Origin of the sequence: Deinococcus planocerae (assembly GCF_002869765.1) — a bacterium.
GTDB classification, from domain to species: domain Bacteria; phylum Deinococcota; class Deinococci; order Deinococcales; family Deinococcaceae; genus Deinococcus; species Deinococcus planocerae.
Window position 1 is genome coordinate 1 of sequence record NZ_PNOR01000006.1, and the last position, 54,253, is coordinate 54,253.

The following is a 54,253-nucleotide window of genomic DNA, read 5'->3' on the forward strand; positions in this document are numbered from 1 at the left end:
GAAGTCGCCGCCCGGGTGGCCCTGCCCCTGCTGGTCATTCAACGACTCGCTGCACAGGTCTGTCGAGAGGAAGAATTCCTGCGCCAGCACGGGTATTCACTCACCTTATCCAGATGCAAGACCTAAGCCTTACGTATTTGTGATCGTGGAAGCCTCGACGGGCGTGACCTACGGCGAGCAATGCATGGGCCTGGCCTGCGATCAGCGTGAGGTTGAAGGCTTCCTGATTCCAACGTTTACGGATGCTGAGCGGCTCGTCGCTTTCTTCGCGCGGTTCCACGGGTGGCCGCCCGGCATCCAGGAGAAGTGGAAGGCTGCGGATGTGGAAGAACTGGCCGCCCTGGTTGCAGGACTGAGAGTTTGGCGTACCTATTCCAATACGGAAGACCGCAACGACGAACCGCACTTCCTCGTCTTGGATCGTGAGCGTTTGGCCGAATCCACAGAAGCATGGGTCAGGGTGCTTACGCCCTACGGCCCCGGCGTCTTGATCTTCCCGAACAGTGATTGACACCCCCTACCCCACCCGCCCCACCTCTCTCCCGTCCCGGAACTGGTGGACGACGCTCTGGTCTCCCCCCTCCGTCACCCCCAGTTCGACCAGCAGGCCCACGGCGTAGCGGTACAGCCCCTCTTCTCCCTGAAGCGTGTACCGCTGGAGCTTTTCCTTGGCGTCCAGCACACCGCCCCAGCCGCGCGCGTCGCCGAGGAGCCGCGTCTCCACGACGAGCAGGTTGAGGTGGTTTTCCTCGCGGTAGTGGACGATGATGTCGGGGTAGGCATCGGTCACCCGCTGGGCGGCGTCCCCGGCCTCTCCCCCGCTCAGGCCCTGGCGCGCGAGGTTGCGGCGCAGGTCACGCTGGCGGGGACGGCTCATGGAGGGGAAGTCGTAGGTGTCCTCTACCCGGCTGTTGCGGCTGTACTCGCAGTCGGTGTGGAGGCCCGGAAACTGCCGCTCCAGATACACGGCGAGGCGGTGCGCGACCGTCTTCTGGCCCAGCCTGTGCTCGATCAGCACGCGGTCGAACGCCCACAGGTCGGCGAGCGCCCGGCGAAAACGCTGGAGGACGACCTCTTCCTCGGGACCCTGGAGCACCACGGGCGACATGGGTCAGGGTACTGGGATCTGTGCTCCTACGACTTCATCGGAGCTGGACAGGTTCAGCGCGGCGGGTCCGGGTACAGGCGGAAGCCGGGCTTGCGGCGGTGCGCGAAACGGGTATAGAACGCCTCCGCCCCCTCCTCGGCGAGGAGGTCCACCCGCTTGCCTCCCGCCCGCGCGCACGCCTCCTCCACGAGCCGCCGCCCCAGGCCCCTCCCCCGCATATCCGGGTGGACGACGAGCAGCACGAGGAATGCTTGGATCACCCCGTCACCGAGCATCTGGGCCACGCCGAGCACCCGGCCTTTCTCCACGGCGACGAGCGAGGTCACGCCCGGATTGGTCAGGGCCCGCCAGGTAACCTCGGCGTCCTCCGCGTACGACCCGAAACCTTCCGCCGCGCACAGGGCCAGGACGCCCGGGAGGTCGGCGCGCTCGATGGGCCGGATCTCCACCCTCACCACCATCCCCGCCGCTTGAAGGAGTAGGCGAGCAGCCCGCCGATGAGGAGGAAGCTGCCCCACGCGAGGGCGTATCCGTAACGCCACGACAGCTCGGGGATGAAGTGGAAGTTCATGCCCCACACGCCCGCGAGGAAGGTGAGAGGCAGGAAGATCACGCTGACCGCCGTGAGCGTCCGCATGACCTCGTTCATGCGCTGGCTTTGCAGGCCCAGGTGCAGGTCGAGCAGGCCGGTGAGGTGGTCGCGTAGGCCGTCGAGGCGACCGCTCGCGCGGGTAAAGGAGTCCTGCGCGTCGCGGTAGCGGAGCAGGTCGGCGCTGCCCGGGTCGCTGTGGCGGGTCAGGAGGAGCGTGGCCTCACGGGCGTCGGCGCTCAGGCGGCGGGCCTGGGCGAGCAGGTGTTTGAGGTCGAAGACCTTCGGGATCGGGTTGTGGCGGCGGTTCTGGAAAACCTCCTCCTCCAGGGCGTCCACCCGCTCCTCCAGCGTGTCGGCGAGGACGAAGAAAGTGTCGGCGGTCTGGTCGAGCAGTTCGTACACGACCTCGCCCGGCGTGTTCACGCTCTCGCGGCCCACGAGGTTCCAGACATTGTTCAGCGCCCGGGTGCCCGCGCTGCTGAGGGTCAGCACGGCGTGGGGAAAGGCGAAGATGCTGACGCGCTCGGTGAACTCGTCAGGCTCCTCGGGCCGGGTAAAGGAGCGCACCGTGATGAAGGCGTGCTCGGGGTAGCCCTCCGCCCGGCTCCAGTGGCCCTGCTCCAGCGCGTCCTCCACGGCGAGGCGGTTGAGGGGAAAGGCGGCGCGCAGGCGGGCGAGTTCCTCTTCCGTCACGCCCTGCGCGTCCACCCAGACGCCCCCCGTCTCCCCGTTCCAGGCGAGGTCGGCTCCGTCGAGGGTCTTGGCGCGGATCATCGGGAAGATCGTAGAGCGTGGAACGTCGGCGGTGGAGGCCCTGTTCCACGTTCCACCCCCCACCCTCCCCTATCCTGTCTCCCGTGAGCGCGTGGCTGTGGGTGATGGCGGGTGGGGCCCTGGGGGCGGCGGCGCGGTACGGGGTCACGCTCGCGCTGGCGCCCGTGGTGGCCCGAACCGGCTTTCCCGTCTCCATCCTGCTCGTCAACGTGCTGGGGTCTTTCCTGCTCGGGCTGACCGTGGCGCTCGTGGGGCGGGGGCTGTGGCCGGAGGCGGCGCGGCTCGCCTTCGGGACGGGGGTGCTGGGCGCCTTCACCACCTTCTCGACCTTCAGCGTGGACGTGGACGGGTTGCTGGGACGGGGCGCGGCGGGCTTCGCCGCCCTGTACGTGGGGCTGAGCGTGGTCCTCGGCGTCATGGCGGCGGTGCTGGGCCGCTTGCTGGGGGCGCGGCTGTGACCGGGCGCAAGCGGAAGAGTAAGGCGGAGACGACGCGCCCGCCCGAGCATTTCCTCGAACTCGCCGACGTGCTGAACTACGTCGGGCAGGTCATCGCGCGCGGGGTGCCGGGCGGCGTGTGGGTGCGGGCGGAGGTCGCCTCGATCACCGACCGCCGCCACCTGTACCTCGACCTCGTGCAGCTCGAAGACGGGGTGGAGGTCGCCAAGTGCCGGGCGACCCTCTGGGCGCGCGAACGCTCCCTTCTGGAGGGCAAGTTCCGCCGCGCGACGGGTGGCACGCTGACGGCGGGGCTCAAGGTCCTGCTCTTCTGCACCGCCGAGTTCCACCCCCAGTACGGCTTCTCGCTGAATGTGGTGGACCTGTCACCCGAGTTCACCCTGGGAGACGCCCAGCTCAAGCTGGAGACCCTGCGCGAGACGCTGACACGCGAGGGGGTCTACGGGCTCAACCGCTCGCTCCCCGCCCCCACCGACTTCGCGCGGGTGGCGGTGGTCAGCCCGGTCGGCGCGGCGGGCCTGGGCGACTTCCGGCGCGAGACCGACCCGCTGGAGGCGGCGGGGGTGGTCGAGTTCCTCTACCTGGAGGCCACCTTCCAGGGCCGCGAGGCGAGCGCGAGCCTGACGGACGCGATCCGGGAGGCTCTGGAGGCACACGGGGAGGAGACGCTGGACGCCCTGGTGGTGATCCGGGGCGGTGGGGCGGTGACGGACCTCGCGTGGCTCAACGACCTGGAGGTGGGCCGCGCGCTCGCCACCTTTCCGGCGCCCGTGATCACGGGGCTCGGCCACGCCCGCGACGACACCCTGCCCGATGAGGTCGCGTGCGTCCGCACCGACACGCCGAGCAAGGCCGCCGGGCTGGTCGTCCGCACGGTGGTGGGGGCCGCCGCGCAGGCGCAGGAGGACGCCCGCCTGATCCGCGCCCACGCCCGCGAGGCGCTGGTGAACGCAGAGGCGGGGGCGCAGTGGGCGCTCGACCGCGCCGTGGGGTCGGCCCGCCGCCATGCCGACGCCGCCCGCGCCGAGGTGGACGCCCTGATGCGGCAGGCCCTCGGCCTGACCCCCGAGCGGACGCTGGCACGCGGTTACGCCCTCGTGCGGGACGGGGCGGGCAGGCCGGTCACGCGGGCGGCGGGGGTGCGGGCGGGGCAAGGGCTCACGCTGGAGTTTCAGGACGGGACGGTCGAGGTGCGGGCGGCGGGAGAAAGTTGATCGCGCCTCCCTCCTCCCTGCCCGCGGGGTCGGGCCTCACCCCAGCATCAGGGCGTGGAGTTCCTCCATCAGGGCCTCGCCCTCGGTGGTCGTGCGGGCGACGACGAAAATGGTGTCCTCCCCGGCGATGGTGCCCACGATGTCGTCGCGGCGCAGCTTGTCGAGCAGCAGGGCGACCCCCGTGGCGTGGCCGTCGGCGGTGCGGATCACGAGCATGTTCTCGCCCCGGTCCACGTCGCGCACGAAGTTCTGGAAGAGGCGTTCGAGCTGGTCGCGCACGTCGTTGTGCCCGCTGACCTGCGCGAGCGCGTAGCGGTGGCGCCCCTTGCCGATGGGCAGCCGCACCAGCCGCAGCTCGTTGATGTCGCGGCTCACCGTCGCCTGGGTGACCTGCACGCCCTCCGCGCGCAGCCGCTCGACAAGTTCGGCCTGCGTGGAGACGCTCTCCCGCGCGATGATGTCCTGAATGCGCTTCTGACGCTGTTCCTTGCTGAGCACACGCCATCCTATGCACGAGGGCTGAATAATTCAACCACGGCGGTCGGGGGGGCCCGTGGTCAGGCCTCCTGCTGCCCCCCGCGCACGCGCAGCGCCTCGCCCAGCAGCCTCCGGGCCACCTCACGCTTGCTGAGGCGGGGCCACTCCTCGAACGAGCCGTCGGGGCGCACGAGCGTGACCTCGTTGTCGTCGCCGCCGAACGCGGTGCCCTCCCGGGTAGGGTAGTTGAGCAGGATGAAGTCCGCGTTCTTGCGCCGCGCCTTGAGGGCGGCCCGCTCGACTCCGGCGTGGGTCTCCATCGCGAAGCCCACGAGCACCCGCCCCCCCTTCTGCGCCCCCAGCTCGGCGAGGATGTCGGGGTTGGGGGTGAGGTGGACCGTCACGTCGCCCGCCACCTTCGCCTGCTTCTCGCCCGAGCGTTCGGCGGCCCGGTAGTCGGCGACCGCCGCCGTCATGACGACGACCCCCGCGTCCCGCGCCGCGTCCACCACCGCGTCCCGCAGCTCCAGGGCGCTCTCGATACGGACCATCCGCACGCCGGGCAGGTCGGGGAGGCTGACCGGGCCCGTCACCAGGGTCACCGAAGCCCCCCGGTCGCGCGCCTCCGCGGCGACCGCGAAGCCCATCTTGCCGCTCGACGGGTTGCTGATGAAGCGCACGGGGTCGAGGTACTCGCGGGTCGGCCCGGCGGAGACGACGACCCCCACGCCCTCCAGGTCGCGCGACGTGGGGGGAGCGAGCAGGGCGAGGGTGGCCGCCGCGATGTCCTCCGGCTCGGCCATCCGTCCCATCCCCGTGCCCTCGCCGCGTGAGCCGAAAGCGCCGTAGACCGGGCCCAGGAAGGCGTGACCCCACCCGCGCAGCCGCTCCGCGTTCGCCTGCACCGCCGGGTGCTCCCACATGCGCTCGTTCATCGCCGGGACCCACAAGACGGGGGCGCGGACGCTCAGGAGGGTGGCCGAGGCGAGGTCGTCCCCGCGCCCGGTCGCCGCCCGCGCGAGGAGGTCGGCGGAGGCGCCCACGACGGCCACGGCGTCCGCCCGCGCGAGGGTGAGGTGCTGGGCGTCGGGGTGGGGGGCGAACCACGTCTCGTCGGTCGCCACCTCGCCGTCGGCGGCGGTCGCCAGGCTGAGTTCGGTGATGAAGGCGAGAGACGCCCGCGTGGCGATCACCCGCACCCGGGCGCCGCGCTCGCGCAGCCGCCGCAGCACCGAGGGGGCCTTCACCGCCGCCATGCTGCCCCCCACGACGACGAGGACGGTGGGCGGGCTCGGGAGGGCCGGGGCGGAATCGTTCACGGGGCAAGTTTAGAGGGCCGGGGCGGCAGGGGTTGGAGCGCACCGACATTCGCGGTGACCGCTCCACGTCCACCGTCTCCACGGGCGTAAACTCCATTCCATGACCCCCTCCCCCCCCGCCACCGAGCGCGTGTTGAGCGTGCCGGACGACCAGACCCGCTGGGAGACCTTCGCCCCCCGCTACGCCCGCCTCCAGGCCGCCGAGCTGACCCCGGAGGCCGTGCCCGCCTGGCTCGCCGAGTGGAGCGCCCTCACGGGCGAGCTGATGGGGGTCGGCGCCCGGCTCGCCACCCTCGCCGACCTCCACACGGATGACGAGACGCTCCAGGCGCGTTACGCCACCTTTCTGGAGGAGATGTGGCCGCCCTCCGAACGGGCCGACCACGCCCTGACGCAGAAGTTGCTGGCCGTGCCGGGCTACGTTCCCGCGCCCGACTTCGCCCTGACCTACCGCCGCTTCCGGGACGAGGCCGCCCTCTTCCGCGAGGCGAACGTGGAGCTGGGGGTGACGCACGACGCCCAGATGAACCGCTACGGGGCCCTCACCGGCAACCTGAAGGTGCGGCTCGGGGGCGAGGAGCTGACCCTCCCCCAGGCCAGGCAGCGCGGCGACAGCCCCGACCGCCGCGAGCGCGAGGAGGCGTGGCGGGCCCCGGCGGCGAGTGCCCTCGGCGTGGCCCCCGACCTCGACGCCCTGATGCTGGAGCTGATCGGGACGCGCTGGCAGCTCGCGCGCAACGCCGACCTGGAAAACTACCGCGACTACGCCTGGAAACGCCTCGACCGGGTGGACTACACGCCGGAAGACTGCCTCGCCTTCCACGCGGCGGTCCGGGACGAGGTGGTGCCCCTCACCGCTCAGTTGATGGCCGGCATCGCCGCGCGGCTCGGGCTCGACTCGGTGCGCCCCTGGGACTACAACCGCACCAATCTCCTCGATCCCGAAGGACGCGAATCGCTCAGACCCTTTCGCACGGGAGCCGAACTCGAAACGCTCGCGCAGACGGCCTTCGATGGACTGGACCCTGAACTCGGCGGGCGCTTCCAGGTGATGCGAGGCGGCCTGCTCGACCTCGAGTCGCGCCCCGGCAAGATGACGCACGCGTACTGCGAATATTTCCCGGTCACGAACGAGCCCTTCGTCCTGATGAACGTGGTGGGCACTGCTCACGACGTACGGGTCCTCTTCCACGAGGTCGGGCACGCCTTCCACGGCTTCCTGAGCGGGGACACGCAGCCGCTGGTGTGGAACCGCTGGAGCCCCATCGAGTTCATCGAGATTCCCAGCATGGCGATGGAATTCCTGACCCTGGAGCACCTCGGGCACGTCTTCTCCGAAGGCGAACTCGCCCGCTACCGCGAAAAGCAGCTTCAGGGTGTGGTCGCCTTCCTGCCCTGGGCCGCCCAGATGGACGCCTTCCAGCACTGGCTCTACGCCGAGGCGGGGGAGGACGTGACGGTCGCCGACCTCGACGCGAAGTGGCTCGACCTCGACCGCACCTTCCACCCCTTCGTGAACTGGGAGGGCCTGGACGAGGGAGTGCGCGCGAAGGGCTGGCAGTATTACCACATCTTCCGGGCGCCCTTTTACTACATCGAGTACGCCATGTGTTACCTCGCCGCCGTGGGGGTGTGGCGGGCGTCGCAGGCGGACCCGGCCCGCGCGCTGGAGGACTACAAGGCGAGTCTGAGACTCGGCAACACCGTGCCCGTTCCCGAGCTGTACCGGGCGGCGGGGGTGGAGTTCCGCTTCGACCGGGAGCACATCAAAGGCCTGATGGCCTTTCTGGCGGGGCAGCTCGGGCCTTCCGCCTGACCTCCGAAACACTTAGTTCGCCTCCGCCACCTTGCGGATGCACTTCCCGGGCATGGGGCACACACTGACCCCATGACGACGCGCACCCTGACCGTGACCCCGTTCGACCCCGTGGCCGCGTCCCCGGCGGCGCGGCTCGCGGTCGGGCACCTCCTCACCGAGAGCCACGCCTTCGCGTCCCCGGAGGAGCCCCCCCACCTTCCCGAGCGCGAGGCCGTCAGCCTGACCCACCTCACCCCCGGCGACGCCATGACGCACTTCGCCATCTGGGACGGCGAGGAGGGAGCGCGGGCGCTCGGCTGGGCCAGGCTGGAATACAGCCTCACCCAGAATCTGCACGCCGCCCACGCCCGTTTGATCGTCCACCCCGCGTGGCGCCGCCGGGGTCTGGGGCAGGGCCTCGCCCGCGCCGTGGAGGAGGCCGCCCGCCGCGAGGGCCGCCGCCTGATCACCTTCGGCACCACGGACCGTCTCCCCGCCGGGGACGCCTTCGCCCGCCGCCTGGGGGCCGAGCCCGCCCTCGTCCTGCGCCAGAGCCAGCTCGACCTCGCCGCCGTTCCGGACACCCTGCTGGACGCCTGGGTGGCCCGGCCCGAGGGGGACGCCTACCGCCTGCACCTGTGGGAGCGCATCCCGGAGGAGTTTCTGGAGCGGGCGGCGGACGTGTTCATGGTGATGAACACCGCGCCCCGGGGCGACCTCGACGTGGACGACTTCCAGATCACCCCCGAGATGATCCGCGCCTGGGACGACATGATCGCCGAGGCCGGGGAGGTCCGCCCGCTGCTGGCCGCCGAGAACACCCGCACGGGTCAGCTCGCCGGGTATACGGAAGTCTTCTGGAGCCCCGAGCGCGCCGCCCTCGTCTACCAGGGAGCGACCGCCGTGCGCCCGTCAGAGCGCGGCCAGGGCCTGGGCAAGTGGCTCAAGGCCGCCATGATCCGCCACGTCCGCACCCACTGCCCCGGCGCCCGCGTGATCCGCACGAACAATGCCCACGAGAACGCCGCCATGCTCGGCATCAACGTGGCGCTGGGCTTCACGCCGTGGGCGGAGTTTACGGAGTGGCAGATGAGGTTGGACGGGCAGGGTTGAGGCCCGAGCGATGCGGGATGAGGGGGCTGGGGAGGGTCTTCCCGGCCTTTTTCCTGTGGACTCGTGGGGCTTGGCGGGTTCATCTTGCCTTTTGGTGGGGAGGGGCGGTGGGGGTGGTCACACGCCCCCTCACCCCCTGGGGGTAGGGGGCAGAGGGGTGGGGGCAAGAAGCCGAATCAAGTCACCCGGCCCCTTCCCCCCACCAGCAGCAAGAGCATCCCCCCCGCCAGCAACGTGAGCAACAGCCCCGCGTGCCCCACCACCAGAAACACGAGCGGCACGAACGCGGCCACCACCAACGGCAGCACAGACCCCCGCCCAAGCGCGACCACCCCGAACGCCACCCCCACCCCCGCACCGAGCGGCAGGGCGACGAGCGGCGGCAGGTAGGAGGTCAGCACGCCCCCCAGCACGAACCCGACCGCGAGTCCCAGCACCGCCCCCGCCAGCGGCAACGGCGCGATCACCCGCCGACGCCGCCCCGCCCACGCCAGAACGAGCAGCGGCGCGAGCAGCAGGGCCAGCGGCGCCGTCAGCCCGACCTTGGCGAGCGTCTCCCGCACGCTGCCCTGCGCGAAGACGACGGCGACGTTTTGCGCGGTGATCACGTCCTGAAGCTGCCAGCGCAACGTGCGCGCCCGCCCCAGCCCGTCCCGCGAAATGTCCGTGGGAAAGAGGCTGTAACGCTCGAACTTCGCGGGCCGGTCGGCGCTGACGGTGAGGTCGAGGTTGCGCAGCGGCTCACGGCGGTCGGCGAGGCGGTAGCTCCAGCCGCGCGAGCCCTGGTGCCGGTAGGTGACGTTGACCCGCACCGTCTGCCCGGCGCCGACCCGGCCCTCCCACACGCTCCCCTCCCGCAGGTCGCTCGCCCGGTAGCCCCGCCCGTTCACGGTGAGGCGAAAGCCGCTCAGGGTGCCGCTCCCCTGCGGCAGGGGAAAGACGAAACGCGCGGTGACGGGTTCCGTGCGCGGGTTGGTGAAGGTGTAGTCGGCGGAGAAGGTCGCGTTGTAGTACGTGCCGCGCCCGCCCGGCGGGTCCACGAAGCGCCGGTCCGCGTTCACCCGGCTGGTGTCCAGGCCCAGGGGCGATTCGGTCTGGAGCGTCACGTCCCGCGTGTAGACGAGGGTGCGCCCCCGCCGGGTGAAGCCCTCGCGGATGTCCTGCACGGTCAGGCCGGGGGTGCCCACGAGGTAGGGAAGCAGCGTCTCCCACCCCCCGCCCACTTGCAGCCGCGCGTACACGTCGGCGGGGAGGACGAGGGTACGGGTGTACGTCCGGGCGTCGAGCAGGCTCACCCGCGGGGAAGCCTGCACGGTCTGCCCCCCGTCCGGGTCGGCGGCGTTCGCGTACCGGGCGTTCTGCCCCGCCCCCAGCCGCGCGTCCACCGTCCGCCGCGTCACGTGCAGCGCGAGAGCGCCCACCCCCACCGCCAGCGCGACGAGCGCCCAGCGCAAGGAGGCGGGCAACCGCGTCCCCACCCATCCCAGCCCCGCCCGGAAGCGTTCGCGGTCGAGCAGGCCAATGAGGCACAGCCCCACCAGCGCTACCCCCAGGGTGGCGGCCAGCGGCACGGCGAGAGCGGCGAGCCAGGAGAGGGCGTCAGCGAGAGCCTTGAGGGCGGTCTGCACCATGGGAACCTCCGGAAGGGTGGCGAAAGAGGAACTCAGGAGAGTACATAGCTCACGATGAGTGTCCCGCTCATCCATCCAAAGGAGGAGGGGCGTCCCAGCAGGGGAACGGGAGGCACCGACGCCTCCTCTCCCGCTAGACTCGCCCGCATGAGCGAGCGGGTGAGGGTCGGCGCGGAGGCGGAGTTGCCCGAGGGCAGCCAGACGGAGGTGCAGGTGGACGGCGTGGGCGTGGTCGTCGTGCGGTACGAGGGCGCGTTCTACGCCCTGCGGAACAACTGCACCCACCAGAATTACCCCCTGCTCGGCGGAGAGGTCAGCGCGGGCCGCATCACCTGCGAGAAGCACGGGGCGAAGTTCGAACTCGCCACCGGCAAGGCCAAGACCCTGCCCGCCGTCAAGCCGGTGCGGATTTACGGCACGGTGGTCGAAGACAGTGACGTGTACGTGCTGCCCCTGTGACTCTCATGGCGGAGGCCGTGGAGGTGCTGGGCATCCCCGTCCCGCCGGGGTTACTGGACGCGTGGGCCGGATGGCTCGCCCCGGCGCGGCAGCCCTTTTTCCTGACGGCGGCGGAAGCACGGAAACTTGGGGTGGAGACGCTTCCCCGCGCGGAGGTCAGGCTCACGCCCGAGGCCCGCGACACCTTCCACACGTGGAGCATTCCCCCCGAGGCCGACCGGATCGCGTGGCTGGGCGGTGACGACTGGAGGGGCCTGTCGCCCGCCTCCCGCCGCGCCCTGCTGCGGGCCCAGGTGCGGCACAGGCGGGGTGGGGTGGCGCGGACGCGGGACTTCGAGGACCTCCTCGCCGGCCTGGAGGGGACGCGGTTCGTGTGGTGGCCCGCCCTGGTCTCGCCCGCCGTGTTGGCGCGGGTGGTGTCGCTGGACACGCTCGCCTGCCGCCGCGCCGAGGTGCCCGCCGAGGTGTGGAGCGCCGCCCTTCCCCTCCTGCCCCGCGCCCGTGAGTTGGCAGGCACGTTCCCGCACGCCAGTGGCCCGAACTGCTTCGGCACGGTCGTGGGGGCGGCGGGCGTGCCGGAGGCAGAGCGCGAGTGGATGCAGCGCGAACCGTTCGAGGCGTTTCTGGCGGGGCGTACCCGGCGCGGCGGACGCGACGATCACCCGGGGACGGTCCTCGTCTGGCGCGACGGGTCCAGTCAGGTCCAACACGCCGCCGTCACCCTCGGCGGCGGCTGGGCCCTCCACAAGCCCTCGCAGTCGTGGATGACGCCGCGCGTGGTGCTTCCCGCCCGCGAGCTGATCCGCTCCTGCCGCACGCGCGGCTGGCGCCTGCACCGTGCCCGGCTCCGGGGGTGACGCTGCCCCGGCGAGACCTACTTGCCCCGCTTGGTCAGCCGCCAGAGGGTCACGCCGTTCGTGACGAAGAGCAGGCCGCACAGCAGGGCGAAGGGCACGTTGCCCTGCTGCACGAAGCGGATCGCCAGAATGCCCCACCCGCACATCAGGGCGACCACCAGCCACACGCGAAATTTGGGGGCGTTCACGGGCGGCTCCGCGAGGACAGGGGGGAGGGCTTCATACCCGCAGGGTAACGCGGCGGCGGTGAGGCGCGGAGCCGGGCGGAGAATCAGAGGCTTAACAGTCCCTCCAGCCCGCGCCGGGTGGCGGTCAGCGCCTCCCCGATCCGCCACGCGCCCCGGTCACGCGGGCCGACGGGGTTGCTGACCCCCCGCATTTCGAGGGCCGGAACGCCCGCCAGCCGCGCCGCGTGGGCCACCCCCGCCCCCTCCATCCCCTCGGTGAGGGCACCGGGGTAACGCCGGGCGAGGGCGTGGGCCCGCTCGGCACTCCCCGTCACTGTGCTCAGCGTGAGGGTGGGGCCACAGGGGGCACCGGTCCTCCGGGCGAGGTCCGCCGCTCCCTCCCAGGCCGGGAAGACTCCGGGGTGAGGCTCGTCGGGCAGGACGGACAGCCCCAGAGCCGCGAGGTCAAGGAAGTTCTCCCCGTCCCAAGCCCCCAGATCGGCCTGCACGATGACGCTCGACAAGGCGAGGTCGCCGGGGCCCAGACCGCCCCCCGGGTACGCGCCGCCGATGCCCGCACTCACGGCGAGGTCGAACCTCTCCGCCAGCAACTCGCGCTGTGTGGCGAGCGCCGCCGCGACCGGGCCCACGCCGCTCACGACCACGCGGGCGGGCAGCTCGGCGAGGCGCTCGGCCTCCCCGGCGGTCGCCACGACGATGAGGACCCTCATGGGCTCAGGCTAGCGTGGCCCGGGAGGTCAGGGCATCAGCCGCTCGACCCGCCAACCCTCCCCCGCGCGCACAAAGCGGAAGCGGTCGTGCATCCGGTTCGCTCTGCCCTGCCAGAACTCCCACTCCGCCACCCGCACCCGGTAGCCACCCCAGAAGTCGGGCTTGGGGACGGGCGTGTCCCCCGGGAAGCGGGCGTGCAGCGCGGCGAGCTTGGCCTCCAGCGCCTCGCGGCCTTCTATGGGCGCGCTCTGCGGGTCGCTCGCGTGGGCGGCGAGCTGGCTCTCGCGGGGCCGGGCGTGGAAGTAGGCCGCGCTCTCCTCCTCGCTCACCCGCTCGACCCGCCCGTAGGCGCGCACCTGCCGCTCGTGCTCGGCCCAGTGGAAGAGCAGTTCGGCCTGTGGGTTGGCCTCCAGGTCGCGCCCCTTGTGCGAGTCGTAGTTCGTGTAGAAGGTCAGCCCGCGTTCGTCCGCCCCCCGCAGCAGGACCGTCCGCACGCCCGGCCTCCCCGCCGCGTCCGCCGTGGCGAGGCTCAGGGCGTAGGGCTCGCGCAAGCCGTCTCGCAGGGCCTCGTCCAGCCAAAGCTGAAATTGGGCGAGGGGATCGGGGTCGAGGTCGGCGCGGCGCAACTCGTCGCGGGTGTAGGAGAGGCGCAGGCCGGTGAGGTCGGTCATCGGCCCGCCCCCTCGCGCAGCCCCTGGCAGTGCGGGCAAAGATGCGTTCCCCTCTGGGCGAGCACGATCTTCTGGATCGGCGTGCCGCAACGCGGGCAGGGCTTCCCCGTCTGCCCGTAGACGACGTGGCGGCCCTGGAAGGCACCGGGTTCCCCGTCATGCTGGCGGTAGTTGCCCAGCCCGTCGCCGAGGGAGCTTCCGCCCGCCTCCACCGCCTCGTGCATGACCTCGCGAACCGCCCGGTAGAGGCGCCCGGCCTCCTCGCGGGTGAGACGGGTCTGGGCCGGATGGATGCGGGCCCGCCACAGGCTCTCGTCGGCGTAGATGTTGCCCACGCCACTCACGGGTTTTTGCGAGAGAAGCCAGGGCTTCACCGCCCCGCAATGGGCCGCGAGGCGGGCGAAGTCCTCTTCCCGGAAGTCGTCCGAGAGCGGCTCCGGCCCCATCCCCGTGAGGGTCGGCATCCCCCCGTACTCCCCGGCGGGCACGACCGCCATCTTGCCGAAGCGGCGGGGGTCGTGGAAGTAGAGCTTCCCGGCGTCCGTCTCGACGGTCACGCGGGTGTGCGGCCCCTCCTCCAGCCGGAAGCCGCCCGTCATGCCCAGGTGGACGATGAAGTCGAGGTCGTGGGGGCCCTCCTCCAGCGCGTCCGCCGCCGCGAGGTGCAGCATCAGGTACTTGCCCCGGCGCGACAGGCCGCTCACCCGCCGCCCGTGCGCGAGGTGCGTGTCGCGGTAACGGTGCGGCGCGTCGTGCGTGACGCTGAGGATGGTGCGCCCCGCGAGCAGCGGCTCGATCTTGCGGCGCGTGGTCTCGACCTCGGGCAGTTCCGGCACACGGGGAGGATAGCGGGCGGGGCACGGGTGAACCGTGGCGCACGGTCGGAGGTCTCCCGCCCTATCCTCCACCCCATGCCCGCGCTCCTGCTCACCGGCTTCGAGCCCTTCCACACCCACCCGACCAACCCGAGCGCCCAGGCGGCGGAGGCGCTGGACGGGCTGACGGTGGGCGGGGCGCGGGTCGTCTCGGCGCTCCTGCCCGTCGAGCCGCACGCGGCGGCCAGCGCCCTGCGCGAACTTCTGAACACGCACCAGCCGGACGCCGTGCTGCTGACGGGGCTCGCGGCGGGCCGTCCGCAGGTGACGGTGGAGCGGGTCGCCCTGAATGTCATGGATTTCCGGATTCCGGACAACGCCGGGCAGACCTACCGCGACCACCCGGCCCACACGGACGCGGGCGCCCCTTCCGCCTACCTCAGCACCCTGCCCCTGCGCGCCGTCGTGGACGGGTGGCGGCAGGCGGGCATCCCCGGCGACGTCAGCAACACGGCGGGGCTCTACGTCTGCAATTTCGTGCTCTACCACGCCCTCGACTGGCTCAGCCGCTCGGGCCGTGGCGAGGTGCCCTGCGGCTTCCTGCACGTCCCCGCCAACGCCGAGGTCGCCCTCGCCATGCCCGAGGACCGCCCCGCCCTGCCCTACCTGCCGCAGGACGAGATCACGCGGGCGGTGCGGGTGGCAGCGGAGGTGGTGGGACGTGGGTTGTAGGGGGTGGGGAAAGAGGTGCCTTCTCCAACCCACCTGATCAAGCAGCCGGGACGCCTTCTTTTCCCCTCCCCCTTGAGGGGGGAGGTTGGGTGGGGGTGAACGGCCCGGGCCACCCAGCAACTCAGCCGTCCAACCCCTTCGCTCTCCCACACTACCCTCACGGAAACGGCGCCTTCCCCGCCACCCAGCCCCCCTCCGGCCCCCCCGCCCAATGCCACTCGCCGGGCAGGTCCGGCTTCCGGGCCAGAGCTTCCGTCACCGCCGCCAATGAAACGCGCCGCGCAAACCGGGTGCGGGCGTGCCACTCCGCGAGGGCTTGCGTCGGGTCGCCCGGACGCAACCCCCGCAGCGCCGCGTGCGCCCGGTTCACGGCAAGGTCGAAGAGGGCGTCCGGCGCGGCGGCGGGCACGTCAGACGGGGTGGCGGGCCTCCGCGAAGGCCTGCTGGGCGCTGAAGTCGCCGACGAGCTTCTGGTACACGCCGTCCACGCCGAGTTCCCACGAGCCGCGCTGGTCGGTCCACTCGGTGTCGAGGATGCGCAGGAGCTGGTCGCGGTGGCGGTCGTCGAGGACGGGAGAAACCACCTCCACCCGGCGGTCGAGGTTGCGGCTCATCCAGTCGGCACTGCCGAAGTAGACCTCGGGGCTCCCCGCGTTGCCGAAGGCGAAGATGCGCGCGTGCTCCAGATACCGCCCGAGCAGGCTGTGGACCCGCACCGTCTCGGAAAGCCCCGGAACGCCGGGCCGCAGGCAGCACACCCCGCGCACGATCAGCTCCACCCGCACCCCCCCCCGCGAGGCGCGGTACAGCGCGTCGATCAGGGCGGGGTCGGTGAGCTGGTTGACCTTCACCCGCGCCCAGGCCTCGTGCCCCGCCTGCGCGTGTTCCACCTCGCGGTCGAGGAGGGCCTCGAAGCCGCTGCGGGCGGTGTCGGGCGCCACGAGCAGGCGGCTGTACCCCGCCTCCGCGTACCCGGTGAGGTGGTTGAACAGCTCCGCCGCGTCCGCCCCGAGGTCGGGGTCCGCCGAGAGCAGGCTGAGGTCGGTGTAGAGCCGCGCCGTCTTGGGGTTGTAGTTGCCCGTGCCGATGTGGACGTAGCGCCGCAACTCCCCCTCCTCGCGCCGAACGACGAGGGTGACCTTGGCGTGCGTCTTCAGGCCCGCCATGCCGTAGACGACGTGGGCCCCGGCGCGCTCGAGTTTCCTCGCCCACGAGATGTTGCGCTGCTCGTCGAAGCGGGCCTTGAGTTCGATCAGGGCCACGACCTGCTTGCCGTTCTCGGCGGCGGTGCGCAGGGCCCCGAGCAGTCTAGGATCGTCCCCGGTGCGGTAGAGCGTCTGCTTGATGGCGAGGACCTGCGGATCGCGGGCAGCCTCCTCCAGGAAATTCAGCACGTTCGTGAAGCCGTCGTAGGGGTGGTGCAGCACCACGTCGCCGTGATGCAGGGTGGCGAAGATGCCGTCGTCGTCGTCGCCGTCGAGGTCGGGCACGGCGGGCACGTAGGGCGGAAAGGAGAGGTCGGGCCGCTCGGCGGGAAAGCCCATCAGGTCGGCGGTGCCCAGCGGCCCGTCGAGCAGGAAGATGTCCTCGCGCGCCAGCCCCAGCCGCTCTTGCAAGAAGGTGACGATCCCGGGCGGCGTGTCCCCCATGACCTCCAGCCGCACCGCCGACCCGAAGCGCCGCCGCCGCAGCCCGTCCTCGATGGTGGCGAGGAGGTCTTCTGCTTCTTCCTCCTCGAACTCGTAGTCGGTGTTGCGCGTCACCCGGAAGACGTGCGCGGCGAGCACGGTGCGCCCCTTGAAGAGGTCCCCGAGGTGCTCGGCGATCACGTCCTCGAGCAGCAGCAGCGCGTCCCCCACGGGCACGACGCGCGGCAGCACGCCGACGGGCACCTTCACCCGCGCGAAGTCCGGCTCCTCGCCCTCCCCCGCGTCGAGGAGCACCGCGAGGTTGAGGCTGAGGTTGCTCAGGTACGGGAAGGGGTGGCTGGGGTCCACCACGAGCGGCGTGAGGACAGGCTGAATCTGCGAGAGGTAGTGCTCGCGCAGCGCCGCCCGCGCCCGCTTGCCGAGGTCGGCCACCCGCACGAGGCGCACCCCGTGGGCGGCGAGGACCTTGAGGGTTGTCCGGGCCGCCCGCTCGATCTCGCGCAGCATGGTGTGGGTCCGCTCACGCACGAGCCGCAGGGTCTCGCGGGGCTGGAGGCCGTCGGGGCTGGGTGTGCTGACCCCCGCCGCGATCTGGCGGTGGACGCCCGCCACGCGCACCATGAAAAACTCGTCGAGGTTGCTGCCGCAGATCGCCGCGTACTTCAGCCGTTCCAGCGGCGGATTGCGCTCGTCGCGCGCCTCGGCGAGCACCCGCTCGTTGAAGGCGAGCCAGGAGAGTTCGCGGTTGAGAAAGGTACTCTCCGGCTTGGCGACCGTGCTCAGCGTGCGCGGCGCCCCACCCGTGACCTCCGGGCGCGCGGTCTTGCGCGGGCGTCTGGGTGGGGCAGGCGGCTCCGGGGAGGGGGCGACGGGCTTCTCGGCGCGCACGGTCATGCCCCAGAGTAATGAACAGATCGCGGGCCCAGCGAAAGGCCAGCGACATTGAGAGGGGACGATGAAGGCCGAAACGCTACTTCTCTCAGCAAAAGCGGACGGGCCCCGGTCGTCTCGCGCCCGCCGGGGCCCACCCTCCTTCCGGGATCAGACCCGCCGAAACAGCAGCGCCGCGTTCTGCCCCCCGAAGGCGAAGGAGTTGCTCAGCGCGTACTCGACCTGCCTCTCCCGCGCGCCCTCCGGGATGTAGTCGAGGTCGAGGGCCGGGTCGGGGTCGGTGAGGTTGATGGTGGGCGGCAGGACGCCGTCCTGGAGGGCCTGCGCGACCGCGATGGCCTCGATGGCACCGGCGGCCCCGAGGAGGTGCCCGGTCATCGACTTGGTGGAGCTGATGGCGAGGTGGTGCGCGTGCTCACCGAAGACGTGCTTGATGCCCTGCGTCTCGTGGAGGTCGTTGAAGTGGGTGCTCGTCCCGTGGGCGTTGACGTACCCCACCTCGTCCGGGTTCACGCCCGCCGTGACGAGGGCCATGCGCATGGCGACCTGCGCGCCGCGGCCCTCGGGGGCCGGGAGGGTGATGTGGTGCGCGTCCGCGCTCGTGCCGTAGCCGACGATCTCGGCGTAGATGTCCGCCCCGCGTGCCCTGGCCCTCTCGAACTCCTCCAGGATGAGCACGCCCGCCCCCTCGCCGAGGACGAAGCCGTCACGGCTGGCGGAAAAGGGGCGGCTGGCCTTTTCCGGCTCGTCGTTGCGGGTCGAAAGCGCCTTCATGTTGGAAAAGCCGCCGATGGCGATGGGCGTGACCGCCGCCTCGGTGCCGCCCGCGAGCATCACGTCGGCGAGACCGAGCTGGATATAGCGCGCGGCGTCGCCGACCGACCCGGTGCCGGTCGCGCAGGCGGTGACGACGGTGCTGCTCGGCCCGGTCGCGCCGTAGCGCATGGCGACGTGCCCGGTCGCCATGTTGGCGATCATCATGGGGATGAACATGGGGCTGATGCGCCCCGGGCCGCGCGCGTGCAGCACGCCCGCCTGCTCCTCGAAGGTCTTCACCCCGCCGATGCCGCTGCCGATGATCGCCCCGACGCGCTCACCGCGCAGGTCTTCCTCGGACAGGCCGCTGTCGCGCCGGGCGAGTTCCGCCGCCACCAGCGCGAGCTGCACGTAGCGGTCGAGCTTGCGCGCCTCGCGCGGGTCCACGAACTCGTCGAGATCGTCGTCCACCTGCCCCGCGATCTTGCTCGCCACGTTCGAGGTGTCGAAGCGGTCGATCAGGCCGATGCCGCTCCTGCCCGCCCGCTGCGCCTGGGCGAACGTCTCCGCCCCCGTGCCGATGGGCGTGACCGGGCCCACGCCCGTAATCACCACCCGCCTCAGTCCCGTCACGCTCATGCTGCCCTCCCCCTTCAAAGAGAACCGGGTGGGCCCACGGTCGATCCCGCGCCCACCCGGCTCTCGATTTCCCTTGCGGGCGCTGCGTTCCCGCGCGTTACTGCTTGGAGCCGATGTAATCGACGGCGGCTTGCACGGTGCGGATCTGTTCGGCGTCCTCGTCGCTGATGCTGACCCCGAACTTGTCCTCCAGGCCCATGATCAGCTCGACCGTCTCCAGGCTGTCGGCCCCCAGGTCCTCCACGAAACGGGCCTCCGGGGTCACCTTATCCGCGTCCACGCCGAGTTTCTCGACGATCACTTCCTTCACGTCCTCGAATGTTGCCATGCTTACATCCCTCCTTGGTCTGAAGTCTCGCGCCAGTCTACACGCGAGTCGCCAGGAGGCAAAAAAGGCTGGACGGGGTTCAAGCCGGGCCCCAGCAAAAGGAAAACCCCGGTTTCCCGGGGGCGCGTCCAGCAGGGCAGAGGCTTCAGGGGACGAGAGGGCTTACTTCAGGGCCTGAATGAGGTGCGCCAGGGCGGTGATCAGGACCGCGACGGTGCCGAGGATCGCAAGGACCTCAGCCGTCTTTGGACGCCTTTTCCTCCGCTTCTCACGCGTGGTAGGATGCTTCTTGCGTGGTGAGCGCATAGCACCCACCCCCTTTCCGCGCCCGGAGCTGCCAACTCCGGGCGCTTTCGCGTTTGGAGTGGCCCCTCTCGTTTGTTCCCCTTGTCATGAAACCCGCCCAGGCTGGACAGGGGCAGTATACGGGAGCGGCGCGTGGAAGCAGCGAACCTCAGCGGTCCGTCGTCTCGACGTGACGCTCACACCCGTCGTGCTCGAACATGGCCCGCCCGTCCATCGCCGAGAGAGCGTTGGTACAGACGCCCCAGTCTGAAGCAAATTTGCCGCCTATGGCGGGGCTCGCAAGGCTTGTCATCCTGAGCGCAGCGAAGGGTCCCCTCGTTTGGGGATGCTTCGCTTGCGCTCAGCATGACAATATTTTTGCACTCTGCCGTAATTCAACGTGGAAGATGCCGTTCCAGCACTGCGGATGCGGCTCCTCCCTCTCCGCGTCGTCGCTGCTTCTCCGCCATACCTCAGTGCGGGTATAGCCCCCCGTCCACCCCGATGACCTGCCCCGTGATGTACCCGGCGGCGTCCGAGGCCAGGAACGCCACGAGCGCGGCGACCTCCCCCGGCTGGCCGAAGCGACCGAGCGGGATGCCGCCCAGGTACGTCTTCTGCACGTCCTCCGGGAGCCCCGCCGTCATGTCCGACTCGATGAAGCCGGGGGCGACCGCGTTCACGGTGATGCCGCGCCCGCCGTACTCCTTGGCGAGCGCCTTGGTCAGGCCGATCAGCCCCGCCTTGCTGGCGACGTAGTTGGCCTGGCCGGGGTTGCCCATCAGGCCCACCACGGAGGCGATGTTGACGATGCGGCCCGTGCGCGCGCGCATCATGTGCTTGATCGCGGCGCGGCTGGCGGCGAAGGCGCTGCCCAGGTTGGTGTCGAGAACGGCGTCCCAGTCCTCGTCCTTCATGCGGACGGCGAGGGTGTCCCGCGTGATCCCGGCATTGTTCACGAGCACGTCGAGACGTCCCATCGCCTTGATCACGTCCTCGACGAGTGTGCTCGCGTTGGCGGGCGTGGAGAGGTCGGCGCCGAACACCTGCGCGGGCACGCCGAGGGCGCGAATTTCCTCGGCCACGCGTTCGGCCTCCGATTGATTCCTGCCGTAATGCACCGCTACGCCGAAGCCCGCGCGTGCGAGCGAGAGGGCCGTCGCGCGCCCGAGGCCCCGGCTGGAACCGGTGACGAGGGCGACTTTCTGGGGTTGGGTCATGCCTGCTCCAGACGGGTCTTCACGCCGCCGAGATGGTGGCGGTTGTGGTAGAGGGTGAAGAGCAGCATCTCCCGCACGCTGAGTTCGCCCAGCACGGGGTGTGTCAGCGCGAAGCGGTCGAGGTCGGCCTCGGTCCAGCCCGCCAGCGCCGTGCGGACGGCGGCGGTGGCCTGCGCGTACTCCTCGACGAGGGTGGCCTGATCGCCCTGGGGATCGGGCACGTACCGGCCCGACGCCTTGGCCCCGCCCGCCAGCGCGTCGCGGTACTGGTCGCGGATGTCGAGGTAGGACCGCGAGGCCCGCCCCACCCCCCGCCGCCCGAGACGGTCCCGCGGAATCTGGAGGGCCTGGGCGACCGGCGCGTTCGAGAGCGTCAGGTGGTGGAGGTGGTGGGCCGGGGACCAGTCCTGGGCCGAGCCGCGCGTGAAGTCCTCGGCGGGCAGCTTGCGCAGATAGGTCACCACCTCCCCCTGCATCTGGGCGAGCGCCTGGAGGAGTTCTTCGCGGGTGTAGGCAGATTGAGCTTGCAGCGTGGTCATCCGAGATCGCCCGATTGTCCCACGTTCAGGGTCCGGGCGTCCGGCAGAATGCGTTTGACGAGGCCCGTGAGCACCGTGCCCGGGCCGAACTCGACGAAGGTGTCCGCCCCCAGGTCCGCGAGCCGCCGCACCGTCTCCACCCAGCGCACGCTCCCCGTGATCTGCCGCGCGAGCAGCCCCGGCAGGGCGGCGGGGTCCTCGTTCGGCTCGGCGGTCACGTTCGCCAGCACCGGGAAGGCGAGGGGGCCGAAGGTGGTGGCGTGCAGGTCGGGCGTCAGGGCGTCCTGCGCAGGACGCATCAGCGCGCAGTGGAAGGGCGCACTCACCTTGAGGGGAATGACCTTCAGGCCCCGGCCCTTGAGTTCGGCGGCGGCGGCGTCCACGGCGGCCTTCTCCCCGGAGATGACCGTCTGGGTCGGCGCGTTGAAGTTGGCAGGCTGCACGACGCCCTGTGCCCCCGCGCACACCTCGCGCACCACATCCGGGTCGCCCATCACGGCGCTCATCGCCCCGACGCCGACGGGCACAGCCTCCTGCATCAGCTCACCGCGCCGACGGGTCAGCCGCAGCGCGTCGGCGAGCCCCAGCGTTCCGGCGGCGACGAGGGCGCTGTACTCGCCCAGCGAATGCCCGGCGGCGAAGGCCGGGGATAATCCCGTTTTGGCCTGCCACGCCCGGTAGGCGGCGACCGACGCGGCGACGAGCGCGGGCTGCTGGTTGGCGGTGAGGGTCAACTCCTCCAATGGCCCGGTCTCGATCAACGACCGCAGGCCGGGGAGGGTCCGCTCGGTCTCGGCGTACACGGCCTCGGCCTCGGGGAAGGCGGCGGTGAGGTCGGCTCCCATGCCGACGGCGTGCGAGCCCTGGCCTGGGAAGAGAGCGGCGATGGTCACACGCCCACCGCTTCGCGCTCCGCCCGCGCCACGAGGCTGGGGGCCCCGCCCCACCACTTCATCGTCGAGGCCGCCCAACTCAGGCCGCCGCCGAACGCGACGAGGAGGAGCTGCTGGCCGTCGCGGATGCGCCCGTCGTCGAGGGCCTCCCGCAGGGCGAGGGGCACGGTGGCGCTCGACGTGTTGCCGTAGCGCCCCAGGTTGACGACCGTCTTGCTCAGGGGCATCCCCACCCGCTCGCACGCCGCCTCGATGATGCGGATGTTGGCCTGGTGGGGAACCAGCCAGTCCACGTCCGCGCTGCTCAGGCCCGTCTTGGCGAGGACCTCGTTGCCGCTGTCGCCGAGCACGCGCACGGCGAACTTGAAGACCTCGCGGCCATTCATCCCGACCGTCTCGCCCATCTCGAAGCCGCCGGGCAACCGGGGAGCGGCGCAGCGCAGGTAGAGGCTGGAGCCGCCCGCGCCGTCGGCCCCGAGCACGAAGTGCTGGAAGCCGTAGCCCTGGGGCACCGGGCCCACGACCGCCGCGCCGCCCCCGTCCCCGAAGAGGATGGCGGTGTTGCGGTCATCCTGGTCCACGATCTTGGAGAGGGCCTCGGCGCCCACGACGAGCCCCCGCCGCGCCGTGCCCGCCAGGATCAGGCCCTGCGCCACGCTCAGGCCGTACACGAAGCCGCTGCACGCCGTCGAGAGGTCGAAGGCGGCGGCCCCGGTCAGGCCCACCTGCATGGCGATGAGGGCCGCCGTCGAGGGCATCAGGGCGTCGGGGCTCACCGTCGCGCAGATCACGGCGTCCACCTCGAGCAGCGCGTCCGGATCACGCGCGAGCAGGTCACGCACGGCGCCCACCCCCACGTCCGAGGTGTACTCGTCCGGAGCGGCGAAGCGGCGCTCGCGGATGCCGGTGCGGCTCTCGATCCACTCGGCGTTCGTGTCGATCCGCGCCTCGAAGTCCGCGTTCGTGACCCTTCTAGGCGGCGCGTACGTGCCGAGGGCCGTGATGCCGAGGCTGGGGCGGGTGCCGGGGATCGGGGAAGCGGTCATGCGCAAACCGTATCATTCTTTGAACAGGCGTTCAAGGAATTGCGGGACTCGGTGCAAAGGGCCTCCTCTGAAAGGGAGAGGGGCACGTCCCGGCGGACGTGCCCCTCCCCTGGCGCCGCGTGTGGGGACGATTACTCGGTGCGCTGCTCCTGGGGTTGGTCCCCGGTTTGCGGCTCATCGGTAGCGTCCTGGGCGCCGGTCTGCGCGGTGAGCGACTGCTCATCGGTCGTCGCCTCCGGTTGCTCGACCACCATTTCCTGCGCACCGACCGGGGCCGACTCGGCGGCGTCGCTGCTGTCCGCCTCCTGGGTCGTCTGCCCGGCGCTCTGCGCTTGAACACCGTCCTGGGCCGCGTCGGTCTCGTCACCGCTGGGGGACGCTTCCTCAGTCTGAGCACCCTCACCCGTGGTCGTCGCCGTCTGGGTCTGCGCGCTCGCCAACCCGGCCAGGGCCTGCTGGAGGCCCTTCTCGCGGGTCAGGCTGACGAGGTAGCCGTTCAGGCCGTTCGGCCCGAGCTGGGTGCGAAGCTGCTGAAGGGTCAGGCCGTTGCTCTGGGCCAGCGCGTTCAGGGACGCGTCGAACTCGGCCTGGGTGACCTGCACCTTCAGGTCGTCGGCGAGCTGCTCCAGCGCGAGGTCACGGCGGACGCGGGCCTCGGCGTTCTTCGTCAGGTCGGCCATGAATTCGTCGAGCTTGCCCTGCTCCTGCATGAAGGTCTCGTACTCGGCCCACTTCACGCCCTGGCGGCCCAGGTCGTCCTGAATCTCCTCGAGCATCGCCTCGCGGCGGCGGTCGATCAGCGCGCGGGGAATCTCGGCCCCCATCCCCTCCACGAGCCCCGTCACGAACTCCTCGCGGCGGGCGGCGTCGCCCTCCTGGCGGGCGCGGCGCTCCAGTTCGGCGCGCAGGTCGGTGCGCAGGCGGTCCAGCGAGTCGAAGTTCAGGCTCTTGGCGAAGTCGTCGTCGAGAGCTTGAAGCTGCTTGGTCTGCACGCCCTGCACCCGCACCCGGACGGTGTGCTCGGGGTGCTCGTGGTCGCCGTGGCTATGGGCGGGGACGGTGATCTCCACCTCGTCGCCCACGTTCTTGCCGATCAATGCGTCGCGCACGTGCGGCTCGGCCACGTCGAGGTAGACGGGGTAGGTGCCGCCCTCCTCGCCGAGTTCCTCGATGGTCACCTGATCGGTCGCCTCGATGGGACGCTCGGCGGCCTGGAAGGTCGCGTTGCGCTCCTGGAGGTCGGCCAGCGTGCGGCCCAGCACCTCGTCGGTGATCTCGGGGGAAGCCGCCGTGAGCTGCACGCCCCTCCAGTCGCCCAGGGTGACTTCCGGGTACGTCTCGCCGTTCACCGTGAAGTCGAAGCCCTGCCCGCTCGTCAGCGCGCCCGGATTGATCTGCGCGTCCACGAGGTTGAGCCCGAGTTCGCGGGCGGCCTGCGGGTAGTGGGCCTGGAGGAGGCGCTCACGGACCTCCTGCTCGACATAGCCCTTGCCCACGCGGTTTTCGAGCACCTTGCGCGGCGCCTTGCCGGGCCGGAAGCCGGGCACGCGCACGTCGCGCGCGAGTCCCGCCCAGACCTGCTCGTAGGCGCGGTTCACCTCGGCGGCGGGCACCGCGACCCGGAATTGCACCTTGTTGCCTTCACGACTGATCAGCTCTGCCATACGTCTCCCATCCTGGCGCTCCCGTGCCCGGCCCGCTTGTTGCGCGGACTTCGGGTGGGGCGGGTCCTCTCGTGTGCCTGTGCCGCGCTCGCGCCCCCATCCCGAGTCGGAGCCGGGGCGCGCGACATGCCGCCGCGCATCATAAAGCCTGGGGCGCCGGGTGCGCGACTGCTCCGTAACGGTCCCACCGCGAGGGGTCAAAAGGTGCGGCGGCCCGCCGGAAAGACCGTGGGCCGCCGTCTTGCTGGTGGTGCGAGGAAAGGGACTTGAACCCTCACTCCCTCCGGGAACCAGATCCTAAGTCTGGTGCGTCTACCAGTTCCGCCATCCCCGCACACGTCAGGTCCCATCAAGGGAGAACCCCGGCCTCCACGCAGGGCGGTGACCGGGGCAGCTTGGGGTGGATTATGGGACTTGAACCCACGGCCTCCGCTTCCACAGAGCGGCGCTCTAACCAACTGAGCTAAACCCACCGCGCGCCCTTGCAGGCCCACACATCTTAGAGGGGGGGAGGCGGGGTGTCAATTGGTCCTGGGAGCAGGCCAAAGGGCCTACGTTCTTCTCCTTCCCACAACCCCCGGCCCTTCCCGACGCTACCCTGTTCCCACCTATGGAATTCAATCTGCCCGAGGACCTGCGGGACGTGCAGGCGACCGTCCGCGACTTCATGCTCAACGTGGTCGAGCCGTGCGCCCACGAGATCGAGGAGACGAACCGCGTTCCCGCCGAGCTGATGCGCGGGGCCGCCGACCTGGGCCTCTTCGGCCTGAGCATTCCCGAGGACTACGGCGGGGTGGGGCTCGGGGCCCTGGGCCGCTGCGCCGTGTACGAGGCGCTGGGGCAGGGACACATGGGCTTCGGAGGCGTGATCAGCGCGCACGCCTCCATCGGCACGAGCGGTCTGGTCAAATTGGGCAGCGAGGAGCAGAAGCGCAGGTTCCTCCCCCGCATGGCGAGCGGCGAGTGCATCGCGGGCTTTGCTATCACCGAGCCCAGCAGTGGGTCGGACGCGGCGAACATCCGCACCCGGGCGGAGCGGAAGGGGAACTGCTACGTTCTCAACGGCACGAAGCATTACATCTCCAACGCGCCCATCGCGGGCGTGCTGACCGTCATCGCCATCACCGACCCCTCGAAGGGCACGCGCGGCATGAGTGCTTTCCTGGTCGAGCCGCAGAGCACGCCCGGTGTTCGCGTGGGCAAGATCGACGAGAAGATGGGCCAGAAGGGCTCGCTCTCCGCCGAGGTCATCTTCGAGAACGCCGAGATTTCCGCCGAGAACCTCCTCGGCCCCGAGCACCTGGGCTACCGCGAGGCGCTGGGCATCCTGACGAACGGGCGGGTGGGGATCGCCGCGCGCTCGACGGGGGCCATGCAGCGCCTCCTCGACCTCTCCATCAATCATGCCAAGAGCCGCGAGCAGTTCGGCCAGCCCATCGCCGAGTTCCAGGCGGTCCAGTTCATGCTCGCGGAGATGGAGGTCGCCATCCAGACGAGTCGCCTGCTGTGGCAAAAGGTCGCCTGGATGGTCGAGCAGGGCCAGGACGTGCGCCGCATGGCCTCGGTGGCGAAGTACCACGCGACCGAGATGCTCTCCCAGGTCGCCGACAAGGCCGTGCAGGTCGCGGGCGGCATGGGCTACATGAAGGACTCGCCCGTCGAGCGGTACTACCGCGACCAGAGGTTGCTCCGGATTTACGAGGGCACCAGCGAGATTCAGAAGCTGATCATCGCGCGCGACTTGCTGGCGTAGGCAGTCCGGCTCTGACCTGTAGCTTTCGCCAGCAGGGACGGATCTACGAGGCGAGGTTTCCAGGAGAAAATCAGGTTGTCTACCTCTGCGACGATTGTGAATCCGTTTGGTACGAGCGAATTCACTTGGCGTCAAGCCCTCCCAGTGCCCTCCACGCCGAATTCAGACAGCGAGGTTTGCCTGAGAACTGGGAGCTGTTGACTGATCTCAAAAAGTTGTGAAGCAGTCGAAACTTGGGCAGGCCGATGACGGGAGTTGGCCTGCCTGGGAGCTTGCCGTTCCTCACCCCCTCAACCCTAAACGTTGCGTCAGCTTCCCAAAACGCCCGGATCATCCTGCCGGGCGTAGGGTTTTCTTGTGCTGGACGCGCTGTAGACCGTTCGGTGGGGCACAGTGCTGCGCTTGCCACTCTCCCCGAAAGTTGATATAGTTGCACTCAAGTTTCCTGGCATCTCCAGCGCCAGAAGCTCCACCGCAGGACCGCTTTCGGGCGAAAGGAGCCTCCATGCCCACCGAAAACCTTCCCACCCCGCTGCCCGCCAACGTGCCCGTGTGCCCGGTGCGCGGCAGCGTCATTTACCCGACGATGGTGCAGCACATCGACGCCAGCCGCGCCGTCTCCATCCAGGCCATCGAGGCGGCGATGGGGGGCGAGAAGGTCATTCTGATCGTCTCCCAGCGCGACAAGGACGTGGACGACCCGCAGGGGAGCGACCTTTACGACGTGGGTACGGCCTGCAACGTGCTGCGCGTGCGCAAGAACCCCGACGGCACCGTGCAGATGCTCGTGGCCGCCACGTCGCGCGCCCGCGTGACGCGCTACACCCGGGGCGATTACCTCAAGGCCGACATCGTGGCGCTGCCGACCGAGACGGGCGATCCCGTCGAACTCCAGGCCCTGACCCGCGAGCTGCGTGAGAAGTTCGAGATCGTGGCACAGGGCGGCAAGGTGAGCGCCGAGAGCGTCCAGGCCATCCAGGGCAAGGACAACGCCGGTGAGATGGCCGACCACATCGCCTTCAACCTCGACTTCAAGCTGGAGGACAAGCAGGCGATCCTGGAGGCCACCCGGGTGACCGACCGCATCCGCCGGGTGCTGACCCTCCTCGACACCGAGCAGGAGGTGCAGGCCGTCCAGGCCCGCATCCGCGCCCAGGTCAAGGAGGAGATCGACAAGAACCAGCGCGAGTACTATCTGCGCGAGCAGATGAAGGTCATCCAGAAGGAACTCCAGGGTGGTGAGGACGGCGAGGAGGGCGACGAAGCCGAAGTTTTCCGCGCCAAGATCGACGCGCTGGGCCTGAGGCCCGAGGTCAAAAAGGAGATCGACCGCGAGGTCAACCGTCTGGGCCGGATGCATCCTGACGCCGCCGAGGCGTCCGTCATCCGCACCTACCTCACCTGGGTCACCGAACTCCCCTGGAACGTCCGCAGCGAGGACCGGCTGGACGTGCCCGAGGCCGCCAAGATTCTCGACGACGACCACTACGGCTTGGAGAAGGTCAAGGACCGCGTGCTGGAGTTCCTCGCCGTGCGTAGATTGCGCAAGGAGCGGGCCGAGCGTGGCGAGATCGACGCCGCCGAGGTCAACAAGGGGCCGATCCTGGTGTTCACGGGCCCTCCTGGTGTCGGCAAGACGAGCATCGCGCAGAGCATCGCCAAGGCGCTGGGGCGCAAGTACGTCCGCATCGCCCTGGGCGGCGCGCGGGACGAGAGCGATATCCGCGGTCACCGCCGCACCTACATCGGCGCGATGCCGGGGCGGCTTATCCAGGGGATGCGGACGGCGGGCACCAAAAACCCGGTGATCCTGCTCGACGAGGTGGACAAGCTGGGATCGAGCTACCAGGGGGACCCCTCCAGCGCGCTGCTCGAAGTCCTCGACCCGGCGCAGAACCAGCACTTCACCGACCACTACCTCGGCGTGGCCTTCGATCTCAGCGAGGTCATGTTCATCGCCACGGCGAACTACCCCGAGCAGATTCCCGCCGCCCTGATGGACCGCATGGAGGTCATCGACTTCTCCTCGTACATCGAGCAGGAGAAGCTGGAGATCGCCAAGCGCTACCTGCTGCCCCGCCAGCTCGTGCAAAACGGGCTTAAGGAGAACCAGATCGGCTTCACGGACGCGGCGCTGGAGCGGCTGATCAGCCACTACACCCGCGAGGCGGGCGTGCGCAACCTGGAGCGCGAGATCGGCACGGTGGCCCGCAAGGTCGCCCGCCGCATCGCCACCGGGGAGGTCAAGCGGGTCAAGGTGACCGACAAGGAACTCGACCGCTACCTCGGCCAGAGCCGCTACCAGCCCGAGTCGGAGGCGCGCGAGGACATGGTGGGGGTGTCCACGGGGATGTTCTACACCCCCGTCGGCGGCGACATCCTCTTCGTGGAGACCTCGGTGATGCCCGGCAAGGGGGGCCTCGTCCTGACCGGCCAGCTCGGCGACGTGATGAAGGAGTCGGCCCGCGCCGCCCTGACGTACGCGAAGAGCAACGCGGGGCGCTTCCACCTCGACCGCGAGAAGATCGACAACTCCGAAATCCACATCCACGTCCCGGCGGGGGCGATCCCCAAGGAAGGTCCCAGCGCGGGCGGCGCCATCGCCACCAGCCTGATCTCGGCCCTCAGCGGCGTCCCGGCGCGGCGTGACGTGGCGATGACGGGAGAGATGACCCTGACGGGGCGGTACCTGCCCATCGGCGGCCTGAAGGAGAAGGTGCTCGGCGCGCGGCGCGCGGGCATCCGCCACATCATCATGCCCAAGGCGAACGAGGCGGACCTGCGGGACATCCCGCTGCACCTGCGCTCCTCGATGCGCTTCCACCCCTGCGAGACGGTGGACGAGGTGCTCGACGTGGCCCTCGTCGGCGGGCTGGCGGCGCTGGAACGCGGCACGGACGCTCCCCTGGAGGTGACCCCGCCCGCTCCGAAGCGCAAGTCCACCCGGCGGGCACCCGGCGCGAGCGCGTAAAGTCAGCCCCTCTCGCCTGCCCTCCCTCGGTCACCCGCCGGGGGAGGGTTTTTGGTGCCGTCTCTGCCACGGCTTACGCCCGGTTAACCCTCCAGGGGCTCCCTGCCCGGCAGCGTTTATCCTGTCCCCGATGCCTGCGCCGCTGACGTTCCTGGTCGCCAGCCCCCACCTGCACGGGTTCTTCGGGGGCGCGGTGATCTTGCTGCTCGAACACGACGAGAAGGGGGCGATGGGGCTGGTCGTCACCTCACCGCTGCGGCAGACGGTGCAGGAACTCCTCCCCGACGTGCCCGGGGGGGAGGCGGGGGGCGCGTGGTCGGGCGGCCCGGTGGACCCCACGGTGGGGTGGTGCCTGTACCGCGATCCCACGAATCTGCCCGGAGAGGTGCGCCTCGCTCCTGGCCTGCTCGTGACGAGCAGCCTCGACGTGTTGCGGGCGGTGATGGCGAGCGGGCAGACCTTCATGCTGCTCCTGGGCTACGCGGGGTGGGCGGCGGGCCAGCTCACCGAGGAGGCGCGCGAGGGCACCTGGCTGTGGGTCGAGCAGGACACCCCCGACCTCCTCTGGAAGGTGCCCACCGAGGAACGCTGGCAGGCCGCCCTCGACCGCCTGGGGGTCAACCCGGAGACGATCATGCCGGGGGGAGCGCAGGCCTAGAGACTCCTCCGTCGCTTGCAGGATCGGAGGGGGCCGTGCTAGTATCCCTCTCGCGCCGGAAACGGCTCGCCACCGCGGTATTCGGCAGTAGCTCAGTGGCAGAGCGTCCGACTGTTAATCGGATGGTCGTAGGTTCGACCCCTACCTGCCGAGCCACAAGAGAACAACCTCGTCGCTGACGGGGTTTTCTTTTTATTGTTCTTGGGGCAGAGGGTGCTTCGCCGCCGTGATCGCGTTCTCCGAAGCTGGGAGACAAGCCTACGATCATGTCTCGTCGCATCAAGTTCACGAACCAGGTTCAAAACAAAATATCCCCGTCCAGGACGGGGACTTTTGCGTCTGGTGGCCAGGGCCGGACTTGAACCGGCGACCCAACGATTTTCAGTCGTTTGCTCTACCAGCTGAGCTACCTAGCCGTGCCCCAGAAAGGGCCTTGGCGGTCCGGACGGGATTTGAACCCGCGACCTACTGCGTGACAGGCAGTTATGCTAACCGCTACACTACCGGACCACACGCGCCGCAAAAAGCAGCGGGGTTAAGGATAGCCGCGCCCCCCGGGCTTGTCAACCGGCCCACAGTTGCGCCCCCGCCTAGAAGGGCACGGCCCGCACCCCCTGCACCGGCTCGGGCAACGTGGGGTCGAGCAGGAGTTCGAGGTACTCGCGCTCGGGGAGAGCGTCGATGATGGCGAAGCCCGCCTCGCGGTCGAGGAGGATGCCGCCGCCAGGCTGGGTGTGGCCGTACACGCCGAAGCTCAGGCCCGCCCGGCGAACGTACTCGGGGGTCTCGCGAAACCAGCGTTTGGCGCCCGGGTCGGCGTAGAAGAGGTCGTCGTAGTGGGTGTGGGCGGGCAGGGGCGAGACGTGCGCAAAGTGCACGCCCCCCACGCGCAGTTCGCGGACAAAGCCCTCCATCCAGCCCCGCAACGTCCCGGGCAGGAGCTGACCGCCGTGCGCGGGGTCAAACTCCACGTGGACGAGCCCGCCGCTCGTGCCCAGGACGAACCGGGGGTCGAGCACCGCGGCGTCGTGGTTGCCGAGCACGATGTGAACGGCCCGGGGGGCGGCCTCCTGGTAGGCCCGCAGCCGCTCCAGGTGCCTGACCTGCTCGCGCGCCGCGATGAGCAGATGATCCGGGTCGCGCGGGTTGAAGCGGGCCACGCCCGTCAGGCGCTCGTAGTCCCGCAGGCTTTTGGGATGCACGAGGTCGCCGAGGAGCACCACCTGGTACAGCCCGGCCTGCACCGGGGGCGTCGGGCGAAAGTGCGCGTCCACGCAGCTCGCCGCCCGCAACGCCCCCCACAGCCCGTCCCAGTCGGCGTGCACGTCCCCGACTGCGATGAATTTGCGCACGCGAAAGCCTCCCTAGCCCTTCAAGATCGCCTGGAGTTCCTTGTAGATGGCGCGGCTTTCTTGCACCGTCTCGCCGTAGCCGCGCAGCAGCACCCGGGTCGCCTCGCCCCCCTTGCCCGCCGCCTTGAGCTGTTCGAGCAGCTCCTCGATGTGGCGCCGGGCCTTGTCCATCTGGGGATCACGGGGGGGGTCGGGCAGACGCGGCGTGCTCCTGGCGGCGGGCGTCTCTCCCACCTCCGCGTCGAGGTCGCTCGTGTTCGGGCCGTCCTCCGGGTCGTACTCCACCCACTGCCCCTCCGCCGGGGTGGGCACGCCGAAAAAGCGCGCCGCGTCGGCCAGGGCGCGGAGCTTGGCGTCGTGGAGGGTGTGGCCGCCGCTCAGCCCCTCGCGGGTGGCTCCTCCGACGGTCAGGCGGGCGCGGACCACGGGCGGCTCGGCGCTCTCGCAGGCCCACCCGAGGGACCAGCTCTCGTCCACGGGGTCGAGGTGGGGGGCGAGGGCGTCGGGGTCGGGGGCGAGGGTCACGCGGGCCTGGTCGCCGCGCACCTCGGCCACCGCCCAGGCGGTCAGGGCGGCGCGCAGGGCCTCGCGGATGGAGTGGGGGTCGGCCATATACGCGCCGGATTCTAGCGGCCAGGGGCGCCGGGAGGGGGGCGAGGTGACATTCGTCAACCCCGACCCCTGACGACCCGCCATGCCGGGGGCGCACCCGACCCCCTTGAATGCAGTGGAACTCTCGGGTCACGTTGGGATACCGACGAAAGCAGAATTGAGAGCGCATTAGTCCCTGGGCACGCCGAACACCTACCTCTGCCCCCACGCCAACCCCGCCCCCGCCAGCAGCACGAGCGCCGAGACGCCCAGCCCGGCGCGCCGGCCCCCCACCCCGTCCGACAGCGCCCCCGTAAGCAGCGGCCCGAGGGTCTGCCCGGCGGCGAAGATCACCGTGAAGGCGGCGATGCCCCGGCCCCAGGCGGGCTCGGGCAGGCTGCGCCGCGCGAGGATGGTGGTGAAGGTGACGACGGCGAGGAAACTCCCGCCGAACAGCAGCCCCGACAGCAGCAGCGCCGCGGGGTGGGTGGAGAGCAGCGGCAACGTGGCCCCGACGGCGAGCGTGAACATCTGCGCACTCATCGCCCGCGCGCCGGGAAGGTGCGTAGCAGGCCGCTGCCAGAAGAGGGCGCTGAAGATGACCGCCAGCCCCAGCACCGCCCAGAAGGGGGTAATCAGCCCGCCCGCCCCGCTCAATCGCAGGAAGGCGACGATAAAGGTGATATACGCGATGTACCCGACCCCGAAACAGGCGTAGGCGGCAAAAGCCCGGGTCAGCGGCGCGAGGGAGGCGCGACCCGTTCCCGCCACACTCGCTCCCCGGTCGGGCAGACGGGCCAGGGCGGGAAGGGTGGCCCCGAGGGCGAGGAGAGACGCGCCGCCCAGGACCGCCCACGCTCCCCGCCACCCGTGGTTCAGGAGGGGCGGCAGCAGGAGGGCTGACGCGAGGATGCCCACCCCCGCCCCGCCGTAGAACACGCCGAGCAGCAGGGCACTCCTGGAGGGGTGGGCGCGGGCGGCCAGCGAGGCGAGCGCCCCGCCCGTCACGAACACGTAGGCGCCGCCGAGCCCCGCCAGAAAACGCAGGGCGAGCAGGGCCGGAGCCCACCCCGTCCCCGCGCAGGCGAGCAGGGCGAGGGCGGTGAGGCCCATCCCGAGCGCGAAGACCCGCCGCAGACCCAGCCGCGCCGCGACCCCGGTGGCCGTCAGCGCCCCGGCCAGGTACCCGACCGCGTTCGCCGCGTTCATCGCCCCCGCCAGGGTGAAGGACCAGCCCAGGTCCGCGCGCATGGCGGGCAGGATCAGGGCGTAGGCGAAGCGGGCGAAGCCGAGGGCCACCGCGCCCCCCAGGGAGAGGAGGGCCATCCTCCACAGCGCTTGAGGGAGGGACTCGGAGGGGGTCAACGGAGGCTCAGGCGCAGTTCCTGTAAGCCGCGCAGGGTGAAGTTCGGGCGGTAGGCGAGCGGTTGCTCCGGCACCCGGTAGTCCGGAAAGCGGGTCAGCAGCCGGGTCAGGAAGACGCTCCCCTCCAGCCGCGCGAGGCTCGCCCCCAAGCAGTAGTGCGCCCCCGCCGCGAAACCCAGGTGGTGGCGGGCATTCTCGCGGGCAAGGTCGAGGGCGTGCGGGTCATCGAAGACGCGCGGGTCGCGGTTGGCCCCGGCGAGGCTGACGCTGAGGAACGTCCCCGCCGGAAGTTCGACCTCCCCGAGCGTCAGCGGGTGGAGGGCCACCCGCCCCGTCCCCTGCACCGGGGAGAGGAAACGTAGCAGTTCCTCGACCGCGTTGCCCGCGCGCTCCGCCGGGTTCTCGGCCAGCCACGCCCGCTGATCCGGGGACTCGTGCAGGGCGTGGAGGCTCCCCGAGATCAGGTTGCTCGTCGTCTCGTGCCCGGCGACGAGGAGGAGAACGGCGTTGGCGAGGAGTTCTTCCCCGCTCAGCCGCCCCCCCTCGTTCCCGGCGGCGGCGAGGGCGGAGAGGAGGCCGGGTTGGGGCTTGGCGCGCAGGTCGTCCGCCAGGGTGCGGAAGTAGGAGCGCATCGCCCGCGCGTCGGCCTCCACCTGCGCCCAGCGTTCCGGCGTCACGTCCAGCCCGCCGATCAGGTCCGCCACGGAGGCCGACCACCCGCGGAAGCGCTCGGCGTCCGCACCGCTCAGGCCCAGCATCCGCACGATCACGGTGACGGGCAGGGGCACGGCGAGGGCGGCCACCCCGTCGGCCTCCCCCTGCCGGGCCGCCTCGTCCAGCAGTTCGTCCGTCAGCGACCCGATGAACTCGCGGCTCTCCTCCAGCACGCGCGGGGTGAAGGCCCGCTGAGCCAGCGAGCGCAGGCGGGTGTGACTCGGCCCGTCGTGGAAGAGCATCATCGGGGCCATCACGGCGTGGCTTTCGCTCGCCCGGAAGGCGTCGCCGCCCTCGTACTTGGTGGTGCGGACATGGGGGCTTTTCAGGGCCGCCGAAACCGACGCGTGGCCGGTCAGGAGCGCGAGACCCATCTGGGGGTCGTAGAGCACGGGCGAGACCTCGCGCGCCCGGTCGAGGAAGGCGGGCGGGTCGGCGAGGTGGCCGCCCTGCCAGAAGGCTTCGAGAATCGCCGCCCGGTCGGGGGAAGAGGTGGGCATGCCGACAGGCTACCCCCCGGCGCCCCTGCTAGCCTGCCCGCATGTGGCGGTGTCGGCGGGGAGCGGGAGCTTGAGGCTGGTCGTGGGCGTGAGCGGCGGGAGCGGCATTCCCTACGCCCTCTCCATCCTGCGCGCCCTGCACGAGTTGGGGGCCGAGACCCACCTGATCGTGAGCAGCGGCGCCAAACGGGTGATGACGGCGGAGGGCGGGCCGGGCCTCGCCGACCTCACCGCCCTGGCGAGCGTCACCCACGAGGACCGCGACCTCGCGGCGAGCGTGGCGAGCGGGAGTTACCGCACGGACGGGATGCTGGTCGTGCCGTGCTCCGCCGGAACGCTGGCGAAGGTCGCGCACGGCTTTGCCGACAACCTGCTCTCGCGGGCCGCCCACGTCACCCTCAAGGAGCGCCGCCGCCTCGTCCTCGTCGTGCGCGAGGACCCGCTGCCGCGCCCGATGCTGGAGAACATGCTGCGGGTCTTCGACGCGGGGGCCACCGTCATGACGGCCAGCCCCGGCTTCTACCACGCGCCGGAGAGCGTGGACGACCTCCTGCACTTCGTCACCGCGCGGGTGCTCGACCAGTTCGGGCTCGACGTGCCGAAGTTCAGGCGATGGCGCGAGTGAGGACGGGAAGCGTCGCCGCCCTCCTCCCCGCCGCCGGGTCGGGCACCCGCCTGGGCCGGGGGCCGAAAGCCTTCGTGGAGGTGGCGGGTGCGAGCCTGCTCGCGCGCAGCGTCGCCTGCCTCGCGCCCCTGGTGGACGAGGTGATCGTGGCGCTCCCGGAGGGGCTGGCCTTGCCCGGAGGTCTCCCCGCCCGCGCGGTCCCCGGCGGCCCCACCCGGCAGGAGAGCGTGCGGCGGCTGCTGGAGGCCACGGGCGCCGGGGTCGTCCTCGTCCACGACGCGGCGCGGCCCTTCCTCCCCTCGCGGGTGGTCCGCGAGGTGGCCGCCGCCGCGCGGGAGGTCGGTGCGGCGACGGCGGCCCTGCCGGTCGCGGACACCCTCGTGCGGGCGGGTGAAGGGGGCGGCTGGGGCGGCCTCGTCCCCCGCGAGGGGCTGTGGGCGGTGCAGACGCCGCAGGGTTTCCGGCGGGACACGCTCGCCCACGCGCACGAGAGAGCCCTGGCCGAGGGCTTCACCGCCACCGACGACGCGGGGCTGGTCGCGCGGCTGGGGGGCGAGGTCGCGCTCGTGCCGGGGGACGCGCGGCTGTTCAAGGTCACCACGCCCGGGGACCTCGCCCTGGCCCACGCGGTCGCGTTGCTGTGGGATGCTGGGGGGGATGACGCCTGAGCCCGAGGCCGCCGTGCCCCCCGTCTCCCCCACGCCGCATACGTACTTTGCGCCCGCCAAGGTGAACCTCGGCCTGAGCGTGCGTGACCAGCGCGCGGACGGCTACCACGAGCTGCACTCCATCATGGTGCCCCTGGCGGTCGGCGACGACCTGGAGATCGGCCCCGCCGAGACCCTGACCCTGCGGGTGGAGGGGGCCCCGGGCCTTCCCGCCGACGAGCGCAATCTGGTCTACCGGGCGGCGCGGGCGTACCTGGACGCGGCGGGGGGGGCGGGCGGCGCGCAAATCACCCTCCACAAGCGGCTGCCCCTCGCGTCGGGGCTCGGCGGCGGCAGCAGCGACGCGGCGACGACCCTGATGGCGCTGGCGCGGCTCTACCCCTCGGGCGTGAACCTCCCGGCGCTGGCCCGGTCGCTCGGCGCGGACGTGCCCTTCTTCCTGCTGGGCCGCGCCGCGATCAGCCAGGGAACCGGCGAGGTGCTGACCCCGCTGCCGGTGCCGCACGTGCCGCTCGTGCTCGTGAATCCCGGCGTGGAGGTCAGCGCGCGGGACGCCTACGCCTGGCTCGACGAGGAGGAGGACTACACCCCCGAACTCGACGTGGAGGGCATCCTGGCGGCCCTCACGGGCGGGCGGGCGGTGCCCTACCTCAACGCCCTGCAAGGTCCGGTCGCCGCCCGCCACGCCCCCGTCCGCGAGGCACTCGCCGCCCTCTCGGGGGTGGGCCTGCGCTCTCCGCTGATGAGCGGCAGCGGCGCGACCTGCTTTGCCCTGGCAGAGGGGGACGATCAGGCGCACGACGCGGCGGCCTTCCTGCGGGCGCGGCACCCCGGGTGGTGGGTGCAGGCGACGCGGACGCTGTAGGAGGCAGGCGGGCGACCCGGAAGACCGCCCGCGTTCCGGAGGCCAACACGGCCCCGGTGGCGGACGGTCTGCGCGCCCTAGGTCCCTCAGGCGTCGGCCAGCCTGCGGAACAGCTCGTCGTACTCGTCGAGGATGCAGTCGCGGCCCTGGGCGAAGCGGACCCGGCGTTCCAGGCTCCCGGCATAAGCGTCGTCCTGGGCCGGAGGGGTGAGAGCGGCGGCGCCCCGATCCTCCACCTCGGCCTCCCTGCTGCCGCGCTCCTTCAGCTCCCCGGCGCTCAGCCCTTCGTCAGAATCCGCACGGTGAGGATCTTGTCGGGGGTGACGCCCTCGATGGGGGCCTCCTGGCCGCCGCTCGTGTCGGAGGTGCGGGTGAGCTTGGGCAGCACGTCCTCGCCGCGCACGACCTTGCCGAAGATGGTGTGCTTGCCGTTGAGGAAGTCGGTGGGCGCGAAGGTGATGAAAAACTGCGAGCCGTTCGTCGCCGGGCCGCTGTTCGCCATCGCCAGGATGCCGGGGCCGTCGAAGGTCAGCCGGGTGCGGAACTCGTCGGCGAAGGAGTAGCCGGGGCCGCCCGTGCCCCACTCGGCCCTCTTGCTCTCGTCCACGCTCCCCGGGTCGCCCGTCTGCGCCATGAAGCCCTCGATCACCCGGTGGAAGCGGATGCCGTCGAAAAAGTGGTTGCGCGCGAGCGTCACGAAGTTGTTCACCGTGACGGGCGTCTCCTGCTCGTACAGGTCGGCGAGAATCTGGCCCCGGTCGGTGTCGATCAGGGCGTAGTAGTCCTTGCCCTCTTGCAGGCTCAGGGCGGGCTCGGACTTGAACTCGCGCACCGGCTTGTCGCTGAGGAAGGGCACCAGCGTGTACCCGGCGGGAACCGGGCCGGGCTGGGTGACCGCCGGGGTCTGCGCCGCTGAGGTCTGGGCCGCCGAGGTCTGGGCGGTGTCGGGCTTCGCGGCAGTCTCGGTACTCCCGGTCTGGGTCTCCCCCTCCGGCGTCTGGGTGCTCCCGCTCTGGACGGTCTCGGTCTGCTCGGTCTGGGTGTCGGTGTTCGCCGCGTTCCTCTCCTGGCAGGCGGTCAGGGCGAGGAGGGCGGTCAGGATGAGGGCGGCCTGTTTCACGGGGGCAGTCTAGAGCGTTTGGGTGAGGAACGCCGGACGCGGCCCGGGGGCGGGGTCATCTCCTACACTGGGCGGATGATCGTGACGATTGACGGCGTGGCCGCCAGCGGCAAGTCGAGCGTGGCGTCGGGCGTCGCGCGGGCGCTGGGCATTCCCTACGTCAGCAGCGGCTTCCTCTACCGCGCGGCGACCCTGCTCGCCCTGGAAGCGGGCCTGAGGCCGGACGACCCGGCGGCCCTCCTCGCCCTCCTGCGCGGGCGGCCCCTGCGGCTCGAACCCCTCGCGGGGGGCAACTGGGTGTGGCAGGGAGAGCGCGACCTGACCCCGGGGCTGCACTCCTCGCGGGTGGACGCCGCCGTGAGCGCGGTCGCCCGCCTCCCCGAGGTCCGCGCGTGGGTGGACGCCGAGCTGCGCGGCCTGCCCGCCCCCTTCGTCGCCGAGGGGCGCGACATGGGCACGAACGTCTTCCCGCACGCGGACGCCAAGTTCTACCTCACCGCCAGCCCGCGGGTCCGCGCCGAGCGCCGGGCCCAGGAACGCGGCGAAGACGCTGACGCTACCCTGGCGGCCCTCACCGAACGTGACCGCCGCGACGCCGCCCAGAGTGCCCCCGCCCCGGACGCCCGGGTGATCGACACCGGCCCGCTGACGCTGGAGGGCGTGATCGAGGCGGTGCTCGCCGGGCTGCCCGCCCGGACGGCGTAGCCCGGACGCCCAGCGCCCCGGGGAGACGGGCACGACCCGTAGCCGGAAGGTCACGGTGCCGACCCGCCCCACCGCCTCGCCGTCCAGCGGCAGGCGCACGAGTAGGTCGCGCTCCGGGTCGGTGAGCTGCACGAGCAGGGGCGCGGCGGGGGGCAGCGTCAGCGAGGCGGTGCCGTCCGCGCCGCTGCGGGCGAGCAGGGGACGGCCCGGCAGGGGCAGCGGACGCCCCCCCACGCCCCGCCCGAAGAGCTGCATCAGCACCCCCGGGCGGGGCCCCCCCGCGTCGCTCGCGGTGAGGACGACGCGGACCTGGGGTGCGGGGAGGGGCGGCTCGCCGGGCGGCTGGGGCGGCGGGACGACACTCAGCAGCAGCGCGGCCAGCAGGGCGGGGAGGGTCAAGGGCGGGCTCCTTTCCGAAAGGGCGAAGGCGGGGGACTTCGAGGATGATCCCCCCGCCCCCCGCCCCCTGTTGTCGCTCGTCAGGCTGGTCGCCCGTCTACCGCAGCGACTCCTGCGCGTACTGCACGGCTGCCGCCGCGTCCACGATGCCGTAGCCGAAAAAGCCCCCGGTCGGGTAGTCGGGCTTGCTGTTCTGGCCGGTGATCGTGCTGTTCGCGCTCCAGGTGAGCACCTGCCGCACCTGCTCGGGGGTGATGCCGGGCCGGGCCTGGTAGATCAGGGCGACGACGCCGGTCGCGTTCGGCGCGGCCATCGAGGTGCCCTGGAGGAAGGCGTAGGGGTTGTTGGGAGCCTGCGAGCGCGGCACGGTGGAGAGGATCGTGCCGCCGGGCGCGGCCACCGTCACGTAGTTCCCCGAGCTGGAAAAGGCGGTGCGGCGGTTGTCGTTGCTCGTCGCTCCCCCGCCGATCACGCCGGGAATCTCGGTGCTGTACGAGACGGGCCACGACGGGCGGTTGTTGTCACGGTAGGAGTTGCCAGCCGAGAAGACGTAGGTCACGCCCTTGGCGGTGCCGTACTCCAGCACGTCCCGGAAGGCGCGGGTGCGCTGGCTGCCGCCCCAGGAGTTGTTCACGACCTGTGCCCCGCAGTCGGCGGCGTACTTCAGCGCGCGGGCGAGCATGTAGTTCGTCCCGCCGAAGTACCCGAGCCCGCGCAGCGCCATGATCTTGGCCTCGGGTGCGACGCCCACCACGCCCTGCCCGTTCGCGGCGGCGGCGATGGTGCCCGAGACGTGCGTGCCGTGGCCGCCCGTGTCGGACGGGTCGGCGTCGTCGTCCACGAAGTCGTAGCCGTTCACGCCGGGGCAGGTCGTGGAGGAGGGGTTGGGGTTTTGCCACAGGTTGGGGGCGAGGTCCGGGTGCCCGAGGTCGACGCCCTGGTCGATCACCGCCACGACCACGCCCTTGCCGGTAAAGCCCGCGTCCCACGCGGCGGGGGCCTGCACGCGGTAGATGCTCCAGAGGTACTTCTCGTTCGTGTAGGCCGTCCGCCCGTTCGCCGATTGGGCGGCGGTCACGTCGAAGGGATTCTTGCCGTTCGCGTCCACCGGGCTGTTGACGAAGTAGGGATCGGTGACGCCCGCCGTGAAGCCGGTCGCCGCCGCGCGCAGCCCGCCCGTGCGCACACTCTGCGTGGCGAGGGAGACGCTCTCGGCCCCCGGGCTCTCGACCCGGTAGTTCGGCTCGGCGTACTCGACGCCGCTCTGACCCGCGTAGCGCTCGGCGTAGGCGGCCTCCTGGCCCTCGGGCACCGACACGAGCGCGAGGCGGCCCCAGCCGTCACTCGCCGTGGCGGAGAGCACCCGCGTGTTGCTCAGGGGCTGCACGCTCGCCGCCGTCAGGCCCGACCTGTACTTCACGACGATCTGGCCGGGCATCAGCGCGCCGGAGGGGGCGGCCCCGTCCGTGGTGGTCGTGGGCTGGGTGCCGCAGGCGGCGAGCAGGGCCGTCAGCCCCAGGAGAGAAAAGAACCGTTTGTTCATGGACGCTCCTCAGTTCCCGGTCTTGAAGATGAATTCCTGGCTGTCCGCGCTGCGGTAGCCCGTCTCCTGAAGCCGCTGGTAGGCCGCGCCCGGCAGCTCGAAGCGCTGCGGCACCTGCCCGGTCGCCTGCACGACGCCCGCCGCGACCTGCCCGCGCCAGGTGTTGAGCACGCTCTGGGGGCCGCGCGCTTTCAGCGTGCCCGCGCTCTTCCAGCGGGCGGCCTCGGCCCTGAGCGGGTCCTTGCCGATGTAGTCGAGCAGCTCGGTGCTGTCGTCGGTGCTGACCTGCCACACATAGTCGGCGTTCGCCTCCAGGGTGAGCGGCACCTGGACGCTGGTGTTCGTCGTGTAGCCGACCCAGACGGGCGTGGCGCCGGTCTCGGTCAGGCGGTACAGGCCCACGGCGTAGGTCTTGGCCCGCTCCACGCCGTTCCAGCTCAGGGTGGGCGTGCGGGAGGCGCCCTCCTCCTCCTGGCCGGGCGTCTGCGGCGCCGGAATCCCGATGAAGTCCGCCGTCAGCGCGTCGCCCAGGTTGTTGCCGTCGCGCCACGCGGTGAAGGAGGAGGTGCCCGTCGCGGTCTGGCCGTCGGCGCTGGAGCGAAACAGGCTGGTCTCGACCGTCACGTTCTGGGCGACGTTCCCCTCCGCGAGCTTGACCACGCGCAGGTCGTGGCTGCCCGCCGGATTCAGGGTGTAGTACTGCCCCAGCGGGAAGGTGCCCGAGGTGATCGCGGGCTCGAAGGCGGGCGAGGTCAGCACGTCGAAAATCGCCCCGGTGGGCTTGTCGACCGCCGCCGCGTCGTAGCGGATGGGCTGGGTGGTCACCCGCGGGTTGGTGGCGGGGTCGAAGTCCTCCAGCGTGATGTCGCGCGTGTCGGTCGCGCCGCTCGTGAAGACCGGCACCTCGGGGAGGTACTGGAACTTGCTCCAGAAGACCGAGGCCGAGGTCTCGCTCTCCTCGCCGCCGTCGAAGTTCCCGGCCCACATCGCGCCGGACACGGCGTTGAGGTTCTGGGTGGTCTGCACCGGCAGCAGGTAGCGGCCCTGGGCGTCCGTGCGGACGACGCGGCTGCCACCGTAGATGACCAGTCCCGTCTCGCCCGGCTGCGGCAGCGTCGCGAACGCGGCGGCGAGGTTCGGGATCGCCGAGAACTCGGTCGCGCAGTTGTCGTACAGCGGGCGGGGAACCCGCTGCCCGCCCGACACGGGCACGACCGCCAGGGCGTTGCTCGCCACGGGCTGCCCGTTCGTGTCCTGCACGGTCCCGGTGACGCAGCCGCGCCGGGGCGCCGCGCCGGGCAGCGCCGCCGACGGGCGGGTGGTGCCGAGGTAGATGCTCAGCTCGCCCGCGGCCCCGTACGGCGAGCGGTACGCCTCCAGCGGCACGTTGGCGTACGTGGAGGCGTAGAGGTTGGAGCGCGCGGGGGGCTCGACCGTCAGGGTAAAGGCCTGCGCCGCCCGGGCCGCGTTCAGCTTCAGGCTGAACCGTCCGTCGGGGCCGGTGATCGCGCTTTGCGTCGCGTCTCCGAGGCTCGCCGTCACCCGGGCGCCCTGCACGGGGGCCCCGCCCGCCGTGGCGCTGGCGAACACGTTGCCCTGAAGCGTGGTCTCCTGGGTGGTCGGCTGGGGCGTTCCGCAACTGCTCAGGGCGAGAAGACCCGAAACCAAGACTGTGGCTGCCGCTCCTGTTCTCATGATGCCTCCGAATGAGAGAACGAGTCCAACGTGGGGGTTGGACGAACAGAAAAGTACCGCTCTACCGTGTCTCCGGTGAGGGCGATACTAGCGTTCCACCTGCCTAGATGCAAGATTTCCCACGCGCCTGTCAGCCTCAGCTCATCTTTCGTGAGAGCGTTTCCCTTCGCCTGTGATGAGGAGAGCTGAGAGAAGGCTAAGCTTGCCAGGGGTCACTCGGTAACGAAAAACTGTCCTATGCGCTTTGGACACGGTATAAGATGAAGCTCCCCCTCATCTTACTCATGCGTCGGCTCAGCTTCTCGCTGCGGGCGGATGGGGAGCGGCTGAGGTGTCTGGGATGACCCCCCGCAGCCCCTCGACCGGCCCGAGCGCGACGACCGTCGGGCGGGTGAGGGGACACAGTTCGAGCACGGCCCGGACCTCCGCCGCCGTGACGCGCGCGAAACGGTCCACGAGTTCGGCGGTGCTCACCGGGCGGCCCAGGGCGAGGTGCTCCATGCCGAGGGCGAAGAGGCGGCCCTGGGGGGTCTCGGCGCGCAGCAGGGTGCCCACCGCGAGCTTGCGGGCGACGCGGCGCACGGCGGCGTCGGTGACGGCCTCCCCGGCCCCCGCCAGCACGTCACGGTAGCGGTCGAGCACCGTCTGGGCGCGCTCCGGGTCGCAGGAGAAGCCGCCCTCGAAGGTCCCGGCCTCGCGGTACTCCAGGTGGGCGAGGTCGGCCCCGTCGGCGAGCCCGGTGTCGAGGAGCGCCCAGTGCAGCAGGCCGTTCTCGCCGCCGACCAGCTCGGCGAGCACCACGGCGGCCTCGCGCAGGGGGTGGGCCGCGCCGAGGCCGGGCAGCGCGAGCGCCACCTGCACCCGGGCGAGATTGGGGTCGCGGACCGTCCGCACCGTGCCGGGGTGCCGCGGCGTGGGGAGGGGCGTGGGCGCGGCGGGGGTCCCGGCGGGCCAGCCCGTCAACTCCGCCTGGGCCCAGGCCAGCACCCGGGCGGGGTCGAAGGCGCCCACCACCGTGAGGGCCACCCGCCCGGCCCCGTAGCGCTCGCGGTGGTTGCGGGCGAGCGCCTCGCGGGTCAGGGCGCCCACCGTCTGTGGCGTGCCCAGCACGAGGTGGCCGAGGGGGTGGTCTCCCCAGTAGTCCGCGTGCAGCTCGTCCGCGGCGCGCACGACGGGCTGCTCGGCGTACATGGCGATCTCCTCGAGGATCACGCCGCGCTCGGGCCCGATGTCCTCCGGGCGCAGGGCCGGGCGCATCAGCTCGGTCAGGGTGCCCAGCAGCTCGCCCTCCTGCTCGGGGAGGGTCGCCGCGTGGTAGACGGTCGCCTCCTCGCTCGTGAAGGCGTTCGCGTTGCCCCCGAGGTCGTCGAGGCGTTCGTTGAGTTCGGCGGCGCCCACCCCTTCCGAGCCCTTGAACATCAGGTGTTCGAGGAAGTGCGAGGCGCCCAGTTCGTCGGGGCGCTCGTCGCGCGAGCCTGTCGCCACGAAGTACCCGGCGGCGACGGTCTGCGCCCCCGCGTCGGGCTCCAGCAGCAGGGTCAGGCCGTTGTCGAGGACGTGGGTGAGCGTGTTCGGGGCAGTTCCGGCAGTCATGGGCGGGGCTCCTGCGGGCCGAGGGTCACGACGGTCGCATGCTCGGCGGGGTGGTACTCGGCGAGAAAGGCGTTCACGTCCTCCAGGGTGAGGGCGGCGAGCTGCGTTCTGAGTTCGGCCACGCTCCTCACCCGCCCGAAGACGGCCACGTCGCGGGTCAGGCTCGTCGCGCGGGCGCGGGCGCTCTCGGCCCCGAAGACGACGCTGGCGGTCAGGCCCGACCGGGCGCGGCCAAACTCCGCCTCGGTCAGGCCCTCCGGCAGCCGGGCGAGTTCGGCGAGGAGGACCTCCAGCGTCTCGGGAGCGCGCGCCGGGGTGCTCCCCGCGTACGCCGTGAGAAAACCCCGCCCCCCCAGCACGACGGGCGAGGCGCTGACCTGATAGGCGAGGCCGCGTTCCTCGCGCACGGCGTGGAAGAGGCGGCTGGCACTCCCGCCCGACAGCGCCGTCAGCGCGACCTGCCAGGCGAGCCAGTGCGGATCACGCGGGGCCACACCGGGGGCCGTCACGCTCAGGTGCGTCTGCTCGGCGTCCTCGTCGGGAAGGTGGGCGCGCCCTCCAGCCTGGAAGCGGGCGGGCACGCCCTCGTCGTCCCCCGGGCGCCACCCGGCGAAGGTCCGCTCGGCGAGGGCGCGCACCTCCCCCGGCTCGGCGTCCGCCACGAGGCCGAGCACGCTCCCCCGGGTGCCGTAGCGGGCCAGGAAGGCGCGCAGGCCGGGCGCGGTGAGGGTCGCCAACCCCTCGGTCGTGCCGCTCGCCGGGTGGGCGAAGCCCGCGAACGGGGACTGCGCCGGGCGGGAAAAGGCCACCCGCCGCGCCTGCACCGCGAGGCGGTCGGGCGGGCTGTCCTCCAGCCCCTCCAGGTCCTGCCGGGCGAGGTCCACGAGGACGGGCAGTTCGGAATCGGGCAGTTCGGGGCGCAGCACCAGGTCGGCGGTGAGGGTCAGTGCCCCGGGCAGGTCGCCCGCCAGGCCGCTCATCCCGACCCGCGTCGCCTCGGGGCCCACCCCGCCGCCGCGCCGCACCCCGAGGTCGTCGAGGGCGTCCTGAAGCTTGCGGGCGTCCCGGCCCCCCGCCCCCTTGTAGAGCCACTCCTCCAGCACGCCCGCCGAGCCCTCCTGGCCCACGGGGTCGTGGGCGCTGCCCACGGGAACGCGCAGGTCGAAGGCGAAGCCCGGTCCCCGGCGGCGCTCGAACGCCACCCTCAACCCGCCCTCCAGGGTCCACACGTGCGCCCCAGGCGCGGTCAACGTCGTCACCGGGGGAGTCTAGCGCCCCGCCGCGGGGAGACCGGGAGCGAGGTCACGGGGCCGGGGCGCGGGCCTCCTCCCCCGTGCGGAGTTCGGGAGGCGGCGGGGCGTGCAGGGTGAGCGGCTTCCCCGTCAGCGGGTGCGTGAAGGCCAGCCGCCCCGCGTGGAGGAGGTACCCGCCGTCCCCGGGGAGGCCCGGCAGGCCCGGCAGCACCCCGCCGCCCGGCCCGTACAGGGGATCGCCGACGAGGGGGTGACCCAGGGAGGCGAGGTGAATGCGGATCTGGTGGGGCCTGCCCGTGCGGATGTCCACCTCGAAGAGGGTCGCGCCCTCCCGTGGCCGCCGTTCGAGGACCCGGGCGTCGCTGCGCGAGGGCTTGCCCGCCGGGCTGGCCGCGTACACGGTGCCCAGCCGGGGGTGCGGCACCGGGCCGATGGGGGTGGAGATGGGGAACGTCTCCCGCTCGGCGAGGCCGGAGGCGAGCGCCCGGTAGCGCTTCTCCACCGCGTGCTCGCGCCACGCCCGGGCGAGGGTGGAGGCCGCCGCGGAGGTACGCGCGAAGAGCACCAGCCCGGAGGTGCCGCGCCCCAGACGGTGCAGGGGGCTGGCCTCCGGGAAACGCTCACGCACGACGCTCAGCAGCGTGTGTTTCAGGAAGCCGCCGCCCGGCACGGTGGGCAGCCCGCCCGGCTTGGCGACCGCCACGAGGGAGTCGTCCTCGTGGACCACCTCGAAGGCGAGGGGCACGGCCTCCTCCTCCCACGGGGGGCGCCGCCATTCGAGCCACTGCCCTGGCCGCAACCTTTCGTCCGCCCGGCCCACGGTCACCCCGTCCAGGCTGACCTCGCCGCCCTCCAGCCGCGCCCGCCACTCTCCCTCGGTGGAGTGCCCGTACTGCCGGGTCAGGTACGCGAGGACGGTCTGGCCCCCGGCGCGCGGCCCGAGCTGCTCGCGGTAGGTGTAGCCGCCGTTGAGGGCCATGTGGGGAGCCGTCAGGACACCGGGACGGCGGGACCTTCCGGGGACGTCGGCCCGGGCGTTCCCTCCCGCCATCCCTGCACGAAGGCCGTGAACTGCGGGGCCACCGCGTCGCGCACCTCCCGCCAGCGCTCCAGGCTGCCGCCCGAGGGGTCGGCGAAGGGGAAGGGGCGGCGGGTCGTCCGGGCGGGATCGACGGGGCACGCCTCGGCGGCGAAGTCGCAGACCGTGATCACATGGTCGAAGTTCTGCGGGTCGGGCACGTCCCACAGCGTCTTGCTCGTGTGCCCGTCGAGGCTCAGCCCCAGCTCCGTCATGACGGCCCTCGCGCCCTCCTTCACGCGGGTCGCCTCGGTTCCCGCGGAGTGCACCTCCAGCGCCACCCCGAGTTTGCGCGCGGCGTGGCGGGTCAGGGCCTCCGCCATCCGGGAGCGGGCGGAGTGGTGGGTGCACAGGCTCGGGACGCGCTTCACGCCCGGAGCATACCGCCTCCCGATGGTAAGAACGCTCACCAGGACGGCGAATCTCTCATCCCCGCGCCCGATGCTGGGGGCGTGCGCCGTCTGCTCCGCCTCGTTCTCGTCCTCGCCCTGCTCGCAGGGGTCGCGTACCTGCTGTGGCCCACCCTTCAGAACGCGTGGCGGTTCGTCTCGCTGACGACCTCTCCCGCCCCGGCGGAGGGCACCCTCCCGAACCCCCTGCCCGGCCAGGATTTCGTGGACACCTGGGGCGCGGCCCGGAGCGAGGGGCGGCGCCACGAGGGGGTGGACATCTTCGCCCCGCGCGGCACGCCGATTCGCGCGACCACCCGCGGCGTGGTGCTGGGCGTGGGCGAGAACCGCCTCGGCGGGCGCACGGTGATGATCCTCGGCCCCGGCGGGCAGCGGCACTATTACGCGCACCTCGACCGCTACGCGGACCTCCGGGAGGGCCAGTGGGTCGAGGCGGGCGACGTGGTGGGTTACGTCGGCGACAGCGGGAACGCGCGGGGCACGCCGCCGCACCTGCACTACGGGATCTATACGGCGGGCGGGGCGATCAATCCCTACCCGTTCTTGCAGCAGGAGTAGGACGGCTCAGGGCTTTTTCGTCGCCAGGATCACGCACTCCCGGCGGCTGACCGGCACCTCGGCGCAGAGCAGGTGCGGGTGCGCGAAGAGTCGGTCGCGCTCGGCGTCGCCACCGTGCAGGGATTCGGGCACAGACGCGGGCGGGCTGAAGTTGTCGAGCACGAGCACCCCGCCGGGGCGCAGGGCGGCCACGAGCCGTTGCAGGCTCTCCGTCTCGCGCTTGGCGGGCGCGCAGTCACTGAAGATCAGGTCGAAGGGACCGTGTGCGAGGGCTTCCCGCCAGTCGCCGCCCAGCACCTCGGCGCGCGGGTCGTCTCCCAGGATGCGGCGGGCCACCCCCGCCCGTTTGGGGTCGAGTTCGGCGGTGACGAGCCGGGCCGTGTCGTCCATTCCCGCCAGCAGCCACGCCGCCCCCACACCCGTGCCCGTGCCGAGTTCGGCGAGCCGCCCGCCGGGGCGCGAGGCGGCCAGCGTCCGCAGCAGTCGCCCCGCCTCCAGGCTGCACGAGCGGTCGAAGCTCAACCGCCCCGCCTCCGAGAGCGCCGCCCGCACCCGGTCCGGGAGGGCCAGGGCGGGGGGCGTCTCCCCCGTCGCCTCCAGCACCTGCCTGAGCTGCACGTCGTTCGCCCAGGGCAGCGAGCGCGGGTTGATCCAGGCGACGGGGCGGCCTTCCGGGCTGGGTTCGAGGGAGAGCAGGCGGGCGGGGAAGCAGAGTACCCCGCCGTCGAGGGTCACCGCTTCCTCCGTCACCTCCACCCGCGCCCCGCACTCCTCCCACGCCTCGCGCTCGGCGGCCTGCGCGCCCGTCTCGCCGGGATCGATGCCGCCGCCCGGCAGCGTCCACCCGCCCCCCTCCAGGCCCACCATCAGCACCCGGCCCCCGTGCTCGACCCAGACGCAGGCACGGCCCGTGCGGTGGGGTGAGGGGGAGAGGTTGGGCCGTGGCGCGGAGGGCACACGAGCACCGCCAGCGCCTCGTCCAGGTCCGCCCCACGGGAGCGCAGGGCGCGGAGGGTGCCCCCTGCCCACAGGCCCTCCGCGTGGGCGAAATCGTCGGCGTGGACGGCAAAGGAGCGCAGCACGGGATCGTCCGGCGAATTCCACGACTCCATGAATCCCGCTAGGGCCAGGCGCAGCGCCGCCCGTATTACCCCCTCCGGCGCCCGGCCCACCCGAATCCCCTTGCGTGACACATAGGGATCGTGGGTGAGGATGTGGGTCGAACCCGCCCACGGGTCGGGGGCCGCGTACTCCAGCGCGCGCAGACCGCTCATGGCGACCGCCCCCGCGCACTGCGGGCAGGGCTGCACGGTCGTGAGCAGGGTCCAGGTGCGGACCTCCGCGCGGGGCGTGTGGGCGAGGTCGAGCAGCGCGTTGATCTCCGCGTGCGCGAGGTCGTGCCCGCTGATCACGCCGCCCGCCACCCCCCGCGGCTCGCCCAGCCGGTTGCGCCCGCGCGCGATGACCTCGCCCCGGGCGTCCACCACGACCGCGCCGATGGGGTAGGAGCCGTGGAGGTAGGCGGTCCAGGCTTCGAGGAGGGCGGCGTGCCAGCCGACGGTCAGTGGTAAGTGGTGAGTGGTCAGTGGACCGCCTGCCTCTCCCATTGACCACTCACCGCTGCCCACTTCCCCCCTCACAGCGCCCCCCGGTGCCGCTCGATCAGGTCGTCGAGCGCCTCGCGCAGGAGCGAGGCCTCGGTGCGGCCCAGCGCCCCCGAGAGCTTGGCGAGGCGTTCGAGCTGGCTCTTGGGGTAGTAGTTGCTCTTCAGGACCATCTTGCTCTCCACGTAGATGCACGCGCGGCCCCGGCCCTCGCGTTTGGCCCTCAGCAGGGCCTCGTCGGCGGCGCGGGACAGGTCGGCGTAGGTGTGGGCGTGGGCGGGCCGGGCGGCGAGGCCCACGCTCAGCCCCAGCGTGCGCGGCCAGTGCGGGTCACGGTGGATGTGAAAGTGCCGGATCACCTCGTCGAGGAGGATCAGCGCCGTCTCGGGCGTGGTCTCGGGCAAAAGCGCCGCGTACTCGTCTCCCCCCAGCCGCCCGACGATGCTCCCCGTCGGCAGGCTGCCCGACAGCAGCCGTTCGAGGCTGCGCAGCGCCCGGTCCCCTTCCGCGCGCCCCAGCGTGTCGTTGAGCGTCTTGAAATGGTCGAGGTCGAGCACGGCCAGCGTCACCGGCGCCCCCCCCAGCCCGTCGAAGGCCGCCTCGAAAGCGGCGCGGTTCAGGATGTCGGGTCGGGGCATCCCCTCTCCCTCCCGGTCAGACAATCATCAGGACGGGCCATACGTATAGCTTAACAACATATATACGTCGTGGCTATGATACACTTCACGGCGAGGGGAAAGGCGCGTGCCAGACGGGCTTGAGCGTGCCAGACTCAAATTCTCACACTACGGCAGTTGACATTTTTCGCCCGTTGCGCCTAGCATTGCGTCTGGAACGGCAAAAACCGCCGGGCAGCCCGGCTGGCGCCGCCACATCCCACTTCACAGGAGGTACACCCATGTTGAAACCATTGGGCGACCGCGTTCTCGTTGAGATCATCGAAGAAACCGAGCAGAAGACCGCCGGGGGCCTGTTCGTCCCCGACACCGCCAAGGAGAAGAGCCAGCGTGGCCGGGTCATCTCCGTCGGCAACGGCAAGATGCTCGACAACGGCACGCGCGTCGCGCTGGATGTCAAGGAGGGTGACACGGTGTACTTCGCCAAGTACGGCGGCACCGAAGTCAGCCTCGACGGCAAGAACTACTCCATCCTCAACGAGCGCGACATCCTCGCCATCGTCGAGTAATTCGCACCCACATCACTTCAGGAGGACCTCACATGCCCAAGCAACTCGTCTTTGATGAAAACGCCCGCCGCAGCCTCGAGCGCGGTGTGAACGCCGTCGCCAACGCCGTCAAGGTCACCCTCGGGCCGCGCGGACGCAACGTGGTGATCGAGAAGAAGTTCGGTAGCCCCACGATCACCAAGGACGGCGTGACCGTCGCCAAGGAAGTGGAGCTGGAGGACAAGCTCGAGAACATCGGCGCCCAGCTTCTCAAGGAAGTCGCCTCCAAGACCAACGACATCACGGGTGACGGCACCACGACCGCCACCGTGCTCGGTCAGGCCGTCGTGAAGGAAGGTCTGCGCAACGTGGCCGCCGGGGCAAACCCGCTGGCGCTCAAGCGCGGCATCGACAAGGCCGTCGCGGTCGCCGTCGAGGAGATCAAGCAGCTCGCCGTGCCCGTCGAGGACAGCGACGCGATCAAGAAGGTCGCGGGCATCTCGGCCAACGACGAGCAGGTCGGCCAGGAAATCGCCAACGCGATGGACAAGGTGGGCAAGGAAGGCGTCATCACCATCGAGGAGTCCAAGGGCTTCGACACGGAAGTCGACGTGGTGGAAGGGATGCAGTTCGACAAGGGCTACATCAGCCCCTACTTCATCACCTCGCCCGACACGATGGAGGCCGTGCTCGAAGACGCCTACATCCTGATCAACGAGAAGAAGGTCTCCTCGCTTAAGGACCTGCTCCCCGTGCTGGAAAAGGTCGCGCAGACGGGCCGCCCCCTTTTGATCATCGCCGAGGACGTGGAGGGCGAGGCGCTCGCCACCCTGGTCGTGAACAAGCTGCGCGGCACGCTGAACATCGCCGCCGTGAAGGCCCCCGGCTTCGGTGACCGCCGCAAGGAGATGCTGCGCGACATCGCCGCCGTGACGGGCGGGCAGGTCGTGTCGGAAGACCTCGGGCACCGCCTGGAGAACGTCGGCATGGACATGCTGGGCCGCGCCGCGCGCATCCGCATCACCAAGGACGAGACCACCCTCGTGGACGGTCGCGGCAACCAGGCCGAGATCGATGCCCGCGTCAACGCGATCAAGGCCGAACTCGACACCACCGACTCCGATTACGCCCGCGAGAAGCTGCAAGAGCGCCTCGCCAAGCTGGCGGGCGGCGTGGCCGTGATCCGCGTGGGCGCGGCGACCGAGACCGAACTCAAGGAGAAGAAGCACCGCTACGAGGACGCGCTCTCCACCGCCCGCTCGGCGGTCGAGGAAGGCATCGTCGCGGGCGGCGGCACCACGCTGCTGCGCGTGATCCCCGCCGTGCGCAAGGCCGCCGAGAGCCTGGAGGGTGACGAGGCGACGGGGGCGCGCATCCTGATCCGCGCCCTGGAAGAGCCTGCCCGCCAGATCGCCGCGAACGCGGGCGAGGAAGGCAGCGTCATCGTCAACTCGGTCATCAACTCCGACAAGCCCCGCTTCGGCTTCAACGCCGCGACGGGCGAGTACGTGGACGACATGGTGCAGGCGGGCATCGTGGACCCCGCCAAGGTGACCCGCACCGCCCTTCAGAACGCCGCGAGCATCGGCGCGCTGATCCTGACCACCGAGGCCATCGTCTCCGACAAGCCCGAGAAGGCGTCGGCGGCCCCCCAGGGCGGCGGTGCCCCCGATATGGGCGGGATGGACTTCTAAAGCTCAAGCAGCACCAGGGAGGCCGGGGCGTGATGCTCCGGCCTCTTTCATTTCCTATCGATGGGAAAAGTCGTTCGGCGAGACGAAATATTCGGAGCCATATGCACTCGGGTAAGCAACGATGTTCTGCCAGTACTCCTGTCGCCCTAAGCCCGAGGTATGAAGGTCCCGCATCGTCAAGTCCTCTTCGAATTGCAAGCCGTCGTCTGAAACCCTTGAGTACACGTCTACATAAGCGGGTAAGGGACCGCCGTTTTGCAGAAGAATAGTCAGGAGGCTTAATCCGTCATCGCGCGTCAAGAGAGTATCTCCATCTTCAGTTGACATCACGCGGTGGGTCGCCAGAAAGGCTTCTACGTCTGACTTGAGCATCTAGCCTTCCCGTTGGCGGTCGAGCGGCTGACGACGTACCGCTCCCAAACCGTCACCACGTGTTTGGTCCCATAGAGCACCGTCCTCACTCGCCTGCCACTCCTCCCCCGCTGCCCGGTATTCCTCCTCCAGCATCCGGTCCTGAAGCAGATTGAAAGCGACCCGCAAGACCTCGCCGCGACCTCTCAAACCGTACTTGCGTCGGTAGCGGTCCAGCCAGGCGATGTCTGCGGCAGGAAGCCTCACGGTCACCTCTGTCTCCTTCATCTCCGTCCTTGTGATCACGAGGAAGGATCGCCCCCGAGCGCCTCGGGCGTCTTGACCGGCATTTTCAACGCCTTTCCCGCCGCCAGCACCCGGGCATCCCGCGTGACGAGCGCATCCGCCTGGGCAGAGTACAGCAGGTCGAGCAGATGCCAGTCGTTCGGGTCGCTCAGGGAAGGCCAGGCGTTGCGGGGGACCGGGGCGTGATACTCACCCAACAGGAGCAGGTTGGCCGCCGCGGCGAACGCCGTGCCCGAAGAGATGCCCAGCCGCGCCACGCTGGGGTAATCCAGAACGCGCCCGACTTCGAGCAGCAACTCCTCGCCGAAGACCAGTTGCGTCTCACGGGTGCGGAACTCGTACCAAACGCGGGCGAGGGTCGTCTCCCGACCCTGGGCATAGGCGGCAACGGCACTCAGGAGGCACTGGGTGTCGAGGATCAGACGTCTCAAGAGTCGGGAAAACGCTTCCTGATCTCAGCGGCGGTGGGAGGCGGCAGAACCTCTCCAGCAGGCGACCTCCGTTGCCGAACCGCCTCGACCGCCTCCGCGATGGCGGCCTCCACCTCCTCCTCGCCTCGTTCGGCGAAGGCGCGCTCCAGAGCCAGCAGGCCCGCACCGATCCCGAAGAGTTGGGCGGCACGCTCCGAACCGAGCCAACGCGCAAGATCGTTCGCCGTGATGCGGTACTGCTTGCGCTCCCTGCCTCCAACCTCGACCGCTGACAACTCTCCAGCGACGATCCTGCGCCGAATGGTCTCCGGCGTCACCCGCAGGACTGCCGCCACTTCAGCCAGGGTGAAGACGGTTTGTGGGGTGGGGACAAGGGCCACGTGACAACTTTAGCAGAACAGCCAAAATAGCCACAAGACGTAACTTCCGGGTGACGTGCCCACGTGAGCCCCGTCCTACATTTCTCCATGTGGCGCCCTCCCTCCTCGTCGTCTCCGGCCTGCCCGCCTCCGGCAAGACCTACCTCGGCTCGCGGCTGGCGCGGGAGCTGGGCTGGCCCTTCGTGAGTAAGGACGAGTACAAGGAGCTGCTGCACGAGGCGCTGCCGGAGCTGACCCGGGCGCAGGCCGGGCCGCTGAGCTTCGGGATCATGTACCACGCGGCGGGGGTGATTCTGGCGGCGGGTGGGAACGTGGTGCTGGAGACGCACTTCTACCGGGGGTTGAGCGAGCCGAAGATTACGGCACTCGCGCAGGCTCACGCGGCGCGGGTCGTCCAACTCTTCTGCGAGGCGCCCCTCCCCGAGCTCAGGCGGCGGCACGCCGAGCGGGTGGCGACGGGCGAGCATCCCCACATCCACCAGCCCTTCGCCCACGAGGAGCTGCCCGAAAACGCCTGCTGGTCCCCCCTGGCGCTGAACGCCCCGCTGCTCCGGGTGGACACGACGACGCCCCTCGCCCTCCCCGACCTCACCCGCTGGATACGGGAACAGACTTGAGGGAGGAGGCCCCACCCGGAGCCCTCCCCCCCTCATTCACTGCGACTCCCTACGCCCCGTACTTCTGCAATTTCAGCGCGTTCGCCATCAGCAGCGGCATGATGTCGGTGCCGCGCCGCAGGCCCAGGCTGCCCCGCTGCGCCTCCTCCTCGGTGTAGCGCGCGGCGAGGTCCTTACGCCCGTAGTCGCTGCGGATCAGGAGGGGGACCGGGTGCCAGGAGTGGCTTTTGAGCTTGCTCGGGGTGGAGTGGTCGCCCACGATGCAGAGCACGTCGGGCTTGAGGGCCAGCAGGTCGGGGAGCAGGGCGTCGAACAGCTCGATCTTGTGGACCTTCTCGGCGAAGTCGCCGTCCTCGCCGGTCGAGTCGGTCTTCTTGACGTGCCAGTAGAAGAAGTCGTACTTGGCCCAGTTCTCGGTGAGGGCCCTGACCTTGCCCTCCAGTGCGTCCTCCTCGCCCTCGA

Annotated in this window: 58 protein-coding genes, 5 tRNA genes and 1 pseudogene (1 of these 64 cut by a window edge); 21 read left to right on the top strand and 43 right to left on the bottom strand. The window is 71.0% G+C overall.

Going from position 1 to position 54,253, the window contains the following annotated elements:
* Window positions 1–126, top strand: a pseudogene (locus A7B18_RS04435) (IS701 family transposase); the annotation flags it as partial.
* A gap of 13 nt (window positions 127–139) precedes the next feature.
* On the top strand, window positions 140–511 hold the full coding sequence (locus A7B18_RS04440) for a DUF6210 family protein (RefSeq protein WP_245872740.1): 372 nt from the start codon (window positions 140–142) through the stop codon (window positions 509–511).
* Between the two features lie 6 nt (window positions 512–517).
* On the opposite strand, the gene A7B18_RS04445 is transcribed toward A7B18_RS04440, so the two are convergent.
* The 3 genes from A7B18_RS04445 to A7B18_RS04455 are packed head-to-tail and all read right to left on the bottom strand — an operon-like array spanning window position 518 to window position 2,474.
* On the bottom strand, window positions 518–1,108 hold the full coding sequence (locus A7B18_RS04445; protein ID WP_102125493.1) for a hypothetical protein: 591 nt from the start codon (window positions 1,106–1,108) through the stop codon (window positions 518–520).
* 53 nt (window positions 1,109–1,161) lie between these two features.
* The gene (locus A7B18_RS04450) at window positions 1,162–1,563 is read right to left on the bottom strand and encodes a GNAT family N-acetyltransferase (RefSeq protein WP_219722089.1); all 402 of its coding nucleotides are present in this window, start codon (window positions 1,561–1,563) and stop codon (window positions 1,162–1,164) included.
* Window positions 1,560–2,474, bottom strand: a complete 915-nt coding sequence (locus A7B18_RS04455; RefSeq protein ID WP_102125495.1) for a magnesium transporter CorA family protein — start codon at window positions 2,472–2,474, stop codon at window positions 1,560–1,562. Before A7B18_RS04455 ends, A7B18_RS04450 begins: the two co-directional genes overlap by 4 nt.
* A 104-nt stretch (window positions 2,475–2,578) precedes the next feature.
* On the opposite strand from A7B18_RS04455, the gene A7B18_RS04460 reads away from it, so the two are divergent.
* Window positions 2,579–2,932 (top strand): fluoride efflux transporter FluC, encoded by a 354-nt coding sequence (locus tag A7B18_RS04460; RefSeq protein WP_102125496.1) that lies wholly within the window; start codon window positions 2,579–2,581, stop codon window positions 2,930–2,932.
* On the top strand, window positions 2,929–4,146 hold the full coding sequence (gene xseA, locus A7B18_RS04465) for an exodeoxyribonuclease VII large subunit (RefSeq protein ID WP_102125497.1): 1,218 nt from the start codon (window positions 2,929–2,931) through the stop codon (window positions 4,144–4,146). Before A7B18_RS04460 ends, xseA begins: the two co-directional genes overlap by 4 nt.
* Before the next feature lie 36 nt (window positions 4,147–4,182).
* On the opposite strand, the gene argR is transcribed toward xseA, so the two are convergent.
* Together argR and coaBC are read right to left on the bottom strand one after the other, a co-directional pair.
* Complete coding sequence (argR, locus tag A7B18_RS04470; RefSeq protein ID WP_102125498.1) at window positions 4,183–4,644, bottom strand: arginine repressor; 462 nt, start codon at window positions 4,642–4,644, stop codon at window positions 4,183–4,185.
* A gap of 59 nt (window positions 4,645–4,703) precedes the next feature.
* Window positions 4,704–5,942, bottom strand: coding sequence for a bifunctional phosphopantothenoylcysteine decarboxylase/phosphopantothenate--cysteine ligase CoaBC (coaBC, locus tag A7B18_RS04475; RefSeq protein ID WP_102125499.1), 1,239 nt, complete (start codon window positions 5,940–5,942; stop codon window positions 4,704–4,706).
* Between the two features lie 100 nt (window positions 5,943–6,042).
* On the opposite strand from coaBC, the gene A7B18_RS04480 reads away from it, so the two are divergent.
* Both A7B18_RS04480 and A7B18_RS04485 read left to right on the top strand, forming a co-directional pair.
* Window positions 6,043–7,758 carry a M3 family oligoendopeptidase gene (locus tag A7B18_RS04480; protein WP_102125500.1) on the top strand — a complete coding sequence of 572 codons (1,716 nt, stop codon included), beginning with the start codon at window positions 6,043–6,045 and terminating at the stop codon, window positions 7,756–7,758.
* 72 nt (window positions 7,759–7,830) lie between these two features.
* Window positions 7,831–8,853: a GNAT family N-acetyltransferase gene (locus tag A7B18_RS04485; RefSeq protein WP_102125501.1), complete on the top strand. Its 1,023-nt coding sequence runs from the start codon at window positions 7,831–7,833 to the stop codon at window positions 8,851–8,853.
* Window positions 8,854–9,029: 176 nt separating this feature from the next.
* On the opposite strand, the gene A7B18_RS04490 is transcribed toward A7B18_RS04485, so the two are convergent.
* On the bottom strand, window positions 9,030–10,484 hold the full coding sequence (locus tag A7B18_RS04490; RefSeq protein WP_102125502.1) for a hypothetical protein: 1,455 nt from the start codon (window positions 10,482–10,484) through the stop codon (window positions 9,030–9,032).
* A 147-nt stretch (window positions 10,485–10,631) separates the two neighbouring features.
* Between A7B18_RS04490 and A7B18_RS04495 the strand changes: the two genes are divergently transcribed.
* Entirely contained in the window at window positions 10,632–10,943 is a 312-nt protein-coding gene (locus A7B18_RS04495) for a non-heme iron oxygenase ferredoxin subunit (protein ID WP_102125503.1), read from the top strand.
* Between the two features lie 5 nt (window positions 10,944–10,948).
* Window positions 10,949–11,800, top strand: a complete 852-nt coding sequence (locus A7B18_RS04500) for a hypothetical protein (RefSeq protein ID WP_245872741.1) — start codon at window positions 10,949–10,951, stop codon at window positions 11,798–11,800.
* Between the two features lie 17 nt (window positions 11,801–11,817).
* Here A7B18_RS04500 and A7B18_RS21860 read toward each other — a convergent pair whose 3' ends face one another.
* From A7B18_RS21860 to A7B18_RS04515, 4 genes are all read right to left on the bottom strand, one after another.
* On the bottom strand, window positions 11,818–11,988 hold the full coding sequence (locus A7B18_RS21860) for a hypothetical protein (RefSeq protein ID WP_180970016.1): 171 nt from the start codon (window positions 11,986–11,988) through the stop codon (window positions 11,818–11,820).
* 83 nt (window positions 11,989–12,071) lie between these two features.
* Window positions 12,072–12,698 (bottom strand): futalosine hydrolase, encoded by a 627-nt coding sequence (mqnB, locus tag A7B18_RS04505; protein WP_102125504.1) that lies wholly within the window; start codon window positions 12,696–12,698, stop codon window positions 12,072–12,074.
* Window positions 12,699–12,725: 27 nt separating this feature from the next.
* Window positions 12,726–13,370, bottom strand: a complete 645-nt coding sequence (gene pdxH / locus A7B18_RS04510) for a pyridoxamine 5'-phosphate oxidase (protein WP_102125505.1) — start codon at window positions 13,368–13,370, stop codon at window positions 12,726–12,728.
* Window positions 13,367–14,206 carry a DNA-formamidopyrimidine glycosylase gene (locus tag A7B18_RS04515; protein WP_102125506.1) on the bottom strand — a complete coding sequence of 280 codons (840 nt, stop codon included), beginning with the start codon at window positions 14,204–14,206 and terminating at the stop codon, window positions 13,367–13,369. The genes pdxH and A7B18_RS04515 overlap by 4 nt, the downstream gene beginning before the upstream one ends.
* A gap of 75 nt (window positions 14,207–14,281) precedes the next feature.
* Between A7B18_RS04515 and A7B18_RS04520 the strand changes: the two genes are divergently transcribed.
* Window positions 14,282–14,917: a pyroglutamyl-peptidase I gene (locus A7B18_RS04520; RefSeq protein ID WP_102125507.1), complete on the top strand. Its 636-nt coding sequence runs from the start codon at window positions 14,282–14,284 to the stop codon at window positions 14,915–14,917.
* 157 nt (window positions 14,918–15,074) lie between these two features.
* Here the strand turns inward: A7B18_RS04520 and A7B18_RS04525 are convergent, their stop codons facing one another.
* The 11 genes from A7B18_RS04525 to A7B18_RS04575 all read right to left on the bottom strand — a co-directional run bounded on the left by A7B18_RS04525 (window position 15,075) and on the right by A7B18_RS04575 (window position 25,300).
* Complete coding sequence (locus A7B18_RS04525; protein ID WP_102125508.1) at window positions 15,075–15,326, bottom strand: hypothetical protein; 252 nt, start codon at window positions 15,324–15,326, stop codon at window positions 15,075–15,077.
* A 1-nt stretch (window position 15,327) separates the two neighbouring features.
* Entirely contained in the window at window positions 15,328–17,460 is a 2,133-nt protein-coding gene (gene ppk1 / locus A7B18_RS04530) for a polyphosphate kinase 1 (RefSeq protein WP_102125509.1), read from the bottom strand.
* 147 nt (window positions 17,461–17,607) lie between these two features.
* On the bottom strand, window positions 17,608–18,852 hold the full coding sequence (fabF, locus tag A7B18_RS04535) for a beta-ketoacyl-ACP synthase II (protein ID WP_102125510.1): 1,245 nt from the start codon (window positions 18,850–18,852) through the stop codon (window positions 17,608–17,610).
* A 97-nt stretch (window positions 18,853–18,949) separates the two neighbouring features.
* Window positions 18,950–19,180 (bottom strand): acyl carrier protein, encoded by a 231-nt coding sequence (gene acpP, locus A7B18_RS04540; RefSeq protein ID WP_102125511.1) that lies wholly within the window; start codon window positions 19,178–19,180, stop codon window positions 18,950–18,952.
* A gap of 758 nt (window positions 19,181–19,938) precedes the next feature.
* Window positions 19,939–20,685 carry a 3-oxoacyl-[acyl-carrier-protein] reductase gene (gene fabG, locus A7B18_RS04545; RefSeq protein WP_102125512.1) on the bottom strand — a complete coding sequence of 249 codons (747 nt, stop codon included), beginning with the start codon at window positions 20,683–20,685 and terminating at the stop codon, window positions 19,939–19,941.
* The gene (locus A7B18_RS04550; RefSeq protein ID WP_102125513.1) at window positions 20,682–21,224 is read right to left on the bottom strand and encodes a DinB family protein; all 543 of its coding nucleotides are present in this window, start codon (window positions 21,222–21,224) and stop codon (window positions 20,682–20,684) included. The genes fabG and A7B18_RS04550 overlap by 4 nt, the downstream gene beginning before the upstream one ends.
* Window positions 21,221–22,117: an ACP S-malonyltransferase gene (gene fabD / locus A7B18_RS04555; protein ID WP_102125514.1), complete on the bottom strand. Its 897-nt coding sequence runs from the start codon at window positions 22,115–22,117 to the stop codon at window positions 21,221–21,223. Before fabD ends, A7B18_RS04550 begins: the two co-directional genes overlap by 4 nt.
* Window positions 22,114–23,163 (bottom strand): beta-ketoacyl-ACP synthase III, encoded by a 1,050-nt coding sequence (locus A7B18_RS04560; protein WP_102125515.1) that lies wholly within the window; start codon window positions 23,161–23,163, stop codon window positions 22,114–22,116. Before A7B18_RS04560 ends, fabD begins: the two co-directional genes overlap by 4 nt.
* A gap of 131 nt (window positions 23,164–23,294) precedes the next feature.
* On the bottom strand, window positions 23,295–24,827 hold the full coding sequence (gene tig / locus A7B18_RS04565) for a trigger factor (protein WP_102125516.1): 1,533 nt from the start codon (window positions 24,825–24,827) through the stop codon (window positions 23,295–23,297).
* Between the two features lie 248 nt (window positions 24,828–25,075).
* A tRNA-Leu gene (locus A7B18_RS04570) sits at window positions 25,076–25,161 on the bottom strand.
* 62 nt (window positions 25,162–25,223) lie between these two features.
* Window positions 25,224–25,300 (bottom strand) — tRNA-His (locus A7B18_RS04575).
* 137 nt (window positions 25,301–25,437) lie between these two features.
* Between A7B18_RS04575 and A7B18_RS04580 the strand changes: the two genes are divergently transcribed.
* The 4 genes from A7B18_RS04580 (at window position 25,438) to A7B18_RS04595 (ending at window position 30,365) form a co-directional block, all read left to right on the top strand.
* A complete protein-coding gene (locus tag A7B18_RS04580) occupies window positions 25,438–26,580 on the top strand; it encodes an acyl-CoA dehydrogenase family protein (protein ID WP_102125517.1) in 1,143 nt (380 codons plus the stop codon).
* A gap of 505 nt (window positions 26,581–27,085) precedes the next feature.
* The gene (lon, locus tag A7B18_RS04585) at window positions 27,086–29,551 is read left to right on the top strand and encodes an endopeptidase La (RefSeq protein WP_102125518.1); all 2,466 of its coding nucleotides are present in this window, start codon (window positions 27,086–27,088) and stop codon (window positions 29,549–29,551) included.
* Window positions 29,552–29,681: 130 nt separating this feature from the next.
* Window positions 29,682–30,209: a YqgE/AlgH family protein gene (locus A7B18_RS04590; protein WP_102125519.1), complete on the top strand. Its 528-nt coding sequence runs from the start codon at window positions 29,682–29,684 to the stop codon at window positions 30,207–30,209.
* Window positions 30,210–30,290: 81 nt separating this feature from the next.
* Window positions 30,291–30,365 (top strand) — tRNA-Asn (locus A7B18_RS04595).
* Window positions 30,366–30,549: 184 nt separating this feature from the next.
* Here the strand turns inward: A7B18_RS04595 and A7B18_RS04600 are convergent.
* The 6 genes from A7B18_RS04600 to A7B18_RS22820 form a co-directional block, all read right to left on the bottom strand.
* Window positions 30,550–30,625, bottom strand: a tRNA-Phe gene (locus tag A7B18_RS04600).
* Between the two features lie 18 nt (window positions 30,626–30,643).
* Window positions 30,644–30,719 (bottom strand) — tRNA-Asp (locus tag A7B18_RS04605).
* An 80-nt stretch (window positions 30,720–30,799) separates the two neighbouring features.
* The gene (locus A7B18_RS04610) at window positions 30,800–31,561 is read right to left on the bottom strand and encodes a metallophosphoesterase (protein WP_102125520.1); all 762 of its coding nucleotides are present in this window, start codon (window positions 31,559–31,561) and stop codon (window positions 30,800–30,802) included.
* Between the two features lie 12 nt (window positions 31,562–31,573).
* Window positions 31,574–32,173: a single-stranded DNA-binding protein gene (locus tag A7B18_RS04615; RefSeq protein ID WP_102125521.1), complete on the bottom strand. Its 600-nt coding sequence runs from the start codon at window positions 32,171–32,173 to the stop codon at window positions 31,574–31,576.
* A gap of 192 nt (window positions 32,174–32,365) precedes the next feature.
* Window positions 32,366–33,478: a YbfB/YjiJ family MFS transporter gene (locus tag A7B18_RS04620; protein ID WP_102125522.1), complete on the bottom strand. Its 1,113-nt coding sequence runs from the start codon at window positions 33,476–33,478 to the stop codon at window positions 32,366–32,368.
* A 35-nt stretch (window positions 33,479–33,513) separates the two neighbouring features.
* Window positions 33,514–34,731 carry a cytochrome P450 gene (locus A7B18_RS22820; protein WP_102125523.1) on the bottom strand — a complete coding sequence of 406 codons (1,218 nt, stop codon included), beginning with the start codon at window positions 34,729–34,731 and terminating at the stop codon, window positions 33,514–33,516.
* A gap of 70 nt (window positions 34,732–34,801) precedes the next feature.
* Between A7B18_RS22820 and A7B18_RS04630 the strand changes: the two genes are divergently transcribed.
* The 3 genes from A7B18_RS04630 to A7B18_RS04640 are packed head-to-tail and all read left to right on the top strand — an operon-like array spanning window position 34,802 to window position 36,889.
* Window positions 34,802–35,356: a UbiX family flavin prenyltransferase gene (locus A7B18_RS04630; protein ID WP_245872747.1), complete on the top strand. Its 555-nt coding sequence runs from the start codon at window positions 34,802–34,804 to the stop codon at window positions 35,354–35,356.
* Entirely contained in the window at window positions 35,344–36,024 is a 681-nt protein-coding gene (gene ispD / locus A7B18_RS04635) for a 2-C-methyl-D-erythritol 4-phosphate cytidylyltransferase (protein WP_102125524.1), read from the top strand. Before A7B18_RS04630 ends, ispD begins: the two co-directional genes overlap by 13 nt.
* Window positions 36,014–36,889 carry a 4-(cytidine 5'-diphospho)-2-C-methyl-D-erythritol kinase gene (locus A7B18_RS04640; protein WP_102125525.1) on the top strand — a complete coding sequence of 292 codons (876 nt, stop codon included), beginning with the start codon at window positions 36,014–36,016 and terminating at the stop codon, window positions 36,887–36,889. Before ispD ends, A7B18_RS04640 begins: the two co-directional genes overlap by 11 nt.
* Before the next feature lie 86 nt (window positions 36,890–36,975).
* Here the strand turns inward: A7B18_RS04640 and A7B18_RS04645 are convergent, their stop codons facing one another.
* Together A7B18_RS04645 and A7B18_RS04650 are read right to left on the bottom strand one after the other, a co-directional pair.
* Window positions 36,976–37,125 (bottom strand): hypothetical protein, encoded by a 150-nt coding sequence (locus tag A7B18_RS04645; protein ID WP_245872742.1) that lies wholly within the window; start codon window positions 37,123–37,125, stop codon window positions 36,976–36,978.
* 41 nt (window positions 37,126–37,166) lie between these two features.
* On the bottom strand, window positions 37,167–38,009 hold the full coding sequence (locus A7B18_RS04650; protein ID WP_102125526.1) for a peptidylprolyl isomerase: 843 nt from the start codon (window positions 38,007–38,009) through the stop codon (window positions 37,167–37,169).
* 75 nt (window positions 38,010–38,084) lie between these two features.
* Here A7B18_RS04650 and cmk point away from each other — a divergent pair, with 75 nt between their 5' ends.
* Complete coding sequence (cmk, locus tag A7B18_RS04655) at window positions 38,085–38,714, top strand: (d)CMP kinase (RefSeq protein ID WP_102125635.1); 630 nt, start codon at window positions 38,085–38,087, stop codon at window positions 38,712–38,714.
* A gap of 496 nt (window positions 38,715–39,210) precedes the next feature.
* Here cmk and A7B18_RS04660 read toward each other — a convergent pair whose 3' ends face one another.
* The 6 genes from A7B18_RS04660 to A7B18_RS04685 all read right to left on the bottom strand — a co-directional run bounded on the left by A7B18_RS04660 (window position 39,211) and on the right by A7B18_RS04685 (window position 46,646).
* Window positions 39,211–40,656, bottom strand: coding sequence for a S8 family peptidase (locus A7B18_RS04660; protein ID WP_102125527.1), 1,446 nt, complete (start codon window positions 40,654–40,656; stop codon window positions 39,211–39,213).
* 9 nt (window positions 40,657–40,665) lie between these two features.
* Window positions 40,666–42,324, bottom strand: coding sequence for a hypothetical protein (locus A7B18_RS04665; RefSeq protein WP_102125528.1), 1,659 nt, complete (start codon window positions 42,322–42,324; stop codon window positions 40,666–40,668).
* Between the two features lie 321 nt (window positions 42,325–42,645).
* A complete protein-coding gene (locus tag A7B18_RS04670; RefSeq protein ID WP_102125529.1) occupies window positions 42,646–43,944 on the bottom strand; it encodes a M16 family metallopeptidase in 1,299 nt (432 codons plus the stop codon).
* The gene (locus A7B18_RS04675; RefSeq protein WP_102125530.1) at window positions 43,941–45,203 is read right to left on the bottom strand and encodes a M16 family metallopeptidase; all 1,263 of its coding nucleotides are present in this window, start codon (window positions 45,201–45,203) and stop codon (window positions 43,941–43,943) included. The genes A7B18_RS04670 and A7B18_RS04675 overlap by 4 nt, the downstream gene beginning before the upstream one ends.
* Window positions 45,204–45,246: 43 nt before the next feature.
* The gene (locus A7B18_RS04680; protein WP_102125531.1) at window positions 45,247–46,176 is read right to left on the bottom strand and encodes an RluA family pseudouridine synthase; all 930 of its coding nucleotides are present in this window, start codon (window positions 46,174–46,176) and stop codon (window positions 45,247–45,249) included.
* A gap of 11 nt (window positions 46,177–46,187) precedes the next feature.
* Complete coding sequence (locus tag A7B18_RS04685) at window positions 46,188–46,646, bottom strand: arsenate reductase ArsC (RefSeq protein ID WP_102125532.1); 459 nt, start codon at window positions 46,644–46,646, stop codon at window positions 46,188–46,190.
* A gap of 81 nt (window positions 46,647–46,727) precedes the next feature.
* Between A7B18_RS04685 and A7B18_RS04690 the strand changes: the two genes are divergently transcribed.
* Window positions 46,728–47,243 (top strand): M23 family metallopeptidase, encoded by a 516-nt coding sequence (locus tag A7B18_RS04690; RefSeq protein WP_102125533.1) that lies wholly within the window; start codon window positions 46,728–46,730, stop codon window positions 47,241–47,243.
* A 6-nt stretch (window positions 47,244–47,249) separates the two neighbouring features.
* Here the strand turns inward: A7B18_RS04690 and A7B18_RS22445 are convergent, their stop codons facing one another.
* The 3 genes from A7B18_RS22445 to A7B18_RS04705 are packed head-to-tail and all read right to left on the bottom strand — an operon-like array spanning window position 47,250 to window position 49,485.
* The gene (locus A7B18_RS22445) at window positions 47,250–48,200 is read right to left on the bottom strand and encodes a class I SAM-dependent methyltransferase (RefSeq protein WP_180970017.1); all 951 of its coding nucleotides are present in this window, start codon (window positions 48,198–48,200) and stop codon (window positions 47,250–47,252) included.
* Window positions 48,110–48,850 carry a nucleoside deaminase gene (locus A7B18_RS22450; protein WP_102125535.1) on the bottom strand — a complete coding sequence of 247 codons (741 nt, stop codon included), beginning with the start codon at window positions 48,848–48,850 and terminating at the stop codon, window positions 48,110–48,112. Before A7B18_RS22450 ends, A7B18_RS22445 begins: the two co-directional genes overlap by 91 nt.
* Before the next feature lie 29 nt (window positions 48,851–48,879).
* A complete protein-coding gene (locus A7B18_RS04705; RefSeq protein ID WP_102125536.1) occupies window positions 48,880–49,485 on the bottom strand; it encodes a GGDEF domain-containing protein in 606 nt (201 codons plus the stop codon).
* A gap of 260 nt (window positions 49,486–49,745) precedes the next feature.
* Between A7B18_RS04705 and groES the strand changes: the two genes are divergently transcribed.
* Together groES and groL are read left to right on the top strand one after the other, a co-directional pair.
* Window positions 49,746–50,033: a co-chaperone GroES gene (gene groES / locus A7B18_RS04710; RefSeq protein WP_102125537.1), complete on the top strand. Its 288-nt coding sequence runs from the start codon at window positions 49,746–49,748 to the stop codon at window positions 50,031–50,033.
* A gap of 32 nt (window positions 50,034–50,065) precedes the next feature.
* Window positions 50,066–51,706, top strand: coding sequence for a chaperonin GroEL (gene groL, locus A7B18_RS04715; protein ID WP_102125538.1), 1,641 nt, complete (start codon window positions 50,066–50,068; stop codon window positions 51,704–51,706).
* A gap of 54 nt (window positions 51,707–51,760) precedes the next feature.
* Here groL and A7B18_RS21250 read toward each other — a convergent pair whose 3' ends face one another.
* From A7B18_RS21250 to A7B18_RS04730, 4 genes are read right to left on the bottom strand one after another with little or no spacing between them, the layout of a single operon-like run.
* Entirely contained in the window at window positions 51,761–52,078 is a 318-nt protein-coding gene (locus A7B18_RS21250) for a hypothetical protein (protein ID WP_146009455.1), read from the bottom strand.
* Window positions 52,079–52,324 (bottom strand): hypothetical protein, encoded by a 246-nt coding sequence (locus A7B18_RS04720; protein ID WP_219722090.1) that lies wholly within the window; start codon window positions 52,322–52,324, stop codon window positions 52,079–52,081.
* A gap of 35 nt (window positions 52,325–52,359) precedes the next feature.
* Complete coding sequence (locus A7B18_RS04725) at window positions 52,360–52,794, bottom strand: PIN domain-containing protein (protein ID WP_102125539.1); 435 nt, start codon at window positions 52,792–52,794, stop codon at window positions 52,360–52,362.
* A complete protein-coding gene (locus tag A7B18_RS04730; protein ID WP_102125540.1) occupies window positions 52,791–53,174 on the bottom strand; it encodes a helix-turn-helix domain-containing protein in 384 nt (127 codons plus the stop codon). The genes A7B18_RS04725 and A7B18_RS04730 overlap by 4 nt, the downstream gene beginning before the upstream one ends.
* Before the next feature lie 89 nt (window positions 53,175–53,263).
* Here A7B18_RS04730 and A7B18_RS04735 point away from each other — a divergent pair, with 89 nt between their 5' ends.
* Complete coding sequence (locus tag A7B18_RS04735; RefSeq protein ID WP_102125541.1) at window positions 53,264–53,791, top strand: P-loop nucleotide/nucleoside kinase family protein; 528 nt, start codon at window positions 53,264–53,266, stop codon at window positions 53,789–53,791.
* 49 nt (window positions 53,792–53,840) lie between these two features.
* Here the strand turns inward: A7B18_RS04735 and A7B18_RS04740 are convergent, their stop codons facing one another.
* Window positions 53,841–54,253, bottom strand: partial view of a 2,3-bisphosphoglycerate-independent phosphoglycerate mutase gene (locus tag A7B18_RS04740; protein WP_102125542.1) — the end only. 832 nt of this gene lie beyond the right edge of the window; 413 of the gene's 1,245 nt are visible here — the last part of the coding sequence; its start codon lies off the right edge, out of view; it ends in the stop codon at window positions 53,841–53,843.

Coding starts and splice junctions, on each gene's coding strand:
- A7B18_RS04445 (WP_102125493.1), bottom strand. CDS start 1,108: ATGTCGCCCGTGGTGCTCCAGGGTCCCGAGGAAGAGGTCGTCCTCCAG.
- A7B18_RS04455 (WP_102125495.1), bottom strand. CDS start 2,474: ATGATCCGCGCCAAGACCCTCGACGGAGCCGACCTCGCCTGGAACGGG.
- A7B18_RS04460 (WP_102125496.1), top strand. CDS start 2,579: ATGGCGGGTGGGGCCCTGGGGGCGGCGGCGCGGTACGGGGTCACGCTC.
- A7B18_RS04480 (WP_102125500.1), top strand. CDS start 6,043: ATGACCCCCTCCCCCCCCGCCACCGAGCGCGTGTTGAGCGTGCCGGAC.
- A7B18_RS04485 (WP_102125501.1), top strand. CDS start 7,831: ATGACGACGCGCACCCTGACCGTGACCCCGTTCGACCCCGTGGCCGCG.
- A7B18_RS04490 (WP_102125502.1), bottom strand. CDS start 10,484: ATGGTGCAGACCGCCCTCAAGGCTCTCGCTGACGCCCTCTCCTGGCTC.
- A7B18_RS04495 (WP_102125503.1), top strand. CDS start 10,632: ATGAGCGAGCGGGTGAGGGTCGGCGCGGAGGCGGAGTTGCCCGAGGGC.
- A7B18_RS04500 (WP_245872741.1), top strand. CDS start 10,949: ATGGCGGAGGCCGTGGAGGTGCTGGGCATCCCCGTCCCGCCGGGGTTA.
- mqnB (WP_102125504.1), bottom strand. CDS start 12,698: ATGAGGGTCCTCATCGTCGTGGCGACCGCCGGGGAGGCCGAGCGCCTC.
- pdxH (WP_102125505.1), bottom strand. CDS start 13,370: ATGACCGACCTCACCGGCCTGCGCCTCTCCTACACCCGCGACGAGTTG.
- A7B18_RS04520 (WP_102125507.1), top strand. CDS start 14,282: ATGCCCGCGCTCCTGCTCACCGGCTTCGAGCCCTTCCACACCCACCCG.
- ppk1 (WP_102125509.1), bottom strand. CDS start 17,460: ATGACCGTGCGCGCCGAGAAGCCCGTCGCCCCCTCCCCGGAGCCGCCT.
- fabF (WP_102125510.1), bottom strand. CDS start 18,852: ATGAGCGTGACGGGACTGAGGCGGGTGGTGATTACGGGCGTGGGCCCG.
- acpP (WP_102125511.1), bottom strand. CDS start 19,180: ATGGCAACATTCGAGGACGTGAAGGAAGTGATCGTCGAGAAACTCGGC.
- fabG (WP_102125512.1), bottom strand. CDS start 20,685: ATGACCCAACCCCAGAAAGTCGCCCTCGTCACCGGTTCCAGCCGGGGC.
- A7B18_RS04550 (WP_102125513.1), bottom strand. CDS start 21,224: ATGACCACGCTGCAAGCTCAATCTGCCTACACCCGCGAAGAACTCCTC.
- A7B18_RS04560 (WP_102125515.1), bottom strand. CDS start 23,163: ATGACCGCTTCCCCGATCCCCGGCACCCGCCCCAGCCTCGGCATCACG.
- tig (WP_102125516.1), bottom strand. CDS start 24,827: ATGGCAGAGCTGATCAGTCGTGAAGGCAACAAGGTGCAATTCCGGGTC.
- A7B18_RS04580 (WP_102125517.1), top strand. CDS start 25,438: ATGGAATTCAATCTGCCCGAGGACCTGCGGGACGTGCAGGCGACCGTC.
- lon (WP_102125518.1), top strand. CDS start 27,086: ATGCCCACCGAAAACCTTCCCACCCCGCTGCCCGCCAACGTGCCCGTG.
- A7B18_RS04590 (WP_102125519.1), top strand. CDS start 29,682: ATGCCTGCGCCGCTGACGTTCCTGGTCGCCAGCCCCCACCTGCACGGG.
- A7B18_RS04615 (WP_102125521.1), bottom strand. CDS start 32,173: ATGGCCGACCCCCACTCCATCCGCGAGGCCCTGCGCGCCGCCCTGACC.
- A7B18_RS04620 (WP_102125522.1), bottom strand. CDS start 33,478: ATGGCCCTCCTCTCCCTGGGGGGCGCGGTGGCCCTCGGCTTCGCCCGC.
- A7B18_RS22820 (WP_102125523.1), bottom strand. CDS start 34,731: ATGCCCACCTCTTCCCCCGACCGGGCGGCGATTCTCGAAGCCTTCTGG.
- ispD (WP_102125524.1), top strand. CDS start 35,344: ATGGCGCGAGTGAGGACGGGAAGCGTCGCCGCCCTCCTCCCCGCCGCC.
- A7B18_RS04640 (WP_102125525.1), top strand. CDS start 36,014: ATGACGCCTGAGCCCGAGGCCGCCGTGCCCCCCGTCTCCCCCACGCCG.
- cmk (WP_102125635.1), top strand. CDS start 38,085: ATGATCGTGACGATTGACGGCGTGGCCGCCAGCGGCAAGTCGAGCGTG.
- A7B18_RS04660 (WP_102125527.1), bottom strand. CDS start 40,656: ATGAACAAACGGTTCTTTTCTCTCCTGGGGCTGACGGCCCTGCTCGCC.
- A7B18_RS04670 (WP_102125529.1), bottom strand. CDS start 43,944: ATGACTGCCGGAACTGCCCCGAACACGCTCACCCACGTCCTCGACAAC.
- A7B18_RS04680 (WP_102125531.1), bottom strand. CDS start 46,176: ATGGCCCTCAACGGCGGCTACACCTACCGCGAGCAGCTCGGGCCGCGC.
- A7B18_RS22450 (WP_102125535.1), bottom strand. CDS start 48,850: ATGGGAGAGGCAGGCGGTCCACTGACCACTCACCACTTACCACTGACC.
- A7B18_RS04705 (WP_102125536.1), bottom strand. CDS start 49,485: ATGCCCCGACCCGACATCCTGAACCGCGCCGCTTTCGAGGCGGCCTTC.
- groES (WP_102125537.1), top strand. CDS start 49,746: ATGTTGAAACCATTGGGCGACCGCGTTCTCGTTGAGATCATCGAAGAA.
- groL (WP_102125538.1), top strand. CDS start 50,066: ATGCCCAAGCAACTCGTCTTTGATGAAAACGCCCGCCGCAGCCTCGAG.
- A7B18_RS21250 (WP_146009455.1), bottom strand. CDS start 52,078: ATGCTCAAGTCAGACGTAGAAGCCTTTCTGGCGACCCACCGCGTGATG.